Here is a 57,671-nt window from a genome sequence, read left to right on the forward strand (position 1 = left end):
TAAGACGAAGTAGCGGCTCAGCGGCTGACAAGCACCAGTACGGGTCCCAGTGATAGCTCCTGCTTCCGCAGCAGCCGCGACGATGGAGCTGTTCAGGTTTAAGGCCCCCCGATAGTGACCTAGGTGTGGAGCTTCAACAGGTTGTCCTCGATCAGGGCGAGGCGACTGATAGGCGTTTTTGACTTTAGGCTGCCATGTGGACGATGCCAATTGTATCTGTGCAGCCAGACAGGCAGTTCGGCGGCACGATGATCGGATGTCGGATAGGCAATGGCGTAGGCCCATTCGCGCAGTGCTGTCTGGATGAAGCGCTCGGCCTTGCCATTGGTCTTGGGCGTATAGGGTCTTGTCGTGACGTGCTTGAGGCCGAGATCGCGGCAGGCCTTGGCGAAGGCCTTTGATCTGTAGCAGGAGCCGTTGTCGGTCATGACGCGGGCTATCGTGACGCCGAGGCTGGCGTAATAGGCGACCGCGGCCTTGAGGAAGGCGATGGCGCACTCCTTTTTCTCGTCGGGCAGGATTTGCGAGAAGGCGATGCGGGACGCGTCGTCGATGCAGACATGGACGAACTCCCAGCCGGCGCCGCGCGACTTGCCCTTTGCGGATCGCCGGTGATACGATGGCCGACTTGGCTGAAGCGGCCGAGCTTCTTGATGTCGATATGGATCATCTCGCCGGGATGCTCCCGCTCGTAGCGCCGGACCGGTTCGGCCGGCTCGATATCCCTGAGCCGCGACAGCCCGGCACGCTTGAGAACCCGGCTGACGGTGGCGGGCGAGACGCCGACCTCATGGGCGATGTGCTTGCCGGTCAGCCGCTGGCGACGCAAGGCTGCGATGCGCTCGGCCACGGACTGTTCGGTCAGGCTCGGCATGACGGTGGGCCGCGACGAGCGGTCGACCATGCCGGCCCGCCCTTTGGTCTTATAGCGCTCGACCCAGCGCGCCACGATCTTGGCCGACACGCCATAGACGCGCGCCGCATGGGCTTTGGAAAAAGCGCCTTCTATCACCGATAACGCCATCTCCTCTCGACGCAGCGGTGTGAGACGGGCATTCTTGTGGATGTTCATTCGGACCCTCCGATGGATGCTGAAGCGTGGTAACTCCAGTCTCCTCGGTCCGGTCCGAATGGACAACCTCTCGAAAGCTCACACCTAGGATGGGTGCTGCCACGCGGCTCGGACTCAGCGTGCATTATCACGTAAATGTTGAGAGAATGAATGGCGCCGCGAAGGGCAATTCCAGCCGTCCAAAGCGACAGGCGTGTCGCGGCCTCGACATTGCAGTGGCGCTTACCTAACACGGCCTCACACTGCCCTCTAAACGGCCCCGAATTTGAACTGACGGCCCCTGGCCGGTTCATCGGGCAGGTCAAGGGCTAGGTGTAGTACACAGGGCTCATAACTTTCAGTTTCTAGTTGGTACGATGGGCCGTGGACGGTCGATGCAGACTTCAAGATGGCGAACGAAGCTCTCCATGCGTGCGTTGTCGAGGCAAGTGCCTTTGCCATGCTCGCGACTGGAGAGATTTCAAAATGAGCCTTGTAAGCGGAGAATGCCGCCGACGCTGTTCGGCTTGCTCGTGCCCTTGACGGCGGTAGGCTCGGCAGGGCCGAGGCCAGAGTTGCCGTAGTGGTCGTAATCGACCTCGGCTGTGACCGTGAAGCCGGGAACGACCATGTAGGCGACGTTTGCAGCCACACCAGCATCCTTGAGCTGATCACCCGAGACCTGAAGGTTGAACGAAGTTTTCTCGTCAAACTCGTAGGTGGCGCCCGCCCAGAAAGCCCACTGGCCGTTCCAGATTTTGTACGAGCCGCGCCCATGATTGGCAATTGCGCCGTTTGAGTCCTCGTTGAGACTGGCATTGGAACCGTAGCCGAAGAGTCCAAACAGCGACAGCTGGTTTGTGACAGCGACGTCGACGCGGATCTTGCCGGCAAAAGCTTCGTAATTGCTGTCATAAGCCGCGACGCCGATGATCGAGCCCCAGCCTTGCGTGTATTTCAAGCCGGCGACAACGTGCGGAATATAGCTGTCGATAGTACCGGCTGAGCCCGATCCTTGTTCGAGCGAAATCACAGTCGAAATGCCGTTGCCGGCGTCGAAGTGGTACTGAGCCACGTTGGTGTCGAAGCCGGCCGACGGAACGAGCATACTATCGAGAACGTTGCCAGCGTAGCTTGCAAACGTATCGAAGGCCGACCCCTCCTTGCCAACTCGCAGGCCTCCCAGCTCGACCCAGGCAGAAGCCAGTGCGAGGCCGCTGTTGAAATCATAGTTCTGAGGACTGTCATGCGAGTTAGCGCTGTTGCCAAAATTCACCTGGGTTTCGGTATAGGTCGTCAACGCGCCGAGCTCGGTCTGCTGGCCGGTCCAAGTTTTGAACGTGAAGCGTGTGCTGTTTCGCCAAGTGCCTTGGTCCTCGCCAGTTCTCACGTCCGAGGTTCTTGCGCTGTCATACGATCGGACGTCACCCAGGCCGATATCGTAACGGACATAGCCGCCGATGCGCAGGCAGGTCTCGGTGTTGGGAATATAGGAATATCCCGAGCCGAGGACGTCGCAGATCTTGATGTACTCGGCCGGTTCCCGCTCGGCGCCAGCTGCTCGACCGACGGAAATGGTCATCAGAGCAGTTAAGCCGAGAAGAGGACTCTTGATGTACATGTCTAGATCTCCATGAAGGAATAAAAAGGATAGAGGCGAAAGAGCAAGCTTTTCCTCTAAATTTTGTGCGTGTTGTCTCCAATATGTGGACGCCAAAGCGCTTGACACGAGAGGTGAGCCAGCGTAAAAGCCACATGTACTTATAATAGTGTTTTCTGCTAGGAGATTCATTATCGTTTACATGTGAAACACTCCGGTCGGACCGCTGCAGCTCTCCGAATAGAGCAGCAAGCGACATGCCAACCTGAAGCGTAGATGCGGCCGACACCAAAATCGGGCCGACGCGCCTTCGTCTCGCTGGAATCACTTTTTTTGAGGGTCACTGCGAAAAGAAATGTGCGACACGGTTCGCCATGTTCGATATGTGACAGTCTCGTTTAACAGCGACGGCTTCCCGTCTGACCGCAACGGAGGCCGCGCCATCCGCTACCGAGAAGGATCACTGCGCGTACGCTCCGCAAGGGCTGCGCCAGGAACAGAGGGCGTGCACGTCCGAGGCGTCGCATGGTGGCCGCAGCACCTTTTCGCCGCTGTAAGTTCGCCGTGCAGGTACATTGCGCGGCCGGAAGCGAGAGGGAGCGCACCCTGAAACGGCTGCCTACGGCTCGCCTCGAGTAATTGGCGATGAACAGTATTCTCGAGAACTTAGTCTCGACGGAAAGAGCAACGAAAGGAAGCCGCTTGGACGAGCACGATCCGAAGGAAGAACCGATCGAGACCATTTTCCGCAACGGCACAATCACTGCCGTGGGTATCCTGCTTGCCTTTTCCCTCGGCTTCCTCACTCATTGGGCCGCGAACCCCTTGCCATGGCAACTCTACGATCTGTTCGCCGTAGTGCCGATCCTGCTCGGCATCGCACTGCAGATGAGAGCGCTGTCCATGCTGCTCGACATGAGTTCCTTGCGGCGCCCCATCTACGAACGCGCCAATCGCATTTTCATGGTCGGCCTCATCCAGACCGCGTGTGGCGTCGGCATGGCCATCTTGGTCGATCTTTTCGGGATATCGGTAGGGGGCACGCTGCCCGGCGCTTGACGACAAGCCACACCGCTCTTCGCTCGAAGCGACGTCAAGCCGGGGAACCTTGTGCACCCCCTAGCGGCGTCCTCCTTTCATCAAATGAGCCGACGTCAGCTTTAGAGCGTCTCGGTGGCTAAAGCCGGTATGGTTTTTCGGCCGGCAGGGAAGGCCGCTGGCTGGACCTGGATGGCGTCTGAACGAGGCTTGACAGGTCCGTTGCGTCGGACATGAATTTCGCATTGCAAAGTTCTTCCGCAGACGCCTCAAGCACACTGCACTGGCGTCACGTACTCAGACGTTGAATGCGGCACCGCACCATCACCTCAGGCGCAACCATGGCACGCGCGCTCCCCGGCGTGGTTGACCCCATCCTGTCCAAACGAGACTGCGACATAAGCGGGACGCACTGACTTAGGTCAGAGACCAGGACGAGCGCGCAACGAAAGAATGATGGATGAGCGACGTGGGATGACAGCTCCTTGCACACCTCAATCCTGACAAAGTACCGGGACCCCCGGCCGCCTTGGTATACCATCTATCCGACTGTGCCAGACTTCTCTGCGGCAGTTGGTGCTGACGATTATGAGGAATGGCTGGGGGGCCTCCCGGCCGACGAATCGGTGTCGCTCTATTTCCACATTCCGTTTTGCCGATCCATGTGCTGGTATTGCGGCTTCCCTACCGCGGTCATCCGTCGCAACGGCCCGATCCTTAATTATTTAGCGGTGCTGCGTCAGGAGATCAGTTTGGTGTCGGAGCAAGTGCGGCAAGGGCTGCCGGTGAGCGATGTGCATTTCGGCGGCGGAACGCCTCACCTTATCGGGCCAGCCGAGCACTTGGCGCTGATGGAATTTCTACGCCGCCACTTCGCTTTCAGCAAAACTGCTGCGATCGCCGTGGAGATCGATCCCCGAACGTTCACACCGGAAATGGCCGAAGCCCTGGCAGCTAACGGTGTCAACCGCGCGAGCATCGGATGCAGAGCTTTGATCCCGATGTGCAAAGGCGATCAATCGGATCCAGAGTAAGGTGCAGACGGCCGCTGCAGTCCAAAATCTCCGCCGGCATGGCGTTGGCCATATCAACTTCGACCTCATCTTCGGTCTACCGAAACAGACTGTGCAGTCCTGCATCCAGACCGCGATGGCTGCGGTCGCCATGCGCCCCAACCGGCTTGCGGTGTTCGGATACGCGCATATTCCTTCCGTGATAAAGAATCAGCGCCTAATCGAGCAGGCAGGTCTACCGGACGGCGATCTTCGCGCCGAACAGGCTGCAACTGTCGCCGAGACACTGGTTGGCGCTGGCTACCGGGAGATCGGGCTCGATCATTTCGCTCCGCCGGACGACGAACTTGCGCTAGCGCCAGAAGACCGGGCGCCTACGGCGTAATTCGCTGGGATACTCGGCCGATACTTGCAAAACGTGATCGGCTTCGGCGCGTCGGCTATTGGCCGAGTCCGCGAGGGGTATGTTCAGAACGAAGTAACACGGGATTCTTACGCCCGGCACATCGCAAGTGGACGTCTGGCGACATCAAAGGGTCACCGTCTGACCGACGATGACCGGGTGCGCGCAGCGATCATCGAGCGACTGATGTGCGATTTGGAGGCCGACGTGCCGACCATCTGTGCCGCCCACGAAATCGAACCAGCTCGTTTTCTCGATTCAGTTGAGAGTTTGGTGACGCTGGCTGAGGAGGGGATCCTGGACGTCGAAAACGGCTTCATCCGCGTGCGGCCGGAGCACCGCTTTGTTGTTCGCGCCGTTGCTGCTGCATTCGATGCTTTTCTCGCGAATCGATGAGTTGAGGCCACGACGCCGAAAGGCATCAGACCTTGTTTGGCGCTCGTCGGCATGGGCTCTCGCAGAAGACTCCGCAAGCGTATGCAGGGGACTTCCACTTGACGCCGCGTTCACCATCATCTCGCCTGGGTGCGCGCGAAAGCGCACAACCCGGAGCACGCTGCTCTCGGTGTGAGGCTGTGCTCTGCAAAGCACCGGTGATCCACCCTGTCCCTGGACAGCAGCTTGATGGCGTCATCTTGGAGGACGAGAAAAGATTGTCGAGGTACGGGTACGAATTGCCTCGGTCGTCCGTTCAATCGAAAGCACTGTCTGCGGAGGCACCTCTCCTTCATGCAGTGACAGGAGATGCTGGGCGACTTCCTTATCTGCTGCGGTGAGTCGATGATTTAGGCGGAGAAAGTCCATCCAGGTGGGGGTGCGGAATGTCTCCGTCCAAAGTGACGGTGTTTGCAGATTTCGCTGGAGCGTCCAGTTTCGTGCACCGGCACGGCTCTGGACGTGTCGCCGCGTGCGCATGGAGCCCAGAAAGGCCTCGATATTTTCCTCCGATATCAAATACTCGACCTTGGCCACGATAGGGCCACTTCTGGGTTTCAGATCGAGAGCCACGTCCGGCGGATGAAAAACTGAACTTTCTTGATCGGTTTCTTCCCAGGGACGGACCGGCAACACGATCCCCGCTGCTGCAACCAGCAACAGAGCGCCTGCGGCGCCCTCCAATGCTGAGGTCAAGGAATAGTTTTGCGCGACAGAACCCCAGATCCAGCTGCCAGCAGCCATACCGCCTGCGCTCAAGGCGTAGTAAATGGAGAGCGTGCGGCCTACAACCCACCTTGGGCTTGCCAACTGCACCGACACGTCAATGCCCGTCCAGGTGATAAGCCAACCCGCTCCGCCGAGCGCCAGCGAAATGGCCGCCACAGGAAGCGACGATGTAAGGGCAAGGGAGAGGCAACAGACTGCACAAGCCACAGAGGCGAAGGCCACCAGCCTGTTTTGAGACGTGACCTTCCTCAAGAAGCCGTTGCCCATACCCGCGATGAAAGCACCCATGCCGAAGCCGGCCAATAAGATACCGTAGACAATTGGCCCACTCTTCAACTGATCCCGGACGACGAGGGGGAGCAACGCCAGAATGGAGATGCTTGCCAACCCGAAAAGAGCGGCTCGGGCGGTCGCTGCCCTGATCTCCAAAGACATCGCCGTAAAGCGCACTCCGTCATGAATTGCCGTCGTCATTCTCTCACGAGGGAGAGGCGAAGAGCGGACCTCCCATTTGGTGCGCCATATCGCGCTTATGGGCGCCAGATCACTCACCGCAGCCAAGGCGAAAGCGGCCAGCGGCCCAAAGACGGCCAGGATCACGCCCCCCAAGGCTGGACCAACGCTGCGCACAATGTTGTATCCGACGGACATAAGCGTCACTGCGGCCGGAATGTCGCGTTTGTGAAGGATATCGCCGACCGAAGCGTGCCAAGCCGGATCATTCAAGGCAAAGCCGCAGCCGGCCAGGAAACCTAACCCGAGAATCAGCCAAGGACTGACAAATCCCAGACCCACAGAAATCATCAGCGTCGTCGACGCCGATGCTATCAGGCAGTGTCCCGCAAACATCACCCACCGGCGGCTGAAGTTGTCGGCAATGGCTCCGGCGAAAACTGAGAGGAAGAACACCGGCAATGTGGATGCGGCCTGGACGAGTGCCACCATGAGGTCGGACGCTGAAATCGTTGCCATAAGCCAACTGATGGCGACCGTTTGCACTAGCCAACCGAGGCTGGAAATCTGGGTGGCCGCCCAAATTGAGCGAAACACCTTGTTTCGAAATGGGGCGAGCGTCTTTGAAACGGGCGGTTGGGGATTTTCGCTCTGCATGAGGTATTGCTGGCCTTCGATGAGCGCTGCGATTTGAGCAAGCGGGTCGATACTTAGACATCGCGGAGCACCGCACGGACCCCAGCTCTATGGAGCTTGCCGGCGACTATTTGCGTATTGAGCCATTCTCATAGTCTCATTCATGAGCAGTCCTGTGCGCAAGCATTGCTTTGCTAAATTCCCACCACAAGCGCGCCGCCGCTGAGACCCGCACCCGCTGCCGCCAAGAGGACTTTCTCGCCAGGCCGAAACGGCTGCGCCCGATGGGCCAGCGACAATGAGAGCGGGATCGTCGCGGCGGAAGAGTTGCCATATTCGGCGATCGTCTTGACGATCGAGTGATCAGCGATGCCGAGGTTCCTGCCGACCGCGTCGAAAATGCGCGCATTGGCCTGATGCGGCACGAAACGATCGAGGTCTTGCGGCCTCAGTCGGGCAGCAGTGAGCGCATCTCTCGAGCAGGCGGTCATCATCTCCACGGCCTTGCTGAATACTTCACGGCCGTCAGTGATCGTCATCCGTGTCTGCGCGAGGTCGAGGTCGGCATGGAACGGAGTGTTGCTTCCCCCGGCGGGAATCTGGATTAGCCCGTAGCGCGAGCCGTCGGAATCCACCGAAGCGCCGAGAATGCCTCGATCCGGGTCATCGCAAGGACTGATCACCATGGCGCCGGCGGCATCGGCAAACAGCACGGCGCTGGCGCGCTCGGCCAAATTGATGCGGTGGCTGAGGATGTTGGCGGCGATGACAAGGCTCGCTTTGCCGTGCAGGCGGGTGAACCCGTCGGCGAACATCAGCGCATAGATGAAGCCGGCGCAGGCGCCGGTCAGGTCGATCGCTCCGGCGCGGCCTAGCCCCAGCCGATGTGCGACCAGCGGCGCGCTTGGCGGCAGAAGGTGATCGGGCGTCGACGTGGCGAGCAAGAGTAGACCGACGTCGCCGCGGTCGATACCGGCATTGGTCAGCGCCATGTCGCCGGCAGAGGCGGCAAGGCCCGACAGCGTGTCTTCGTCTGTTGCCCAGAAGCGCGAGCGAATTCCGGTGCGCCGCTCGATCCAGCCGGGCTCAAGCCCGAGCCGGTCTTCGATTTCCGGGTTCTCGACCTTGCGCGTCGGCGCATGATGGCCGAAGCCGAGAACGCGCGACGATAGGTTCATGGCCGCGAGCCGAAGCGTTCGCCGGCCTCCTCTATCGCGTCATAGAGCCCGTCCAATTCGTCGCTGGTGATGCAATAGGGCGGCAGAAGATAGAGGACATTGCCGAGCGGGCGCACCAACAGGCCGCGCTCAAGGAAAAAAGCGCGCAGTTTTGGCCCGATCTCGGCCAGATAACCGGCTGAGCCGGTGCGTAGGTCGAGTGCCGCGATGGTGCCGGTTGTCCGGCAGTCGGTGAAATATGGATTGTCCCGGAAGCGTTGCAGCCCCGCGGCCTGCCTCGCGCTCAAGACCGCGATCCGCTCGGCCACCGGCTCGTCACGCCAGATCTCGACATTGGCAAGTGCTGCCGCGCAGGCGATCGGATTGGCGGTGTAGGAGCTCGAATGGAAAAACGTCTTCTTGCGATCCTCCGAAAAGTGAGCGTGGAAGATGGCATCGGTGGCGATCGTGGCGGCCAGCGGGATGGTACCACCGGTCAGACCTTTCGAGGTGCACAAGATGTCGGGCGAGACGGACGCCTGTTCGCAGGCAAACATGGTTCCGGTGCGCCCCCAGCCGGTCATCACTTCATCGGCGATCACGAGCGTGCCGGAGGCTTCGGCGATCCTCTTCAATTCGGCAAGAACCCAGGCCGGATACATCAGCATGCCGCCGGCGCCAAGCACCAGCGGCTCGACGATCAGCGCGGCTGCGCGCCGGTCGCGGCTAACGGCCTCGAACCGATCCAGCGTTTCCTGCTCGCGCCCGGCGGCCGGGAAGGGGATGGTGTCGACCTCGAACAGCAAAGGCTCATAGGCGGCGTTGAAGACGCCACGGGCGCCGACGCTCATCGTGCCGATGGTGTCGCCATGATAGCTGTGCTCCATGACGGCGATGCGCGAACGCGACGCGCCGATGTTACGGAAATAGCCGAGCGCCATCTTCAGCGCGACTTCGACTGAGGTCGAGCCACTGTCGGAATAGAACACCCGGTGGAGGCCGGCGGGTGCGATGCCTACAAGCGCCTCGGCCAGCCGTTCGGCCGGCTCGTGGGTGAAGCCCGCGAAGATGATCTGGTCGAGGCTCGAGGCGGTCGTCTCGATGGCCTTCATGATGCGGGGGTGGCGATGGCCATGGGTGACGACCCACCAGGAAGAAATCGCATCGAGGATGCGGAAGCCGTCGGCCTTGTGGAGATAGGCGCCTTCAGTCAGCACGATTTCAGGGAGCGAGGGCTCTAGCGCGTGCTGCGTGAACGGATGCCAGACTCGAGACTCCGCCATCAGTCGCCTCCGGCAATCATGGCCAGGTCGAAGCCGGAAATCATTGCATCTCTCAACGTTTCACCCGTCAGCGGACCGAGGTGCGGCAGCCTGCCCAGCTGCGGCACGCCGCCGAATTCCACGATTGTCCTTTGTGTATCGGCCACCTCTTCGCCAATGAAGGCAATGCCGATGAGCGGGATGGAGCGGGCTCTCAGGGCCTCGATCGACAACAGCGTATGATTGATGGTGCCAAGCGCGGTGCGGGCGCACAGTATGACCGGCAGCCGCCATTGTTCGAATATGTCAATGAACCTTGTCTGTCGATTGAGCGGCACCATCAGCCCGCCGGCGCCTTCGATGACGAGCGGTGTCGGCAGGACCGGAAATGAAAGATCGTCGGCCTCGATCGCGACGCCGTCGATTTCGGCTGATCGATGCGGCGACAGCGGCATCGTCAGTCGATAGACTTCGGGCAGCACGCGTCCGTCGGGCAAGCCGGAAAGCCGGGCGACGACCTCGCTGTCGGTCTCCTCGTTGAGGCCCGATTGCACCGGCTTCCAGTAGAAGCCGTCGAGCAGCCCGGCAAGTCCGGCCGAAAACACTGTCTTGCCAATTCCAGTGTCTGTTCCGGTGACGACGATGCGTTTGGTCATGCTGTGGCCAACACTCCGACGAGAGCCTCGACCATGGCGGAAATGTCGGCTTCGTCGACGTTGAGAGTCAGCGAAATGCGCAGGCGCGACGTACCCTCAGGCACTGTCGGCGGGCGAATGCCGCGTATGTCGAAGCCGCGTGCCTGCAGTCCTGCCGCCACCGCCATGGTGCGGCTGTTATCGCCGATCACAAGCGGCTGGATCTGCGAGCCGCTGGGCATCACGCCGCAGCGTTCGGCCAATTGCCGGCTCGCGAAAGCGACACGCTCGTGCAACTGAGCACGACGCATAGGCTCGTCAGACAGAATAGTCAGCGCCTCACGTGCCGCGACTGCCATCAGCGGCGATGGTGCGGTCGCATAGATGAATGGCCGGCACCGGTTGATAAGATAGTCGCACAGTGTTCGCGGTCCGGTAACGAGCGCGCCGGATGCGCCAAGCGCCTTGCCGCATGTGTGGAGCGTGACGATGTTGTCGCGGCCTTCATACGCGGCGGCCAGTCCCCGGCCGTCCGGTCCCCAGACGCCGGTGGCATGCGCTTCATCGACGACGATGAATGCCTGGTACCGATCAGCCAGCGCGACCAGGCTCTCCATCGGCGCACGGTCGCCATCCATGCTGTAAAGGCTTTCGAAGGCGATCCACACCCGCCCCATGCCGCCTTCGGCGCGCCAGCGGGTGATTGCGTCCTCGACAGCGTCGACGTCGTTGTGCGCGGCCAGCTTGAACTCAGCGCGCCCGGCCTGGGCACCCTCATGCATGCTGGCATGAGCGAGCTCGTCGAGGACCAGCAGGTCGCCTTTCTGCGGCAGGGCCGTCAGCAGAGCGAAGTTGGCGATATAGCCGCTGCCGAAGAACAGTGCACGCTCGGCTCCGAAAAATGCCGCTGCGTCCGCCTCCAGTTGCTCATGTTCCGGTGCATTGCCGCGCAACAGCCGCGATCCGGTGGCGCCCACTGGCGTGCCCCGCGCAATCGCCGTCGAAACCGCATCGCCCAGTCTTTTGGAGGCGGCAAGTCCGATATAGTCGTTCGACGAGAAGTCGAGCCCGGCGCGCGGTGCGAGCGTCCGCAACCGGTCCTTGCGCCCCAGTCCCCGCAAGGTTGCGTCATAGCGGGCAAGAATTGCCTCCTTCATTGCGTGGCGAGTTCCATAGGCTCAATGCCGAGGCGCCGGAACAGAAGGGTATCCTTGTCCTCGCCGGGATTTCCCGCCGTCAGCAGCGTGTCGCCGACAAAGATCGAATTGGCGCCGGCAAAGAAGCACAGCGCCTGCGTTTCGTCGCTCATCGCCGTCCTGCCGGCGGACAGCCTTACATAGGATTTCGGCATCATCACCCGCGCGAGCGCAACGATGCGGACGAAATCGATCGGATCGATGGCGTCGGCCGCGGCAAGCGGCGTGCCTTCGATGGGAATAAGCATGTTGATCGGCACGCTTTCCGGCGGCTCGGGCAGGTTCGCGAGCGTGACCAGCATGTCGATGCGATCGGTCTTTTCTTCTCCCATCCCGACAATGCCGCCGCAGCAGACTTTCATCCCAACCGCGCGCACGTGCCCAAGCGTTTTCAGCCGGTCGGCAAAAGTCCTGGTTGAAATAACCTCGCCATAGTAGCGCTCAGAGGTATCGATGTTGTGGTTATAGTAGTCGAGACCGGCCTGCTTCAGGCGAGCAGCTTGCTCAAGATCGAGCATGCCGAGCGTCATGCAGGTCTCCATGCCGAGGGCCTTGACGCCCTCAATCATGGCGACCACAACGTCCATGTCGCGCTCCTTGGGACTTCGCCACGCCGCGCCCATGCAATAGCGCGTTGCGCCGCCATCACGCGCCTTGGCCGCTTCGTCGATGACATGCTTGACGTCCACCAGCTTCGACGCCTTCACACCGGTTTCGTAATGCGCAGACTGGCTGCAATAGCCGCAATCTTCGGGGCACCCGCCGGTCTTGATGCTAAGGAGCCGCGACAGCTGCACTCGGTTTCGATCGAAGTTCTGGCGGTGGATCGTCTGAGCCAGGAACAGCAGATCGTTGAATGGCATGCCGTAGATGGCCTCGGCCTCTTTGCGGTTCCATCGCGGAGGCGTTCCGTCGACCGATTGCATGGTCTGGTTCACGTCGAACTCCGAGTTCATTCCAATCGTCATCGTCAAACCTTTGTTTGCTAGTCCGGTACGCCTTCTTGGCTTTGGGGCGCACTCGCTAAAGGCGAGCTGCGGCACGTCTTTCCAGCACCTCCTACGCCTGCCGAGCTGATGTTGCTCCTCACGCCGTAATCCTCAGTTCAAGTGCTTGCAGATGTTCTGGTGGTCCGGCATGTCCAGGCCGATGTCGAGGATCGGGGCGCTGTGCGTCAGCCAACCCATGGAGATGAGATCGACACCGGTCGCCGCAATCGCCGCCGCCGTTTTCGGCATCACCCGACCGGACGCCTCGGTGATCGTACGGCCATCCACTATAGAAACCGCGCGGGCAAGATCCTCGACCGACATATTGTCGAGCAGCACCGCGTCAACACCAATCGCGAGCGCTGCATCGAGCTGCTTCAGCGTGTCGACCTCGACCTCGACCTTCACCATATGCCCTGCTGCGGCGCGCGCCCGCTCTATTGCTGTGCGCATATCGCCGGCGATCGCGATGTGGTTGTCCTTTATGAGCACGCCGTCATCGAGGCCGAACCGGTGATTGGCACCGCCGCCGACGCGCACGGCGTATTTCTCCAATGCCCGCAGCCCGGGCGTCGTCTTTCGCGTCGATACAATCCTCGCCTTGTGACCGCGCACGGCCTCAACCATGGCCGCTGTGGCAGTGGCAATGCCGCTCAGCCGGCATAAGAAATTGAGGGCCGTGCGTTCGGCCGTGAGCAGGCCTCGTGCGGGTCCGGACAATCTTGCAATGGTTTCCCCGGCCCCAACCTCGCTGCCATCAGGGCGCCAGATCTGGATGTTGATCGCCGGTTCCACGAGAAGGAAGGCATACGAGACCAGATCGAGCCCGGCAACGACGCCCGCCTGCCTCGCTTTGAGCACCAACGTGGCAGTGCAATCATACGGGATAACCGCATCGGTGGTCAGGTCGCCGGATCTGCCCAGGTCTTCGAGGAGCGCAACGCGCACAATCGGTTCGATCAGGGTCGCGGGGAGGGGGGAGAATGAAGTCATATCAAGTGCTCCGTATGGTAGCCCGGCAATCGAGTGCGGCCGCGGCCCGCATTGCGCTGTGCAGTGTCAGCCGTGATGGGCGCACGTTGGCATCGTGGAGCGGGAAATCGGACCGACAGTGCGCGCCTCGACTCTCTTCCCGCCTCAGGGCCGCCGCGGCGATCATCAGTGAGACCAAAGCCGGACCAGAGGCAGCGACACTATTGGCTGCGATCGGCAGCAGGGTCGCCACCGCTTCGCGCATTGCCTCGCCGTCGCGGATGATACCCAGGGCGGCGGAGACAATCGGGCGGACCACGGAAGCGTCTGGTCGTGGAGGGACGAATGTGGAGCATCTGCGCGGTCGCCGGGTATACGACGTGCCGGCAACGCTTTCGGCAACCCAGCTCGCGGTGACCGCCGCTTCGGTGAGCGAGTTGCTGGCCAGGCGGTTGGCGCCGTGCAGGCCGGTACAGGCCACCTCACCGCAGGCCCACAATCCCTCGATGGAGCTGCGGCCGGCGCTGTCTACGGCGACGCCGCCCATGTGATAATGTGCCGCCGGGCGCACCGGGATCAGGTCGGTCGCTGGGTCGATTCCTGCGCTCCGGCACAATTCGGCGATGCCTGGAAAACGCTTGCCAAATCTCGGGCCGAGACTTTGCCGTGCGTCCAGGAATACGCGGCGTCCAACGGCAAGCTGGTGCCAAATGGCGCGCGCTACGACGTCGCGAGGCGCAAGTTCACCGCCAGGTGTGTCGGCGAGGAAGCGCTCTCCTCGCTCATCGATGAGCACCGCGCCTTCGCCACGCACGGCTTCGCTCACCAGCGGCATCGGCCGGCGCGGACCGTCGAGCGCAGTTGGATGGAACTGTATGAATTCCAAGTCGGCGAGTTCCGCCCCCGCCCATGCGGCGAGCGCCAGCCCGTGACCCCATGAGCCAGCGGGGTTTGTCGTGTCGCAAAACAGCCCGCCGACGCCGCCGGTCGCCAGCACCGCGCGACGCGTGGGCAGAGCGAGCGCGCCGGCTCGTCCTGCTGCGACCACGGCGATGACCGACCCGTCCTGCACGACCAGCCGGCGGACCTCCACATTTTCGATAATGGTGATCGAGGCTGTACGCCGAACCGCGGCGACGAGCGCGCGCACCAACTCGCGACCGGTGGCGTCGCCGGCTGCATGCACAATCCGCCGTCGCGAGTGTGCCGCCTCGAGCCCAAGTCGCAACGCGCGGTCAGGGTGCTGGTCGAAGTCGACGCCGAACCTTTGGATCGTCCTAATCGCTTCGGGTGCAGCTCGTACCACTCGCCGCACCGTGGCCTCATCGCAGAGTCCGTCGCCGGCAGCTATCGTGTCGCAAAGGTGAAAATCTGGGCCGTCGTCGCCCCCGAGACTTGCCGCAAGACCGCCCTGGGCAAGTTCACTGCAGGCTCCGGTTCCAAGCGGCGCGTTGGTCAAAAGCACGACCGGTTCCGGCGCCAGATGAAGCGCCGTCATCAGGCCGGCAATGCCGCCGCCGATGACGACCGGCGCCCCCGCGATTTCGCGAACCTCCAGACTCATAGGGAAAGCATGCGCTCGACCGCGCGGCGGGCGGGGCCGGCAATTTCGGGATCAATCCGGACCTCATGCCGGTTCTGCTCGAGTGCGGCGCGAATGTTGGCCAGGTTGATGCGCTTCATGTGCGGGCACAGATTGCATGGGCGAACGAACTCGACGTCGGGATGCGCGACCGCGACGTTGTCGCTCATCGAACATTCGGTCAGAAGGACGACACGCTTCGGTTTCTCACGCTCGACATAATCCGACATCGCCGCGGTCGAGCCGGAGAACTCCGCCTCCGCGACAACGTCTGGTGGGCATTCTGGATGGGCCAGCACGATGACGCCTGGATGGGCATCGCGCAGTTCCCGGATGTCTGCTGCGGTGAAGCGCTCATGCACCTCGCAATGGCCTTTCCAGGCGATGATCTCGACGTCTGTATCGGCTGCCACGTTCCTCGCCAGATATTCGTCCGGGAGCATCAGCACACGCGCCACGCCAAGCGATTCCACCACCGCCTTGGCGTTGCCGGACGTGCAGCAGATGTCGGACTCCGCTTTTACGGCGGCGGAAGTGTTGACGTAAGTAACAACGGGGACCCCCGGATACCGCAGCCGCATTAGCCGCACGTCGTTTGCCGTGATCGATTCGGCCAGCGAGCAGCCGGCGCGGAGATCCGGGATGAGCACGGTCTTGTTCGGATTGAGCAGTTTTGCCGTCTCGGCCATGAAATGAACGCCGGCAACCACGATGATGTCGGCGTCGACCGTCACCGCCTTGTGGGCCAACGCCAGGCTGTCGCCGACGATGTCTGCCACGCAATGAAAAATTTCGGGCGTCTGGTAATTGTGCGCCAGCACCACCGCATTGCGCTCACGCTTCAGCGCTAAGATGGCTTCAATATCGCCGGCGAACGCGGGCCATTCAACGGGTGGGATCACCCGCCGGACACGCTCATACAAGGACGCAGCCATAGGTAACGCCCCAGTCATTGGCGCCTCGATTATATTCGGTTTGACAATAAGGGAATATATCTACCTTGACTATAAGTATGTCAAGCCCGCGCCAGCGGTAATTTTGTCCCGGCGATAGCCCTGTCGTCGAGGACGGCATGCCGGAAGCGATAAAGCTTCGCCGGTCGGCCGCCCGTGTCGAGGGAGGTCTCCCCGGTCTCCTCAACAAGTTCCTGCTGCTCGACCAATCTCCGGAAGTTCGGCTTGTTGATCAGCCTGCCAGCCAAAGCTTCCACGGTTCGCTGCAGTTGCAGCAGCGTGAAGGAAGGCCGCATAAGCTCGAACACGACCGGCCGGTATTTGATCTTCGAACGCAGCCGCGCGATCCCGGTTGCCAGAATACGACGGTGGTCAGCGACCATTGGTTTGCCAGCCGCGGCCGCAATCGCGTCCCTGCCGCCACCGGCCTCCTCAATCAGAGCAGCTTCATAGAGCAACTCGTAGCGTTGGAGCGTGAGTTCCTCGTTCCAATGGCGGTCGTCGAAGCCGAAGGCTATCGCAGCGCGCTGCCGGCGCTCGCGTTGAGTGGTCGGCTCGCTGGCGCCGCCGGCCCACTCAATCAGGCGGGGCCGCAATCTATCGAGCAGCACAGGCGGCGTGCCGAAGCGGTGGTCCTCCCAGGGAAAATATTCGTACCAACTTTGCCAGCCGCACGCGGCCGAGTTCGTTGCCTGTTCCTTCCTGGTCAATGCGAGATAGCTGATTGAGATGACGCGCTGGTGGCGCTCAGTGCCGATGCGATCGCGATCGGCGAAGGTGTAGAGTTGCTCGATGTATCCAAGTGCATGGCCGGTCTGCTGCTCCACCCACCCCCTCAAACCCGACTGCAGTGATCGATGCTCAAGGGCAAAAGGTCCAGAAGGGAGGGTGTCCGCATGACCGACTGTGAGGACACAGGGCTCACTGTCGTTTACGGCGACCACGACGGCAGTCAGGTCCACTTTGGCTTCGTCAGCTTTGACGGCGGCTTTGCCTTTCTTGGTTCTTCTTGTCTGAGGATCCATGTTTGCGAAAGCGGGTTGGCCCAACGGAGCGCCTTAATCGATTGAATGTAACCTTGGAAGCCAGCACGTCAACACCGGAGTACTCAAGCGCTGTTTTTAGCTCTTCGCAGTCGCACAAAAATATGCCAAACGCGACACCCGCTGTTGGTAACGTAAGGGAAGGGGCCTCGGTTGAGCGCGGCTGGTGAGATAAAAGGGATGACTCCTCCAGATATTCGATCGCGAAAAGGCCAGACGCCACTTGTATGCTTGACGGCCTACACCACGCCGGTCGCGAGGCTGCTCGATCGCCACTGCGACATCGTTCTTGTCGGCGACAGCGTCGGCATGGTGCTGCACGGCCTGTCGTCGACGCTGGGGGTCACGCTCGACATGATGATCATGCACGGACAGGCCGTTCGCCGCGGCCTTGAACACGCGCTGATGGTCGTCGACCTGCCCTTCGGTTCCTACGAGGAAAGCCCAGAGCACGCTTTCGGCAACGCTGCGCGCGTGATGGGTGAGACCGGTTGTTCAGCGGTAAAGATCGAGGGCGGCGAGACCATCGCGGAAACCATCCGCTTCCTTACCGCGCGCGGCGTACCTGTCATGGCCCATGTGGGCCTGACGCCGCAGGCGGTAAACACGTTTGGAGGCTATCGTGTGCAGGGCCGGGGAGCCGATGCAGAGCGGATCAGGCGCGACGCCAGGGCGGTAACTGAAGCTGGCGCCTTCTCCTTGGTGCTGGAAAAGATACCGGAGCAGCTTGCACGGCAGATAACCGCCGATATCGACATACCCACCATCGGCATCGGTGCCTCGCCAGCTTGCGACGGCCAGATTCTGGTGAGCCACGATATGCTCGGGCTCTTCACCTCATTTCGGCCGAAGTTCGTCAAACGCTATGCCGAGCTCGGTGAGCAGGCTGAGGCGGCAATCGCCGCTTACGCCACCGATATGCGGAACCGGCACTTTCCGGCGGTCGAACATCTCTATGTCAACGCCTTGAAGGCCGGTGACTTCACATGAGCGTGCCGATCGCTCGAACCGTGAGCGAGCTGCGCGGCGTCGTTGCGCAATGGCGTCGCTCGGGTGCCACGATCGGTATTGTGCCGACCATGGGAGCCTTGCACGACGGGCATCTGAGCCTCGTGCGGAAGGCGCTCGAAAGGGCCGAGCGGGTGATCGTGACGCTGTTCGTAAACCCCAAGCAGTTCAACAGCCCCGCCGACCTGATTGCCTACCCTCGGACGGAAAGCGACGATGCTGCCAAGCTCGCTCTGCTGGGCACGCATCTGCTCTATGTGCCGGACACAGAGGAAATGTACCAGGTGGGCTTCGCCACGGCCGTTTCAGTGTCCGGCATCAGCGAATGCCTTTGCGGCGCATTCCGGCTCGGCCATTTCAATGGCGTGGCGACGGTCGTGGCCAAGCTCTTCCTGCAGGCCGGCGCTGACTTCGCCTTTTTTGGCGAAAAGGATTTTCAGCAACTTCAGCTTGTCAGGCGCTTGGTCCGGGATCTCGACATTCCGATCACTATTGTGCCCTGTCCGACAGTCCGCGAAGCCGATGGTCTTGCGCTATCGTCGCGTAACGTGCGGCTCTCCCCAGCCCAACGCGCCATTGCCCCAAAACTAGCATCGGTCCTGCTCGATACGGCCGAGCGGCTTGCACGCGGCTCCCCCATCCTGCCTACGCTTGATGAAGCGCGTGCAGCAATTCTGGCTGCCGGCTATCGCGAGCTCGAATACCTGGAGCTTCGCGGAGAAACAGACCTGCAATCGTTAGCAAGCCTTGACCGACCGGCACGCTTGCTTGCTGCGGCTTGGCTTGGCGACACGCGGCTCATCGATAACGTCGCAATATCACCCATCGGTAGTTGGTCAGGTGGGCGGAGCTCTCTCCAATCGGAAGCAGCACAGCAATTGCGGTGATGACGGCGGCGCGTCGTATGCCCTGCAGGGACAGGCCATCATTTAGAACCACGTCTCCGTCGGCTTCCAGCAACCTCCGCGAGGTACGCTAAGCGCAGATGCATCGCGTATTTGAAACCTTGGTCGAGCAACTCTCTGCAAGCGTCGATGCCGTCGATCTCCATGAGGCAATGGCGTCCGCCGCAGCCGGGTTCGACTTTCCGCTCTTCGCTTATTTCACCTACCCATCCGCTTCCGGCGACAGGCCGCGATTGATCTCGAATTATCCATCATCATGGACATCACATTACCTGCAACAGCGCTACCACAGCGTGGATCCCGTGATCCTGCGGGGACTGCGGGGCTGGGATACCTTCGACTGGGGTGTGGACCGCGATCACCGTTATTTGCCGACCTCTCAGCAGGAAGTCCTGGAAAAAGCAGCTGAGTTCGGCATTCGCGGCGGACTGACCATGTCGATGCATGATCATCGCGGCCGGTTCGCCGCACTGACCTTCGCCTCCAACGAGGCGCATCCGCCATTTCTGAGGTCGCTGACGCGCTACGAAAAAGCAATGCAACTGGTTGCGATCAACGTTCATATCCATGCCCGGCGCAGGCTCGCCGAAGATTGCGTGGTAGATGGCATAATGCTCACCCGGCGGGAGTTCGAGTGCCTGAAATGGGCGGCGTGCGGCAAGTCGGCCTGGGATATCAGCCAGATTCTCGGTGTCTCGAAACGCACCGTGACCTTCCATCAGGAAAACGCCAAGGCGAAGCTTGGCGTGCGAACCATCAACCAGGCCGTAGTGCGGATGGCTGCTCGGGCGAGATCCTGATCCTCTCCAAGTCTAGCTGTAAAGGTCTACAGGCTGCATTCATGACGGCTTTGCCCTTCGATTGCGTGGACACATCCCGCACGGAGACGACAATGATGCAGCTGATAACACCCGACTGCTACGCCGAGTTTGCGAGCGAACTCAAGGAAATGCACGGACTTAGGTATCGGGTTTTCAAGAAGCGGCTCGATTGGGAAGTGCAGACCGAAGGCGAAATGGAAACGGACTCGTTTGACAGCCTGAACCCCGTCTACCTGCTTCTCAAGGGGTCCGATTGGCGAACTTGCGGCTGCGTCCGCCTTTTGCCGACCACCGGACCGACAATGTTGCGCGATACGTTTCCGACGCTGCTGGATGAGATGGTGGTCCCTGCGAGTGCCGATATCTGGGAGAGTAGTCGTTTCGCGCTCGATCTCCCTGCGACAGCGCCGAAGGCAGCTGGCGGCCTGGCCCAAGCAACCTACGAGCTCTTCGCGGGGATCATCGAATTCGGCTTGGCCAACAATCTCTCCGGGATCGTAACGGTGACAGATACGCGCATCGAAAGGATCCTTCGTCTCGCGACCTGGCCGTTGTCACGTATCGGACAGCCCAAGCAGGTCGGCAACACCGAGGCAGTCGCCGGCTTCCTCGATATTTCCTACGCCAGTCTCTTGCGCATCCGCTGGAGGGGACGCCTCAACGGGCCGGTGTTGTGGCAACCAGTTCTCATCCAATCGGCATAGCGCCTGCGGATGCTCAGCCGTGACTTGAGTTAAGTCTGCTCACGGCCGCCACCGCCGCCGTGAGGGTGAGCGGACCCGCCCCACGAGCTTTCGACTGTTCCGGTCGATTGGCTCGCGCGGCCGGACTTTGGATTTCCGTAGGCGCAACCCGCAGTCCAGCGTGAGCACGCCAAAATGGCGCCCCTCCGCTTCGTCCAAAGAAGCCAACGTGGCTTCTGAGGTCGTCTTAGAATATTGGACCGGCCGCCGTGAGCGATCGCAACCTCAAAGCTTTGCCGGTATGCCGGTTTGGCCGGACCGTCGGCCAGTCGGAGCAGTCCCCCGATAAGGACCCGAGCTGACGCGCGGTCCAACAGCGCCCGAGCCTATGCTTTGTGCATTACCGTTCGGTTGGCCATGTCGTCCAAGACCGCATGAAGAAGGCTTCCAACCTCCTGCGCAGCGAGCTCTGGCGCAATTCCTACATCGGACAATTGAATGAGCATTTTCTTGGCGGCACAGCGCCAGAACGCGCTCGCCGCCTCGCCGTTCTTGGTCTCGAGGGCCTGGGCGATACTTTCGACCAATATACGTCGCCGATGCAGCGGAAATACGCAAATGTTTGATTCATGCATCAATCACCTCACAGATTCAGTTCCACAAAGAAAAACACCGGCGTCTTCAAAAGAGCCCCGCTAGCGCGGTGACGGTTCGCGGCGACATGACGAGTTCCACTTCCCCATCGACAAGCCATTGGGAGATGAGCCGCCGGACCGCATATCCGGGACCGCACATAAGGTGAACCACCATTGCTCATCCGGCTGCATTTTCCTGGGCCGTTCGACGAGGCGTTCCAGCCGAATTGACGTCCAATGACTTGATCTCTGAAAGGGCAGGGCGGTACGAATCACCCGACTGTTCCGCTGCTTACATTCCTGCGAGCTTGTGTATGAACGATTAAAGCGTGCCCGAGCCGTTCTTGGTGGCCGCCGCAGAAGGGAATCATGTCATCCGCTGCCTATCGTAGGCGGCGCGACTTCTAGCATGACTGCACTGCCCCGACAGGGCTTTGCAATCGCGCGTTTCGAAGCCTATGCTTTGGCATCGGCCGGCATTTACTTCGGTGCAGCCGACAGTAAGACGTACGCGCTCTTGCCCCGTTGGAAGAGAGCCTTGCCCGATCCCTCTTTCGCGACCAGGTGCTGAAGCCCTCACCCCGCAGGACTTCGCGCTTTTGCGACCATCGCTGCATCACGTCGAACCGGGCATCAAGGACAAGTTGGAGGTCGCGCATCAGCCGATCAAGAACGTATATTTTCCCGAGAGGGGCATCGCGTCGGTGGTCGCCACCATGACCGGCGGGCGGCAAGGTGAAGTCGGCATTGTCGGCTATGACGGGATGAAAGGAATTGCCGTCATTCTCGGAAAGGAAAGCACTACCTGGCGCCTGCCGGTTGAAAACCTTCGCCCTGCGATTAGCCCGTCGCTTCGCACCTCAGTGCTGGACTATGCCCACGCGTTCCTCGTCCAATCATGCCGGACGGCACTGGTCAATGGCCACTCCAAGGTCGAAGAACGGCTGGCCCGCTGGCAGCTGATGGTCCACGACCGTGCGGAAGGAGATAAGATCCTCCCGACGCATGAATTTCTGGCGACCATGCTCGCGCCCACCGCCCGGGGTCACCACGGCCCTGCAAATGCTTGAGTATCGAGGACTGGTGCACGCCAAGCGCGGCGAGATCACGATCATCGACCGTGCCGGATTGATAAAGCTCACACATGGCGCTTATGACAAGGAGGAGCAGCGTTATTTCGGCCTGGCCGCTGCCTGAAGCATGTCGGTTGAAACGGGTTCAGCCGACGTCTCCTTGCCCCTCACCAGGTCGCCCAAAAGCATCAGCGGTTTTGAACGAATCGCAGCGATTGTCCGCAATCGGACATAGGCTTGAAGGCGGTCGAATTCGTGCCATAAGTCGGGTTGGTCAGGGTTCAGGGAGGAATTCGTCATGACCAATTCGTTTCACACCGTCACCGTCGAAAAAGCCGCAGAAGCCTATGTCCTTTCCAGGGGAAGGGTCCGCTTTCTCTCCATGGCGCAGGCGATCCGCGCCATCCGAACACTAATGCCGGCATGCAAGGCCACCGACCGCGAGTTGGAGGAACTGTTGGCGGCCGCTTCCTTCGTTCATGGCGTGCCCGTCGCCTTCGACACAAAAACAGCCGATGGTGTAGAACCACGGCTGCATTCCTAAGAGGGCATGCCGCGCCATGCAGACTGTCAGAGGGCATTCGTCAGATGGTAGTCCGCTAACTTAACTGCAGAGTCTAAAGGACGTGTTCCAGCATTGCGAACTCACCGATCGCTTTGTTGCCAAAGCTGCCAGCAAGCGATCGCCTCATCCAGCCGTTTGCACCATCTCATCACAGACATCATCGCGATGCTACCTGTCCAGCATATGTCCAGCATTTCGCAAGGCGGCCAGAAGGAGCCTCGCATAGCCTGTGACATCGATCTGGGCCTGCATCGAAAGGGGCATGCTGGTCCAGTTCTCCAACGGTGCAATGAAAGGTGAGAAGGTGCCATTGACAAGGCAACAACAGCTAACAAGGCCCTCTCGGTCCAATGCCACCACACCGATCTTGTCGCCTGGATATCCAATGGCTGCGACTCGCTGGACCTCCAGGTCACCGTCCACCCGCACGTCAAAAAGAAGGCTACCACGGCTCCTCGTGGCTATCTCAGCCGCCTTCTCATCAAAGCTTGAAGAGAGCAAGCGGACGCTTTCCACCGCCATCTGGAAAATCACCAAATCCAGTTCATTCACGGCCATATGGGCATTTCCGCGCAACGGGTGGTGATTGCAATGACACATACTGCTTGTTCACAGATGTCGGTCACGAACGATCATTCGTCGGGTTCCGGTTCCGACCAACGGTGTCGCCACCTGATCGTGCTGCGGTTCGAACCTTCCGAACGCGAGCCGAGCGCGCTATGAGGTTGGAGTCTAGGTCTCGGACCCTGCCTCGCGGCCTGCTCATCTTTGGCAGACCCGTTGCAACGCCGCCGCGATGGCGCAAACGCCAGATGACGCTGATCCATCGCTTGATCGTGAACTGAGCTTCTGAACACCATTGGGACAGCAGGGTGGAAGGGCTTGACCAACGCTGCCCCCGTTTTCCAAGAGGACCCGTCCTCGATTGAATCTTTCGAGCCCCGTGCAGCGCGCAGCCAAATGATGACCATCTGGACCCAGCTCGCAGACCGCAAGGCAAAGAGGGAACCTTCCAGGCAGCCAAGCTGCGTCGACGCAAAGAGCGGCCTTTGGAGTTCCCAGAATCGACCCTTCCATAGTTGCGACAGGCAACCACTGCACGAGTGTGGGAGAGCGAATCGCAAGCATTGCGTGAGGTCCTGCGCGTTTTCCCCTCTTGCTATTTGGCACATCGTTTGCGCCGAAGTGGGCGCAGCGTTCGACCGGAGCACTGCATGGGAGAGGGAGGAGCCCCACCCCGATCCGGTCAAGGAGAGAGACGGTGTTGGTTCCAAGAGTTCCCCGCGCGATCTTAGCGCCCCGCAAGCGCCATTTTGCCCGGACCTACGTGCAGGTACTTGCCGCCATAATCCTGGGTGCCGCAATCGGCTATTTCCATTTGGAGACCGGCCACAGCCTGAAGCCGCTCTGCGATGCCTTCGTCGATGTCGTCAAGATAATCACCGTACCTGTCATCTTCCTGACAATGGCGACCGGCATTGCCGGCATGAGCGATCTGCAGAAGGTCGGCCGAGTTGCCGCCAAGGCGATGGTTTATTTCCTTACCTTCTCGACGCTAGCACTCCTTGTCGGGCTGATTGTCGCGAATATCGTTCAGCCTGGCGCCGGCCTCAACATCGATCCGGCCTCGCTCGATGTCGAAGCCGTTAAGGGCTATGTGGCCACGGCTCACGAGCAGTCCGTGACCAGCTTCCTGATGAACATCATCCCGTCAACGATTGCCAGTGCCTTCGCGGAAGGCGACATCCTGCAAGTCTTGTTCCTCTCGGTCCTGTTCCTCTCGATCCTGTTCGGCGCGGTCTGCCGCTACAACGGCCGCTCGCTCTTCTCTCTCGTCCGATACATCAAGGACGAGCTGCTGCTCGCAATGTCCTCCTCAGAGGCCGCGCTGGCCTCGCTCATGGAGAAGATGGAAAAGGCCGGCGCCACGCATTCGGTCGTGGGTCTCATTCCATTCAATCTGGACGGCACGAATATGATGCTCGCCGCCCTTTTCATCGCCCAAGCGACGAAAACTGATCTCCCGATCGGCTGCCGGATCCTCATGCTGTTTGTCGCATTGTTCCCTTCGAACGGAACAACCCGCATTACCGGTGCAGGCCTCGTCACAATGGCTGCAACGCTCTTTCTTGTTCCGGCCGCACCGGTCACCTCCGTGGGGCTTATTCTTGGCGTCGATCAGCTTATGTCCGAATGCCACGCGCTGACGGTTTTTCTCCGCAGCGTAGCGGCAACGCTGGCTGTCACCCGGTCCGGGGCGAGCGGGATAAACGACGATTCGGGGAGCGCCTCACTAGCGGACCGTTCAGCGCTCTGGCGGTGGACGGTCAAGTCGCCCGGCGTGGTGAACACAATTCCCCGTGCGAACGACGCTCAGCTATTGGGGTGGACCCGATGGCGCAAAGCCGTATTTGAGAAACCGCCAGATCGCACCGGCACCTGTGCGCCTGTAGCAACTGCGGGGCACGATCAAAACTGACCCATTTTACACCAAAAAGGCGGCCGTTGCTGCCACGCCGTCCATGGATTGGAGACTCATGTCTAAGCCGACTGCCATCACTGTCGCAGCTCTTCTTTTACTCCTCGCCTTGCTGGCGAGCCAATATAGCGCGAACCTGCACCGGCAGGCGTGGTCGACCGACAGGCAAAAGTGGAGCGGCGCATTCGACAACGATCTCCTTCGCCAATCGCCGGCAACCCGCAAGGCGATGCCGTTCTGGTCATATTCAATGACTACCACAACTGTCCGCATTGCAGACTGGCTGATATCAACTACCAAAAAGCCTTCAAGCATGAGCCCAATCTGAAGCTTGTGATCAAACAGTTCCCGGTCCTGGGACCGGATTCCCAATTCCCAGCCTTCGCCGCACTCGCCTCGAGAAAACAGGGAAAGTTCGACGAATTCCACCGCGCCCTTATGATTTCCCCCAGTTGAAGGGTCACTCTCAAGATCGCAGCGCGTGTAGGCCTTGACGTTGAGCAGCTCAAGCGGGAATGCAAGATCCGGCCATCGCAGATGAAATGCGCGCGTCCGCGCACTCGCGAAAGGTCTGCACTTAGACGGTACGCCCGCGTTGGTGGTCGGCGATATAGTGGTCGCCGACCTTGTGGACATGGCCAGCTTGCAACGCTTGCATCGCCGATGCGCGCTCAAAGCGTGCTGGCTCTCGTGCGGGGCAGCATCTGTAGACCGGCCACGCTGTTGTTGCCGGAGCGTGCCGTTTGTGGCAGCTGGCTTTGCTGTCGCTCCTCGTAATCTTGTTGCGGTCATCCAGCTGCCGTGGGCGCCAACAACAATCCTGAGCGCCCGCGCCTGAAGTCGCTGGCCGGGTGCTCGTGAACCGAGCCCGCTTTTCTTCGGCAAGCTCAGGCGGTCTTGGCCCTGCGGCATCGCCCCCTGGCGCGGGGCAGCCTTCGGCTGCTGACGGTCGCCGGCCTGTCGGCCGGCGTCTTTCTATTGTGGCCTTCCCCCTGGCGCAGGGTGGGCAGCACTCCCTTCTAGGCCCGCCGCGGCGTCCCGCAACCCTTCGCTTGTCGCTTTCGGGTCCTCCACTCCGTTCCGGTCCTGCTGATGCAGTCCGCCTCCGACGGCGGGCCTTTCCGGTCGCTTTTGCCGCCCACCCCGCTTCCGGGGAGGGCGCGCGATTGTAGAGCGGAGGACATCACGATGCGTGCAAACAACAAACGTTGCGGCAGCCGACAGGCTGGCGCAGACAGCGGCGGGCGCACCGGCGCCAGCCTTTATCAGGAAATCACCGACCGCATCATTGCCGAACTGGAGCGCGGCACCGTGCCATGGGTCAAGCCGTGGGGCAGGGCAAGGACAGGCCTCGGCCTGCCGCGGAATGCGGCCACCCAGCGCCGATATTCCGGCATCAATATCCTGATCCTGTGGGGCGCGGTCATCGAGCGCGGTTTCCCCAGCCAGAACTGGCTCACCTTCCGGCAGGCGCTTTCGCTTGGCGGCAATGTCAGGAAGGGCGAGCACGGCACCACCATCGTTCACGCTGACCGCTTTGTTCCCAAGAACGAAAAGCAACGCGCCGACACCGATGGCGACGAACCGCAGGCGGTGCCCTTCCTGAAGCGCTTCACCGTCTTCAATGTCGCGCAGTGCGATAATCTGCCCGAACATCTTTACGCCGCCGGCGAGCCTCTGCCTGAGCGCGAGATGGTCCCGCAGGCCGAGGCGCTCATTCATGCAACCGGCGCTGATTTTCGCGTCGGCGGCGAGCGCGCCTTCTACATGCCCGGCAGCGACACCATACAGGTGCCGCCGCAGCCGGCTTTCTTCCACCAGATCGACTATTACCGGACCTGCTTTCACGAGCTTGGCCACTGGACCGGCCACCCGAGGCGACTCGCGCGCGACCTGTCCGGCTCCTTCGGGTCCAACACCTATGCGCGCGAGGAACTGGTCGCCGAAATCGCATCAGCCTTCATCTGCAGCAGTCTCGGCATCGAGCCGACCGTGCGCCATGCCGACTACATCGGCTCATGGCTGACGGTTTTGCGCGAGGACAACCGCGCCATCTTCCGCGCCGCAAGCCATGCCTCGAAAGCCGCCGATTTCCTGCTTGGCCGCAATGTCGATGTCGAAGGCGAGGCACATGCCGAAACCGCCTATGGGAGCGCGCAATCCTCACACGCGACCGCCTTGCGCCTCTGATGACGCAAAGCCGCGCGCAACCAACTCGACAGTTCTTTTGAGGTTGCCCTAACGCCGATGGCCGGCGTTGGCGTCGATCGTTCATCGGACCGAGGTTCGCAAAAAAAGAGGGCGGCATTGATGCCGCCCTCTCGTTGCGAAAGCTGCCAGAGCTGGATTAGAAATCCATGCCGCCCATGCCGCCCATGCCGCCGCCGCCCATGCCGCCAGGCATGCCGCCGCCAGCCGACTCCTTCTTCGGAGCCTCCGCGATCATGGCTTCGGTGGTGACCAGCAGGCCGGCGACCGAGGCCGCGTCCTGAAGAGCCGTACGGACAACCTTGACCGGATCGACGATACCCATGGCGATCATGTCGCCATACTCGCCGGTCTGGGCGTTGTAGCCGAAGGTCGCGCCCTTGTTCTCAAGGATCTTGCCGGCAACGATCGATGCTTCCGCACCGGCGTTGGCCGCGATCTGGCGGGCCGGAGCCTGCAGCGCACGACGCACGATGTTGATGCCGGCGGCCTGGTCGGCATTGACGCCGGTGGCCTTGATGTTGGCCGAAGCGCGCAGCAGCGCGACGCCACCACCAGCAACGATGCCTTCTTCGACGGCCGCGCGGGTCGCGTTGAGGGCGTCATCGACGCGGTCCTTCTTTTCCTTGACTTCGACTTCCGTCGCACCGCCGACGCGGATCACCGCAACGCCGCCGGCGAGCTTCGCCAGACGTTCCTGCAGCTTCTCCTTGTCGTAGTCCGAAGTGGTCTTTTCGATCTGCTGCTTGATCTGGGCAACGCGGCCCTGGATCTCGGCCTTCTTGCCGGCGCCGTCGACGATGGTGGTGTTCTCCTTGGAGATCGACACCTTCTTGGCGCGGCCGAGCATGTTGAGGCCGACGTTCTCGAGCTTGATGCCGAGGTCTTCCGAGATGACCTGGCCACCGGTGAGGATGGCGATGTCTTCCAGCATGGCCTTGCGGCGATCACCGAAGCCCGGCGCCTTGACGGCGGCGATCTTCAGGCCGCCACGCAGCTTGTTGACGACCAGCGTGGCCAGAGCCTCGCCTTCGACGTCTTCCGAGATGATGAGCAGCGGCTTCGAGGTCTGCACGACGGCTTCGAGAACCGGCAGCATGGCCTGGAGGTTGGACAGCTTCTTCTCGTGCAGGAGGATGTAGACGTCCTCGAGTTCGGCAACCATCTTGTCGGCGTTGGTGACGAAGTAGGGCGAGAGGTAGCCGCGGTCGAACTGCATGCCTTCGACGACTTCGAGTTCGGTCTCGGCGGTCTTGGCTTCCTCAACCGTGATGACGCCTTCGTTGCCGACCTTCTGCATCGCTTCGGCGATCATCTTGCCGACCGAAGCATCGCCGTTGCCGGCGATGGTGCCGACCTGGGCAACCTCTTCGGAGGTCTTGATCTTCTTGGCGTTCTTGATCAGGGTCGCAACGACGTCGGTTACCGCGAGGTCGATGCCGCGCTTCAGGTCCATCGGGTTCATGCCGGCGGCAACGGCCTTGTGGCCTTCCTGGACGATCGACTGCGCCAGAACGGTCGCGGTCGTGGTGCCGTCGCCAGCGATGTCGTTGGTCTTCGAAGCAACTTCGCGGACCATCTGCGCGCCCATGTTTTCGAACTTGTCCTCAAGCTCGATTTCCTTGGCGACGGTGACGCCGTCCTTGGTGATGCGCGGGGCGCCGAACGACTTGTCGATGACCACGTTGCGGCCCTTGGGGCCGAGCGTGACCTTCACCGCGTCAGCGAGGATGTTGACACCGCGCAGCATGCGCTCGCGGGCATCGCGGGAGAATTTTACGTCTTTGGCAGCCATTTTTAGCTCCTGGCAGGGGCTTCAATCGAGCCCGGGAATTCAGTTGACGAAAGGGCCTGATATGAGCCGATGATGCCCATGATGTCGGATTCCTTCATGATCAGAAGGTCTTCGCCATTGAGCTTGACTTCCGTGCCCGACCACTTGCTGAACAGGATGCGGTCGCCGGCCTTGACGTCCAGCGGGACCAGCTTGCCAGCTTCGTCACGAGCGCCGAAGCCGACAGCGATGATCTCGCCTTCCTGCGGCTTTTCCTTTGCCGTGTCGGGGATGATGATCCCGCCAGCGGTCTTGGATTCGGATTCGACCCGGCGAACGACCACGCGGTCATGCAGCGGGCGGAACTTCGACTTTGCCATTTTCGGATTTTTCCCTGGTGCGCTGTTGAGGGGTTTTTGTTAGCACTCGCGATGGACGAGTGCTAACGCGATAGTGAGGTAGGCTGTAAGCGGGCACTCGTCAAGACGGACGAGGGCAGGCGAGGAGCTCTGGCCCCCTCCCCGGTGGAACCCAACGCATACGCGGCATCCGCGTTGATGGCTGCGAGCCCCACATTTCCATTGAATTCGGCGTCATGACGCCAACTTGCTCGCGCCGCTTCCAAGTCGTCAGTCGTGCTGCCGTCAGCACGAACATAGGGCTGCGCTTCACTTCCCGTCGAAGCCGCGGCAAGCAGCGTCGCCGTCAGCACGCTCCTTTGCAGATGCTTGCCAAAGGTGGACAGTGAGCGCACCTGCGCCGGGCTGTTGGTGCGAACGTAAGACGTCATTGACAACTCCTTTTTGCAAGTCGAGCCCCTTCTCCACCTTCGGCCGCCGTCGACGCGAAGAAGTCCGCATCGCGTTGAAGACGAGCTGCGAAAAAGAGAAAGATGTGTTTGATGGCTGCGGCCCCAACGGTGCCTTCAGATTTGAGATCACTTCCGCCGCGAGCGGCTGAAGCTCCTCGCAACGTCAAATCGAATCTGCTGCCAAGCCTCCAGGAAAGGAGAGCATTGCTCATCTCGCGCTTGTGCATGCAGTCAACCTTCGATCCGTGTTGCCACATCAAGAGCAAATGCCGTGCCAAAGCTCACTGGGAAGTGAACGCATGGCTCTCCCTGAAAACCTCACAAATCCAGCATGGTCAATTGTGCGGAACCCGACATGCGTCTTCTGCCACTGTCAGCTTTCGGACAGGCATGACGCGTTTCGCGCCGACCACCGGTCGATCGGTTTTGGGGCCGGTCTGTTCGCCTCATAAGAGCGCGTTACATTGCGTAGCGGTTTCCCGAGCGCCGCCACATGACACTGGACCTGCAGGTAGCACCGGCTTCTCATCCAGCCTTACTTTGGCCCCCTCGCGTATCAAATTCCCGCTGGCGAGCCCTGCTTTCATAGATCGCACCATGCCGGATGTCTGCTCTGGCGCCCGACCCGCTGGCACGATCTCGATCCGGCATAAGGGCGCAGCATCTTTGCAGGCCGTTTCATCCCGGCGTCCTGCTTGGCTGACAGACCGCACTTGGCGAGCGGTCTCCATGCTCTCTCCAAGGACCATCCCTGCGGCTGGCTTGTCGACCTATGGGCGGGTCCGGCCGCCCGAAACCCTCGCGCCATCAGCTTTTTTCCCCGCCGCCTGCGGCGGCTTCCTCGCGCCGCTTCGCTCACAAAAAAGCTGCCCGCTCGGGTCCTTCACTGTCGCTGCGGCCCTGTCGGATTCAGGCGGTCCTGACGCGCCCATTACGGTGCGCCATCGCAGGGGATGGTCCCCGGCGAAACCACAAAAGGAGACTTCGAAATGACCGCGATCGGTTACGTCAACAAGCAGGAAAACGGCGCCTACAAGGGCCAGTTCAAGACGCTCAGCGTCCGCGCCGACATCGATATCGTCCCCAACCAGGCCAAGAGCGCCGATAACCATCCCGACTTCCGGGTGCTTACGCAAGGGGTCGAAGTCGGCGCTGGCTGGATCCGCACCGGCGAGACTTCCGGCAAGGATTATGTGAGCCTGTCGATTGCAGCGCCGGAGTTCGGACCGCGCAAGCTCTACGCCAATCTCGGCCGAGCCGCCGGCCAGGACGATCACGACACCTACGCCATCATCTGGAACCCGGCCGACTGACCGGCCGAGATAAGAGCCTCGCGCCGCAGCCCCGGCGCGGGGCTCATTCCCAGGAGTTCCACCCAAACCCCGTCCGCCCTAAAGGGCGGCGAAAACTCTCCCCCGACTCTTCGCCCGTCCCCGAGACGATCTCCCTCGCCCATCCTCGCCCTCGCTTGTCCGAAGCGAAACGAGGATCATCATGGACGACGAAAACGAACGCGCGGCCCGCGCGAAAAAGGGCAGCCCGTTTCTCAGCACAGCCCAAGCCGCCTTCTATATCGGGCTCTCCCAGCGCACGCTCGAAAAGATGCGGCTCAAGGGCGGCGGCCCGAAATTCCGCAAGCACGGCCGCTATGTCCGCTATCACATCGACGAACTCGACCATTGGTCGAAAGGACACCCGCAGCACTCCATCGCCGGCGATGGCAAGGCCGGTTCCGGCCAGGGCGGCACGGGAGGCCGTTCATGAGGCGGCGCCCTTCCATCCATCTGATCGGCAGCCGCCTGAGGCGTGTTCGAGCCCGTAAGACGGTCGCCTTGGCCGCGGCCGGTCTCGGTCTTTTGGGCTTCACGGCGCTGGGAAAGCCCGCCCCTTGGCTGGTCTGGAACGCCTCGGCCAGCGCGCCGATCGGCCTTTACCGCATCGCTGCGGGAGCGCTGGCGCGTGGCGATCTCGTGCTCGTGCGCCCGCCTGAATACGCGGCGTATCTCGCCGCCGAGCGCAGCTATCTGCCTCGCAATGTGCCGCTGGCAAAACGTCTTGCAGCGCTGCCGGACGATAATGTCTGCGCCTTCAATGACGCCATCATCATCGGCGGCGACATCGTCGCGCGCCGGCTCAAAATCGACGCCGAAGGCCGACCTTTGCCATGGTGGAACGGCTGCCGAGCGCTCGGGGATAACGAGGTTTTCCTGCTCGGCAGCGACAAAAACCGCTCCTTCGACAGCCGCTATTTCGGGCCTGTTCCCACTCAAAATGTCATCGGGAGGCTCGTACCACTATGGACCGAGTGACCCTCCTCTTGTTGGGCATGATCGCCATTGCGCCATGCGCCTGTTCCGCCTCGACCGGCGCTGAGCCGGTCGCCATCTCCCAAAGTCCGCAGCTGCGAAAGTGGCAGACGTTGGTATCGGAAGCAAGCCGGCGCTTCCATATTCCCCAAGCCTGGATCTATGCCGTCATGGCTGCCGAAAGCGGCGGCAAGACAATGCGCGGCGGCCGCCCCATCACCTCCCCCGCTGGCGCCATGGGCCTCATGCAGGTGATGCCCGGCACCTATGAAGAGATGCGGGTCGAACACGGCCTTGGGCCTAACCCCCACGATCCGCGCGACAATATCCTGGCCGGCACGGCCTATCTCAGTGCCATGTATGACCGCTTCGGATTTCCTGGCCTGTTTGGCGCCTACAATGCCGGTCCCGAGCGCTACGACGAGCATTTGAAGCGTGGCAAACCGCTGCCAGAAGAGACCGTCGAGTACCTCGACCAACTCAAGGCGGCCGGAGTTTCGGCGGCCGACATCGAGGCGTTCGAAAGCCAATCTGTCGCTCCAAAGGCGCAAATCGCTCCTCTCGGACGGTCGCTGTTCTTCATTCATGACGGTGTTCACTCAGGCGTGCGAAACGGCGATCTCTTCGTGCCGCTCGGCAAGGACGGCGCGCAGCCGAAGGAGCCGGTGCGTTAGCCATGGCGGACGGGGGCGCGTCTGGCGGGGCTGGGCGCGGAAGGCAAGATAAAGGTACCGCCTCCAGGAGGCGGTTAAATCTTTGTCTGCACATCGTTTTTCCGGGAGGCTGCCGCCGGTGCCAAGAGGGTTTGACGTGTAAGTGTCTGATTTTGCTTGATATGTCTGGGAGGCTCGCATTAAGGATGACGAGTTCAGGCCGAAGCTCGGCAAAATCGGGTCGCGCGGCTCGAAGGCCGGCAAACGCTATGCCGGCCAGGTTCGTGCGGCGATCAACCGGGCTGGCGGCCGGCCGCAACGCGGTGGTCGCTTCACAGGAAGCCGGACAGGGCGCGGCGGGGCGGCCGCCGCACTGCTGAAATCGCGCGACCGGTATGCCGCCTTCCGCCAGCGCCGGGTGATCGTCAAGGCGCGGGTCGTCAAGCTCGCCGGCAAGGGCGCGGACGGGGCGCGTGCCCATCTACGCTATCTTCAGCGCGACGGGGTCACCCGCGAAGGTGAACCTGGCGAGCTCTACGGCGCCGACAGCGGCCGCGTCGACGGCAAGGCGTTCATCGATCGCGCGGACGGCGACCGCCATCAGTTCCGCTTCATCGTCGCTGCCGAAGACGGCATCGAGTACGACGACCTCAAGGCGCTGACGCGGCGGCTCATGGCGCAGATGCAGGAAGACCTCGGCACGAAGCTCGACTGGGTCGCGGTCGATCATTTCAACACCGGCCACCCGCACAGCCACATCATCGTCCGTGGCAGGGACGACCGTGGCGAGAACCTGGTCATCGCGCGCGAATATATCTCATCTGGCATCCGCGAGCGGGCGGCCGAGCTGGTCAGCCTCGATCTCGGTCCGCGAACCGACCGCGAGATTGAGCTTCGCCTGCGCCGGGAAATGGAGCAGGAACGCTTCACCAGCATCGACCGTCGGCTGCTCAGCATGCGTGATGATGACGGCCTGGTCTCGCCGGGCGGTCCCGACGCCATTCGCCAGACGCTGCACCAGGGACGGCTGCGCAAGCTCGAGCGGATGGGTCTGGCCGCGGAGGTCGGCGCTGGCTCCTGGCGCCTCGACGATGAGCTCGAAGCCACGCTGCGCCGCACCGGCGAACGCGGCGACATCATCAAGACCATGCACCGCGAACTGACCGGCAAGGGGCTTGCCCGCAGGGCCGCCGACTGGGTGATCCACGATCGATCCGGCGAGCCCGTCCAGTCTCTCGTCGGTCGCGTTGTCGCGCGTGGACTGGCCGACGAGATCAATGACCGCCATTACATGATCGTCGACGCCGTCGACGGTAAGAGCCATTGGATCAACATCGGTAGAGGCGAGGCGATGGAAACGATGCCTAATGGCTGCATCGTGCGTGTCGCGCCAAGGAACACCGAGCCGAGGCAGGTCGATCGTACCATCGCCGAAATCGCCGCCGCGCATGGCGGCCGTTACGACGTCGATATGCACCTGAAGCATGACCCATCCGCCACCGAGAGCTTTGCGCGAACGCATGTGCGGCGGCTGGAGGCGATCCGCCGCGCGACCGGCGGCGTTGAGCGAGAGCCGAACGGCACCTGGCTCATCGCGCCGGACCATCTCGATCGCGTCGCGAATTATGAGGGCCAGCGGGCCAGGGCCGAGCCTGTCGTTGCCGACAAGCTCTCCTCAATGGCGCTGGAGCGACAGGTCAGCTTCAACGGCGCCACCTGGCTCGACCGGGAGCTGGTTGCCGATAGACCCGAGCCTTTGCACGGATCCGGCTTCGGCCGCGACGTGAGAGAGGCGCAAGCTCGCCGGCGGCAGTGGCTGATCGCGCAAGGCCTCGCGCATAAAGAACAGGATGGGATCGTCTATCGAGCCAACATGCTTTCGATCCTGCGCCAGCGAGAACTGAACCGTGTTGCTGGCCAACTGTCGGAGGAACTTGGCCTGCCCTATGCCGAAGCGCGATTCGGAGGACGAGTAGAGGGTACGCTCCGCCGCTCCGTCGAGCTTGCCAGCGGAAAATATGCCGTCGTTGAAAAGTCGCGCGAGTTCACGCTGGTGCCATGGCGGCCGGTGCTTGAGCGCCATGTGGGCAAGGAGGTCTCCGGTGTCGTGAGTGGGGAGGGGATTTCATGGACCGTCGGCCGGCAAAGGAGCGGACCTGGTGTTTCGTGAGATGGTGTACAGCTTTTTAGCCAGCGGCGCGGGCAGCCATGCGAGCCCGCGTAGACCTTATGGCCGCACGCCCGCAATCGGTCGCATGGACCTGCCAGGCGGGGCGGCTTTGGAGCGTTCGGACCCGACACGCTGCGTGAGTGGCCAGACTTCGAGCGCTCGAAGATGCGGACTGTTGTCTGCTGGCCGGCGTTATTCCGGCTGGCCTATGACCGCGGCGCAACAGTTCACCGCTGAAGTTGCCACGGGCGAACATCGACAAGAGAAAAAACACCATTGCGCGTTACAAATCGCCGTTGAAAGCGTTTAGGTTGCATGCGCTTCGCCAAGTAAACGGATACCCCAGAAGAGAGCCATGACCACGGCCCGCCATATCGTGACGCTGCTTAAAAGCCACATTGCCGGCGACGAGGATCGTTTCCTCTCTATCGCGATGCAGCTTGCTGCGCATGAGGCACGTCAAGGCCATGGCAAGCTTGCTCAGGAGCTCAAGGATCTGGTCGACGCAGCCAAGAGCAGGGACGCCCGGATTGCCAAGAGCAGTCGGCCGGTTCCCCTTTTTCAGCCAAAGGGCGAACTCGCAGGCCTCCTGCATGTGCGCTATCCGGACCTGCGACTGACGGACATGATTTTGCCGGACAGTCTGCGCTCGCGCCTGCACCGCGTGCTGGGAGAGCAGCGCCAACAAGCAAGCTTGCGCGAGCACGGGCTTGTTCCCCGTCGCAAACTGCTTCTGGTCGGCCCGCCAGGATCAGGCAAGACGATGACCGCATCGGCATTGGCCGGGGAGCTTCATCTGCCCCTTTTCATGATCGTCCTCGATGGTTTGATCACCAAGTTCATGGGAGAGACTGCCGGAAAGCTGCGGCTTGTTTTTGATGCAATGCAGGCGACGCGGGGCGTCTACTTCTTTGACGAATTCGATGCCATCGGCGCGCGTCGAGGCGAACGCCAGGATGTTGGCGAGATTCGGCGCGTGCTGAATTCGTTTCTGCAGTTTCTCGAGCAAGACGACAGCCACAGCCTGATTATTGCGGCAACAAATCATCCCGAGCTGCTCGACAGAGCTTTGTTCCGCCGTTTCGACGATGTCATCGAATACGCCGTGCCCGATCGGCCGATTATCGAGGCGCTGCTTCGGGCTCGACTCGACCGCTTCGACACCAGAGGGCTTGCCTGGAACGAGGCGATCTCTCAGGCAGAGAGACTGTCGCAGGCCGAGATCACCCGCGCGGCCGACGACGCTGCAAAAACCATCATATTGCGGGGGGGGAAGCGGATCACCTCGGAAGCGCTCATCGACGCTCTGAAGGAACGCCGGCAGGCTTCGCTGTCTGAGTAGCGACAGCACAGATCATAATGGCAGACGATTTTCCGCGCGACCGCGCCCATATCCACCTTCGCAACAACGGCATTCGGGAAGCCTATCGGCGGCCCAACCAACTTATACATGCACCGCCGCTGCCGGCGCGTGATCGGGCGTCGCATGCTGCGGCCTTGACGCAATCCATCGAACAAGCGGTCGAAAGTGCACGCCAGCAGATTGCGGCGCGTGACCCCCAGCTGTCGGTCGGCACGCCTGGCTTTTACCTCGAGATCGATCTGCCCATGTCCGGACGGGCGGCCCTCGACCAGTTGGCCGATCGTCGCCAGCACATGGAGCTGGTCGCCGTCCATGAGCCAACTCAACCCGGTGCTCCCATCACAGCGTCGGTGTTCCTGCCGCAAAGCGCGCAAGCCTATTATTTGCGGAAAGTCGAGGCGTATCGAGACGTTGACACTGACCGCGGCAGACCGCGCAACGAGCCGCTCGTCTCCCGCATGGAGACAGTCAGGCTGGCGACTGCACGATCGTTGTTTACCGACCACGACGACCTCTTCCCCCAGGCCGCTGACGAGCAGGTGTGGTGGGAAGTCTGGCTGCGCGACGGTCGCCGCGAGAACTTCGAGCACATTGCCGAAGCCCTGAACATCACTTTGCGCACGCATGCGGTCAGGTTTCCGGAGCGGGTGGTCATGCTGGCACTCGCCAGCACGGCAATGCTCGACCGCATGATTGCGCACAGCGATGTCGTCGCCGAGCTGCGGCGCGCGAAGGATACGCCGTCCTTCTTCATGGGCCTTGGCGGCGCGGAGCAAAGGGACTGGAGCGACGAGCTTCTCGGGCGCGTCAGACCGCCTCAATCCGATATTGCGGTCTGCATTCTCGACAGCGGCGTACGTCGCACCCACCCGTTGATCGAACCCGCACTTGCCGTTGAAGACTGGCACACCGTCAAACCGGCATGGGGCAGCGACGACACACCTGCGTGGAGCGGCCACGGGACGCGAATGGCAGGTGTCGGCCTGTACGGTGATCTGGTCCCGCTCCTGGTCGGAGGCGATCCAGTTCCATTGCCCTTTCGGCTGGAGAGTGTCCGTATCCTTCCGCCAGAAGACGAGGCAAACGATCCAGAACTCTATGGCTCGATCACCGCGGAAGCGATCGCCCGCGCCGAGGTGCAGGCGCCGGAGCGCCGCCGCGCGATCGCAATGGCTGTGACAAGCGCCAGTCCGGCGCGTGGAAGGCCCACATCGTGGTCTGCCGCTATCGACCAACTCTGTTTCGAAGAGGAGCAGCGACGCTTGATCGTTCTCTCTGCCGGCAACATCGGCGATGACCTCATGCCGGCCGAGCATTTGACGCGCAACGATCTGGAAGCAGTCGATGATCCTTCTCAGGCCTGGAATGCGCTGACGGTCGGCGCTTTCACAGAAAAGGTCGATATCATTGACACCGACTTTGCGGGCTACGCTCCGATCGCGCCGGTCGGCGAGCTCTCGCCGCGCAGTCGCACTTCGGTCGTTTGGGACAGGCAGTGGCCGGTGAAGCCCGAGGTCGTCTTCGAAGGCGGCAATCTCGCCCATGACGGTGTGTTGCCTGGCGAGCCGATCGACGATCTGCAGATATTGACCACTTTCTATCGACCCGAACTGCGCCACTTCACCACCCTCGGAGATACGAGCGCGGCAACGGCCCATGCCGCACGGATGGCGGGACTAATTCTATCAGCGCGCCCCGAGCTGTGGCCTGAAACGGTTCGCGCCCTGATCGTCCACTCGGCCGAATGGACTCCGGCGATGCGCGCACGCATCGATGCGTGCAACGGAGCGAAGGGCGAGATCCAGGCGCTCGTGCGGCGCTATGGTTACGGCGTGCCAGATCTTGGGCGCGCGCTTCTGTCAACGGTGAACGACCTCACGCTTATCGTTGAAGATGAGCTTCAGCCTTTCCAGCGCGAGGGCGGCGCGGCTGCCAAAACGCGTGACATGAAGCTGCATCGCCTGCCTTGGCCGAAGGAGCAGCTCGCGGCGCTCGGCGCTGCCCAGGTCGAGCTCCGCGTCACGCTGTCCTATTTCATCGAACCCAACCCCGGTGAACGCGGATGGACCCGCCGGCATCGTTACGCGTCCCATGGTCTTCGGTTCAGAGTAAAGTCAGCGACCGAGACAGTCGACGAATTCCGAGCCCGCATCAATCAGGCCGCTCGGGACGAGGAGGAAGGGGCGCCTGCTGGAGGCGGAGAAGAGTGGCTGCTCGGCACCTTCCGCGATCGCGGCTCGTTGCACGCCGATTTCTGGTCGGGCAGCGCCGCCGATCTCGCCGAGCGTGATGCGATCGGCGTGTTCCCGGTCGGGGGCTGGTGGAAGGAGAAGCCTTACCTGGAACGCGTCGACGCTCTGGCTCGGTACGCCCTGATTGTGACGATGCGGGCGCCTGGGGTCGATGTTGACATCTTCACACCCGTCGAAGCAGCCCTGACTGTCGAGACGTCGGTCGAGACCTGATGCAGCACTGTCCAAATCGGCCAACAACGGAGGTTTGACCAGCCTCTGGTGCCATGGCGGCTGGTGCTGGATCATCACGTCGGCAACAGGGATCATGCGCGGAGGACGATAGGCCGGCAAAGGAGCGGGCCAAGCGTGTGATAATGGCGCCCATGGTCACGCCCACAAGCCGCGCCCCCTGCGTCTACGGAGAGGTGCGCGTCTGTTTAGGCGGCCGAGACATCGCTTACCTGATCAACGCGCTCGCCGTATTTGCGCCTGTAAGCGGCAATGAAATCGTCGTCGCTACAGATGCAGCGGCCGCTGGAGTCCTTGGCCTTCGGATCGTGCAAGTGAGAGCCAAGGGGGCGCAGAAGATTCACCCGAGTGCTCGTCGTCGGGCTCATGGGAAACCCCGCACTATGTTTGACCAAATCCGCGGCAAGCATAATCCCGGCAAGCACCGACTGAAAGGCCATCGGAACCACAGTTCGAACGCGGCGACTTCCTTCGCTAAGCTGGAACACCAGACCGCCGCAGATAGCCTGCTGATAAAAGGAGCGCAGGGGCTGGCCGACAAACGGGGCTAGCGGTTCAAACGGCACAGCCATCGCTGTAGCCACGCGAACTACAAAGTCGTTGGGAACTCCGGCATTGGTCTGCAGGAGCGTTTTCACCTGCTCGTGTGCTTCCGGTATTCCGAGTTCCTCGGCAATCAGCTGGTGCTCGTCCTTGGATTTTCCGGATGGCAGGTACATGCAACAAAGGCAAGCCTGGCCGTCATCGAAACCATGCCGGGAGATACCGAGATCGTGCTCCTGCGTCCAAGCGTTTGCGATCCATCGCGGCAGTGCACCTTGGACAGCCAGACGGTCGGCGGCGGTGTCAAGCGCCACACCCACTTGGTCGAAGACCCAATTGCCCCGGCGCGCAACATATTCTGCCCACGTCAGAGGGTGCGCCTCGACCTCAAGGGCAGTCGATCTAAGGGCGGTGGCTGCAAGAACCGCTTTGGACATACCAATCTCCGCCTGGCCAGCCAATGCGTAGCGCTGCAGGTTTGAGAGTTCGATCGCTTCGTGATCGATTACATGCAGACGACCTTTGAGATCGGGTTGTCTCGCTAGCGCCCAAAGCGAGCCATGGCCTATCGCACCGAGCCCAACGAGGTGGGTTTCGCCAAGGTCGACTGGGAAGTCGATCGGGCCAGGCTCTCCGGCTTTGGTCTTGTCGTAGCTGCATAGCGAGAGGTCGATGGTTTCGTCCAACTCGGCGCCGGTCAACTGGGCAGCGAAGATAGTTCGAAAGACGTTGGCGGCGCCGAAGCAACTGGCGGCGCCAGCTCCATAAGGCAGCAGACTTGGGCCAGAGCCCACCGGGTCCGTACGCGACAGCTTTGCCGCCCAACCGTCCGATCCCACGAAAAAGATCGGGCACCGGAGTGATGGGCGCGTTACCCCTGCAACGACGCAGACGGTGGCAGACTTGCCGGAACGCCGGATGCCGACTTTTGGATTGATCGACTTTGCCAAGCGCTCCAGCGCTTGGGCTTGAGAGCTCGCCGCGCTGTCCAGCGGGAGTATCGCCAGAACCGGGTAGAGCCTAGCGAGCAATCTCACCGCAAGATCTAGTGTCGCCTGGCCTTCGGCGCAGGAAGCGGCCTGATGGTCGAAGGCGACTGCCACGACCTGCTTTTCAAGAGCTGCTTTGAAGTCTCCCAGATGAAAATCGGCCAGGACCTGAGATGCCGCCGTGGCGGCGCGATCGATGAAGTTAGCGAATGCCATTGTTCAACTCGATATCATGATCATTCGCGACAGTGCCGCGGGAGGGAGCGCATTCCATTTGGCCTTTTCGTCAAGCCGATAGGCGGCGACCCGAGCAAAATCGAAAGGCTCGCGGGCGAAATTCGGCACTACCAGCGACAGACACCCAACCGTGGTAGCAACCGCATAAGCGTCGTCCGTCGTCGAATGGTAGGCGCGGCCCGGATGGCTGTGAATCTGGGCCAAGAGTTTCAGGCCGCTTTTGTAGAGCCAGACATTGAGCCGGTGCAGTTCTTCGGCCGCAACGATCACGCAAACGCCATCGTTTGTCCGAATGTGACGCTGCGCCGGGATAACCGTCTCTGTTACGGCAAAGTGCCGCTCTTGCTGAACGCCGACCCAGAGCGCCATCCCCTCATTGCCCTCGCGACCAACTGAGCGCAGATGCCCATGCGTGGTCGAGATGCAGCCGCGCGGGAGAGTCACGATCGTTACATCTCTCAAACCAGTCATTCTTGTATCGCCTGAGGGGATACCACCATTCCTACGATTGTCGGTTGGAGTTGAATCTGCAACTGCTCTATAGGAACGATTCCGTACTTGATGATCTTGTCCAGGATGAAGGCCAAACAGCCTTCGCCAGAACCCCGATGAAGCAGCCATGGATCACCTGAATGGGCTGGATTGTCGTGGTATTCCCGGACGCCCGCCATGCACAGGAATGGTTCGTCCTCGGGACTGTTGGCCTGGATGAAGTCCGTCAGCGGCACGGCGTTCTGCTGGATGAGAGCTCCTATCATCTCCGGCGGCGTTCCGGGCAGCGGCGGACGTCTAAGCATTTTCAGGTATAGATCTTTCCGGGCAATCGGATGACGCGTAAACGGATCGACGAAGACCACGGACGGTGGTCTTAAGTCGTAGTCGGTGAAGTCGACCTCGCTCGCTGCGCTGACCACCCGTGGCTTTAACTTGGGGCTGGCGAAAATGAAGAAAGCGCGCGGAAAGGTCGCCTCGATCAAGAAGCAGCCCTGAGCCCGATAGACATCAGCATATGGCCGGAACCGGCCGATCTCCCGATCAAACTTCGCTCGGGAGACCTCCGGATCCACACTTTGGTGTTTAGGCACCTGCGACGCCCGCCTTCAGGCTGAGGAACAGGGTCACAGTATTCGGGAAACCGAAGTCGCCAAGCTTCTTGTCGACATCGAGCAAGTTGCCGGCCTCATCCTTGAATTCCCAATTCTCGGCTGGTTGGGCGACATTCTGCGTGTTCTCAAGGGCTTTGGTACGAATGACGTGAAGCGGCTGGTTGGGATTGGCTTCGACCTGCGTGGGCTGGCCGTTCACCACCACCGTGATCTCGATCTTGCCCGGTCCGCCGCCGTGATTATCGCCCTTACCCGAATCCTTCGACATTGTCCTACTCCTGTGGCTTGCCAACCGCCCCACGCCCTGGCGCCCACCTGCGAGTGAGACCGGCGGTCTTCAATCGTTCACCCGGCGCCACGGCCGCGAGTACGCGAAAGACAGGGGATAAGCTACCGAATCGGTGCTTGCCTTCTTTTATGGGTGACTTGAGCCGCAAGTAAATGGTCTCAAATTGCTCCTCACAACTATAATCGATTAGAGCAATGCAAAAATATTGGCGACACGCCTATTCATCTGCTCTCTCACTCGCCTGCTCCGTGCTTGGCAAGGGGAGCTTTGACTGCGTCACGCGTCCCCCAAGCAGCCGATTGCGCCGGCAGCGCCGTAGGAACCGTCGTTCAGAGTCTTCACCACTCAAGCAGCCGCATGGATGCAGCCGACGCTCGTCTCCACAAACAGCGCAAGTGGTGCCTTGTTGGATAAGGTCGCCTCGTCCCTGGTGCAGCATCTGTCGGAACGGGTCCGCTGCGAGACCATGCCTCATCATCGCGCATGCGCAGCAGCCGGCGGTCGATGCTCGTAAGGCGTTCTGCTCATTTCGTGGCGAAGGCGCTGCTCGACTCGCGGACATATGCGGGCACCGAGGCGGAGGCTGACCAGTCGGCGCCGCGTTCGCGGATGTCGCTTGCAATGTGCTCGCGTGCGTTTGCCGCCGGCGACCTTGCCGTCCTCGCCTGCTATGGCGAGCCGGCGCAAGCGGATTGCTCGATACTGCCGGCGAGGCTGCGGGCCGGTCCTAACGGCCGTTCACAAGAGCTTGCATCAGCAACTGGCAATCGGATCGATAACTTCGCGATCGCCGTTATGGCGCGGAGATGCGGTCTCGCCGGGTTGTGGCTGGCGCTTCGTTGTGGGCGGCGCGTCGTAGCCGAGGGAGCAGGGGCGGCGCCATGATCCAGACCGAACGCGCGCTGCAGCAGGTGCTTGAGTGGGGGCGTGCCCTGACCGGTTTCGCGGATGAGCATGCTGAGGAAGCGGTAAGGGGCGGCCAGTATATCCTGCAACGCATTCACCCGAGCCTGCGCGACACCAGCGCCCGCACCGGCCGCGATCCGCAGGACGAAACGCTGATCGTGGCGTTCTATCGCGAACTGGCGCTGCTGTTCTGGCTAGACGATTGCAACGACGTTGGCCTGATCGCGCCGGAGCAGCTCGCCGCCCTGGAGCAGGCGCTGGGGCACGGCGTACCGTGCGTGCTCTCCGGATTCGAGGGCTGCGCTCAGCTGCGCGCTTCGCTGGCTGCGCTCGCTTACGATCGTCACGACTATGCTCGGCTTCTCGACTATACCCGGTGCTACTGCGCGGCGCTGCGCGCCGGACACGCGCAGGCGGCAGGGGCGCGACGCTGGTCTTACGCCGAGTACCTGCACAACGGCATCGATTCGATCGCTTACGGGACCGTGTTCTGTTGCCTGTCGCTGCTGTGGGGGCTGGACATGGCGACCTTGCGCGCGCGTCCAGCGTTTCGCCAGGTCCTGCGGCTCATCTCAGTGATAGGGCGCCTGCAGAACGATCTGCATGGACGCGACAAGGACAGGTCGGCCGGCGATAACGCGGCGATCCTGCTTCTGCAGCGCTATCCGGCTATGCCTGTGGTTGAGTTCCTCAACGACGAGTTGGCCGGCCATACGCGCATGCTGCACCGGGTGATGGCGGAAGAATGCTTTCCCGCGCCGTGGGGACCGTTGATCGAGGCGATGGCGGCGATCCGCGCGCAGTACTACCAGACTTCGACCAGCCGCTATCGCAGCGACGCTGCAGGGGGAGGCCAGCGTGCGTCGGCCTGGACGCGCCGGAGGCGGCGGCTTGGGCGCGCTGCCGTCGGTTCGATCCGACGCAACGCCGTCGCCCGCTGCTACGGATGGAGCGAGCATGAGCGACACCGCCCTGAGCCGGGGAAGGACGAACATCTGGACATCGTGCTGGATCGGCGAACGGCGCCGGCCACGGTGGCCGCTGGCTGGGAGTACATCCATCTCGAACACTGCGCACTGCCCGAGTTGGACCTGACGCAGATCGACCTGCGCGCCTCGCTGCTGGGCAAGGCTATGCGCGCGCCGCTGCTGATCAGCTCTATGGCCGGCGGCATGCCACGGGCCGAGGCCATCAACCGGCATTTGAGCGAGGCAGCGCAAGCCTTGGGGATCGCCATGTGCGGTTCGCAGCGTGTGAGCCTGCAATCCCGCAACTCCCAGGGGCTAACGCGCGCGCTGCGCCGCCTGGCGCCAGACATTCCCTTGCTGGCCAATATCGGCGCCGCGCAACTGCGGGAGGCCGACGGCCTGGACCTGGCGCGTCGCGCGGTGGACGCGCTGGAGGCCGATGGGCTCATCGTCCATCTCAATCCGCTGCAGGAAGCGGTACAGCCGGAGGGCGACCGCGAACTGGCGCGGCGTCCTGGCGCTGATCGCTGGCGCCGCGCGCATCGTGGGCGTGCCGATGGTGGCCAAGGAAGTGGGGGCGGGCCTGTCCGCCTCGGTGCCTGTGCGCTCGTCGAGGCGGGCGTGGCGGTAATCGATGTCGCCGGCGCCGGCGGCACCAGTTGGGCCGCAGTGGAGGGCGAGCGCGCCCGCAATGCCGCCGACCGTGCAGTGGCGATGTCATTCGCCGATTGGGGGATTCCACCCTGACCAGCGTGCAGGCGGTGCGTCGGGCGCTGCCAACGGTGAAGCTGATCGCGTCGGGCGGGATCCGCGATGGCGTCGACGTGGCCAAGGCCATCCGCCTGGGCGCGGACATCGCCGGGCAGGCGGCCAGCGTGCTGGGCGCGGCGACAGTGTCCACCGGGGCCGTTGTCGCGCATTTCGAGATCGTCATCCGCCAGTTGGCCGTCGCCTGCTTCTGCACGGGCTCGGCTGATCTGGCGGCGTTGCGTCAGGCGCGCTTGTTGCCCTCGTCGCATTTGTCCGCCGGTTGATGTCGGCGTCGTCCGCACGCTAACAGCAGGCTGCTGAAATACCTACGCCAAAGACAGACTATTGATCCCCCTGGCGAGACGGCTCGATTGACGGGAGCGATGTGTTCATGGAGCAGCTGTTCACGATGAAGCGGTTGGAAGATTTCGTTCCAGCCGGTCATCCTGGTGCCCGCACCGGCTGATGATCAATGGAGCGCTGGTGCGGCTAGACGGCATCCTTTCCGGCATGTACGCCTGCAGTGCCAAAGGCGGTCGCCCCAGCGTTGCGCCGGAGAAATTGCTGCGGGCCGTGTGTTGCAGGTGTTCTACAGCGTCCGTCGGAATTGATGCAGCAGGTGCTGCTGTGGCAAGGCCAAGACCCGGGAATGCCGTCAGCTTTGATCAGGCGCTTCGGGCCGTCGGAAACGCGCGAAGAGTCCGGCTTTCGAAAAAGGCCGAACGCCTCAGATAAAGCCAGAACTCCTTGGGTCACCATCAAACCAATTTGACGCCCCGGGACAATTTCGTCCGGCATTGTCCGGTGTGCGACGATGTTGGGGATGCGACATAGGCGGATTGCCGTGTATTTAAACCGCTTTTCCTTTGGCACGCATATTGCGCCCTATCGGTAAACCTCGTCATGGGCCGGCGGCAATCGCTCGGAGATTGTCGAAATAGCACAATGATTTCTGCCGGGGTGACATCCGGCCCGACTAGAGCAGGACCTTTCAGATGATGCAGAAAAGCAAGCGGCCATACTCGCGGGGAAATAGTCGCGTCAGGGCTGCATGGACGCTCTTTCCTGGTTGTTTCGGCGGCGGACGCCAACTCTTCAATCGGCACCCGAACCAGTGCCTGGATGTCCAAGGAGCGCCCCTGTTGCGCGTGCCTGGCTGCACCCGCGTGCTGGCTCTCCTCCAAGGCGACGCTTCGGCGCTGCTGCAGACCGGCGACGAGAACCCAACTTCAAAATTAGCATTCCGAAAACCGAAAGAAGTGAACAGGTATGTCCAGGATCGGCGCTTTGACGCGCGCCGCATGGCGATCGGCAACTCAGACGCTGGCCAAGGGTTCGAAAAGTTTACACCCGACGCTAGCGCCGGCCGATTTCAAGCGCGCACTTACGATCAACGATCGATATGGCGGGCTCACTGTCAATGTCCCCAAAATGCCTTTCTGGCTGACCGGGGGTGAAGCCTTCGTCTACCGCCGGACTAGCCACGGCGAGCAGCAGTTCATGCAGGTCGATGCTGCCACGGGTTTCAAGCGGCCCGCTTTCGATCAGGCGCGTCTGGCGGCAGCGCTAAACAAGGTGAGCCATGAGAGCTATCAAGCCGGCAATCTTCCGTTCGACCGTTTCGAACTGAGTGAGGATGGTCGCAGGCTCGACTTCCAGATTGAAGACACCCGGTGGAGCTGCGACCTTGCAAGCTATGACTGTACCAGCACCACATTCGATGCAAGGAAAGGGGACCGTAGGGAGCTCAGCCACCGCTACACGCCGCCAGCGGAGAACAACCCCGACAAGAGCAACGCGTCGCCCGACGGCAAATGGATCGCCTATATCAAGAACTGCAACGTTTTCCTGCGCAGCGAGGACGGATTGCAGGATGTTCCTCTGAGCCGGGACGGAGCCGAAGGCAATTGCTACGTCTTTTCGACGCTGAGCTGGTCGCCGGACTCGCGCCACCTCGCCGCTTACCTTGTTCGCCCCGGCTATAGGCGAGAGGTCCGCTACCTCAATTCTTCGACGGACCAGTTGGAGCGGGAATATTCAACAAAATTCTATCCCAGGCCGGGCGATGTCCTTCCGCTGCCCCAGCCAGTCCTGTTCGACATTGCCGGCCGGCGCCAGATCGTGATTGACGGTGCCCTCTTCTCGAACGTCTTCGAACTTTCCCCTCTCCGGTGGTGGGCGGACAGCCGCGGCTTCACTTTCGAATATAACCAGCGCGGGCATCAGCTTTATCGCCTGGTCGAGGTAGACGCCGCCTCGGGCCGCGGGCGCTCCCTGATCGATGAGACCAGCGAGACATTCGTTGATTATTTGCCGCTGGGGCATGGCCAGGAGGATGCCGGAAAAATCTTCCGTTACGATGTCGATGACGGGAAGGAGATCATCTGGGCATCAGAGCGCGACGGGTATGAGCATTTGTATCTTTTCAACGGCCGGACAGGCGCGCTCGAAAACCAGATCACGCGAGGTGAGTGGGTCGTCCGGAGGGTCAACCATGTCGATCCGGTCAAGCGTCAGATCTGGTTCGAGGCGAGCGGGATGAACTCGCAGGAGGACCCCTATTGGGTCCATGCTTACCGCATCGGCTTTGACGGCAAGGGACTGACTGCACTGACGCCCGAACCGGCCAACCACCATATCGAGTTCTCGCCTGACAGGCGCTATTATGTCGATCTCTGGTCACGCATCGATCTGCCCCCGCGCATGGCACTCTACCGCGCCAGCGACAATGCCAAGCTCCAGCAGATCGAGACGGCCGACATTTCTGAGCTCGTCGCCGCAGGCTGGCAGCCGCCGCTCAGTTTCCATTCCAAGGGGCGCGACGGCAAAACTGACATCTGGGGCGTGCTCCACCTGCCAGCCAACTTCGACCCGACGAAGAAATACCCGGTTGTGGAGAATATCTATGCTGGACCCCACGGCTCCTTCGTCCCAAAATCCTTCTCGCGGTGGACAGAGCCGCTCACGCAGCTGGGCTTCGTCGTTGCTCAGATCGACGGCATGGGCACCAACAACCGCTCCCGCGCCTTCCATGATGTTGCTTGGAAGAATCTGAAGGACGCAGGATTTCCCGATCGCATTCTGTGGCACAAGGCGGCGGCCGCGCAATATCCATGGTACGACATATCCAACGTCGGCATTTTTGGCGCATCCGCCGGCGGCCAGAGTGCAGTCAGCGCGCTGCTCTTTCACCCCGATTTCTACAAGGTCGCCGTCGCCAAAAACGGCTGCTTCGACAACAGGATAGACAAGACCTGGTGGAACGAACTTTGGATGGGGTGGCCGGTCGGCATTGAATATTCGCAATCCTCCGCCGTTGACAATGCTCACAGGCTGCAGGGCAAGCTGATGATCGCGGTCGGCGAAATGGATGATAATGTCGATCCGTTTTGCTCGTTCCAGCTTGCCGATCGACTCATCAAGGCAGGAAAAGATTTTGACATGGTCTACGTTCCTGGTGCCAATCACCATACTCTAGGCACCTACACCGAGCGCAAACTCCTAGACTTCTTCGTTCGCAACATTCTCGGTCAGACCCCGCCCGACTGGAACACCAAACCGATCGAGCTGGAATAGCTTGTGGCTCTTGCAATTGTTAGCTCGCCTTATCAGCTGTAATCAGGGCGAGGCGCGAGCAAATCTGCACCGAAGGACGATCGTGGAGTCTAGGACTTGCGCTGCGTATTGAGGATCGGCTCGCCGCGACGTTGGTCTGAGCAAACTGCTTGATAGGCACGCCTGCAGACCGCGTGTGTGCGATTGCAAGATCCCCTATCAGCCTGGTGTGAAGCGTTCAGGGGAAAAGCCGCACCCAACGCCGCTTCCGCTCGCCGTAACGCTACGGCGGTGCGGCCCACCGATCCGCTCGACGAGCATTGGAACACATAGGTCCCCGAACGGACGATTGCCTTGGCAATAGAAGACCCTCGTCGGTCATCGCCGCTGTGGGTGGCAGCCCGTCGGTCTGGAGCTGCCACGATTCTCATCCTCGCGTCACATATGAGCTGAAGCTTTCCGGATCGGGTATCCAATCGGCATCCAGTTGCTCGGCGATATGGTTGAATTCTGCCCTCAGGACAAGAGTGAGTAGAGCAGCCCCGCTACGAAAATCCCATCCTGGTTCGTTTGACGCATCGACTATTCAGATTGATTGGCGTGATACCCGGCGCGGCCGCAACACGCGAGGCCGTCAACCGCTGAGCAGAAAACCAGCCTTCGCCTTCCGCGGCGGCGGACCTCGTCAGCCTCTCGAAAGCTTGCCTGAGTAGGTTGCTCATGTGATCTGTGGAAGTGAGGATAGCGTGCACCCGTACAAACTAGACATTCATCGTGGCAGCTTGGCTGCAGGTGCAGCACGCCGTACCGCACGAGCAAGCGGACAGGCCGGCCAAGCCGGTTTTGAGCAGCACTTGGGCGAACTGCAGGCGGCGGACGAGTTGATGGGTGCGCTAGGCGAGGAGGTCCTCGTCAATGGCTCGCATGGTAAAGGTGAGTTGAGACCAACGAAGAGGCAGAGGATCCAAAGCAATCTGCAGCATGCTGTCACTGAGCGGCAACCAGGTGAGGTTGGCAACTCAGGCGCTCGCGTGATGATGCAACTCCCCACCGATCAGGTGGGTACATCGGAACGGGAGGCGCAACTTGTGATGCAGGGGGACGAGCACGAATACACCCCAGCACCGCATCTCGACGGGTCGATGCCCTCGACAGTGCAGCCGGATCGTCCAATTGTGGTCCCCGACGGTGCCGACAAGCGTCCTGTTTATTCCAACGATGCCACCGCCATCGAAGGGCTGAAGTCAGCACTCCTTGCGGGTAAAGCCAGGCCGGACACGGTCACTCGCAGCACAAATTCTCTTTTCGGCTTTAGTCGTTGGCTCTTTCAAAACAACAAGCCAGGGCTTGCTGCTCGGCTTTACCATCCGTCGCTGAGCCAGGATCTCGAGGAGTACGAGAGTAGGGGTGGTTCCTCCACCGTGGCTGGCGCACTGCGTCAATTGATGAAGTCGATGGGCGGAGCCGGCCCGATTGTGGGTCGCGCTGTCCTGAACCCCCATCCTGACGACGCCGCGCTCACCAGACATTTCAGATCCGCGAGCGGCTACGCAACTGCTCTTAACCATTTCAGTCATTACCTACGTCAAAATGACAAGCTCGGAATTGCGGGTCGCATTTACGATAAATCGCTGGATAAAGATGTTGAGAGCTACAAGGCCGCCTCCTCTAATGGTGGAGCTCCGATCGAATCTGCGCTGGTTTATCTCCGCAAGAACCCGCCGCGCGTTATACTCGGGAATCATCTGGAAAACGCGGTCAGCATGGAGGCTCGTCCCCGTGGCGACGCTGCTCAGCATACCGCACCACAGCAGGGATTCGATTGGCCAGAGGAGCTCCTGCCGGTAGGTTATAAGGAGGGCACCGATCTACCATTGTCTCTCGCCCCAACCGCGCACCAACACCAAGCGCCCGACTTTGGAGAGGCCGTCCCTCACTTGAACTGGCGCCACGGCGACCAGGGCGCCCCGGAGGAGCTGGTAGCTGCACGGGACAGGAGCAGCCCGCTGCCAAGCGAGGCGGTGCCACATAAATCTGGACGGGGACTCGCTACGCAGCCCAGATTGTGGGCGGAGAAATCCGCCTCGCCAGAGCTCTTTCGACGGCGGGCGGAGCAGGCTCTGCCGGCGTCCGCCAGAGGTGTGGAGACATCCTCCGCGGTTGATGAAGCCGCGCAGGCCGCTCGCCAAGCTTTGGCTTGGTTGCAGCAGGAGATGGAGGGGATCGAACCGATGCAGGATCCTCATGAGGTGGCTACACCGGAATGTGAGGCGCAGCTCGTCAGGCAGAGGGATGAGCACGAATCCACCCCAGCACCGCATCCCGGAGGTGGTGGGTCGATGCCCTCGACAGTGCAGCCGGATCGTCCAATTGTAGTCCCCGACGGTGCCGACAAGCGTCCTGTCTATTCCAACGATGCGACCGCTATCGAAGGGCTGAGGGCAGCATTCCACGCGGGTAAGGCCAAAGCGAACACGGTCACTTACAATGTAAATTCTCTTTTCGGCTTTAGTCGGTGGCTCCTTCAAAACAACAAGCCAGGGTTTGCTGCTCGGCTTTACCATTCGTCGCTGGATCAGGATCTCAAGGAGTACGAGAGTACGGGTGGTTCCTCCACCGTGGCTGGCGCACTGCGTTACCTCAAGAAGTCGACAGGCGGAGCCCCGATTATGGCTCGCCCTGTCGTGATCCCCTATCCTGACGATGCCGAGCTCATTAGAAATTACAGAGCCGCTTCGACCAAGGAGTACCTGGCAGCGCCTGCGACCGGACGGAATCCAGATACCGTGGGCGGCTATACAAATTTTCTTAGACATTTTAGTCAGTACCTGCGTCAAAATAACAAGCTTGGGATTGCGGCTCGGATTCACGACAAATCGCTGGATAAAGATGTTGAGAGCTTCAAGGCTGTCTCCTATGGTAATAGGCTAAGTATCAGTTCTGCATTGGCTCACCTCCGGGATATCCTGCCGCGCATTGTGCTCGGGCGCGAAACTGTCCTTTCTGCTCATCCGGCAGACGCAGTCACCAGGCGCGTTGGGGCCGCTGCTGAAGCTGGGCCAGCGGCACCGGCAAGAGCTCCCCAACCCGCCTCGCCAGCAACCGCTAGGCTGCCAGGCACCTACCGCGGCCTTCCACTGGTTGATGTGACCACACTGACTACCAGTTCCTCTGGGGCTCAGATCGGGGCGCTCGATCCGACAGCCCCGTCCAACGTTGCAACGGGGCGGGTGCTCGGCGCCGCCGAATGGCTGAGCGACGCCCATATCCAGAGAGATTACAATTTGCTGGAGGGGCAACTGCAGGGGATCAATCCGGCGCTCGCTGCCCGGACTCGGCTGGTGGATCCTTCCGTATCCCATCTACTGCGACACACGTCGCCGCAAGACGCTCGAGGCATATTGCAGTCCATCTATAATCAAAACAACGCCACAGCCGACTTCCTGTTCTTGCCAGTGAATAATGGCACGGCTACTAGCCCCGGCACCCATTGGTCGCTGCTGCTCGTTGATCGCCGCGACCCGGAAAGGCGGTTCGCCTATCACTACGACTCCCTCCAGCGAGAGGGATATAACGACGTGCCTGCAAAACAGCTCGCAGGACTGCTGAATGCCACCTTGGCGCCAGCCCCCATGGCCAGACAGACGAACCATTATGATTGCGGCGTATTTGTCCTGGAGGGCACGTGGGCGCTGGTTGAACGATTGGTGAAAGGGCAGCGGCCAGACCACGAGCCGCTGCCCCTCGACAACCTCGTTGCCGATCGGCAGGCGCTGCAAGACCGGCTAAGGAGGCGCTTGCCGCACGAGGAAGAGCCGCGGCAGCTGCTGGAGGATGAACCCGCCTCCCCACCGATGATGGCATTCGAGCCAGGGGAACTGCGGCAACTGTTGGAAGACGAGCCTGCCTCCCCACCAATGATGGCGTTCGAGCCAGGGGAACTGCGGCAACTGTTGGAGGACGAACCTGCCTCCCCACCAATGATGGCGTTCGAGCCAGGGGAACTGCGGCAACTGTTGGAGGACGAGCCTGCCTCCCCACCAATGATGGCGTTCGAGCCAGGGGAACTGCGGCAGCTGTTGGAGGATGAACCCGCTTCCCCACCGATGATGGCGTTCGAGCCAGGGGAACTGCGGCAACTGTTGGAGGATGAACCCGCTTCCCCACCGATGATGGCGTTCGAGCCAGGGGAACTGCGGCAACTGTTGGAAGACGAGCCTGCCTCCACTTGGGCACAAATCAATTCGACCCCACATGCGCGAGCGGACGGTGTTCATCAGCCAGCCCAGGCGCCGTGGCTCCCTGAACGCAGAAGATAACTTTGCGGAGGAGCGGTCACGCAACTGTCGGCGGCGCCGGGCCTCAGGGTGAATGGAAAGGATGGAGTGGCGGATGGTGTCGCGTGAAGGCGCAACACGCGTGCTGACCGACCTGCATACGTAGGAAGTCGTTCATTGCTCCCAAATCGTATGTGAGGAACATTCCTGTCCCGGCTGCGCCGCGCGATGCTAGGTCGCGTTGTTCAGCGGGCCAAGCCGATGACACCTACGAAGCTACTGATCGGGCAGATCGCCGTTGTGTGCGCAATTGTCATTATCGGCGTATGGACGGCAACCCAATGGTGCGCTCAAATGCTGACCTACCAGACGCCTCTCGGCGCACCATGGTTTCTCTTCGCCGGCTGGCCAATCTACAAGCCGTGGAAGCTGTTTGAATGGTGGTTCCACTTCGATGCTTATGCGCCGGAGGTCTTCGACAAAGCCGGTACGCTTGCAGGCGCCAGCGGATTCCTGGGTTGTGCCGCCGCAATCGCTGGCTCGCTTTTGCGCGCGCGACAGCGCGGGTCGGTTACGACCTATGGGTCTTCACGGTGGGCCACGACTCATGAGGTCGAGACGGCAGGGTTGTTACGGCCGGCGGGCGTTTTCCTCGGTAGGCTGAACGATCGCTATCTGCGCCATGACGGCCCGGAGCACGTCATGGCATTTGCGCCGACGCGTTCGGGCAAGGGCGTGGGGCTGGTTGTTCCAACGCTACTTTCCTGGACCGGGTCTGCCATCATTCATGATATAAAAGGCGAAAATTGGCAGTTGACCTCCGGCTGGCGGTCGAAATTCTCGTACTGCCTTCTGTTCAATCCGACCGACCCGAGATCGGCACGCTACAACCCGCTGCTGGAGGTGCGCAAAGGCCCAGATGAGATCCGGGACGTTCAAAACATCGCCGACATCCTCGTCGATCCCGAGGGCGCGCTGGAGCGACGGAACCACTGGGAGAAGACCAGCCATTCACTCCTAGTTGGCGCCATTTTGCACGTGCTCTACGCTGAAGAGGACAAGACGCTGGCCCGCGTCGCCACCTTCCTGTCGGACCCGCAACGCTCGTTTGCCGCAACGCTACGGCGGATGATGACGACAAACCATCTCGGGACGGGGCATAACCCTCAGGTCCATCCCGTAGTGGCCTCGGCGGCTCGCGAACTCCTGAACAAGTCGGAAAACGAGCGCTCAGGCGTCCTCTCGACCGCCATGTCCTTTCTCGGGCTTTATCGTGATCCAACGGTCGCGGCGGCCACTTCGTCCTGCGACTGGCGCATCGCTGACCTAGTGGATGGAGAGCGACCGCTGTCGCTCTATCTGGTCGTGCCGCCTTCGGATATCTCGCGCACCAAGCCTTTTGTGCGACTGATCTTGAACCAGATCGGCAGGCGGTTGACGGAGCGTCTGGAGGGGGACCCGAAGAAGAGCCGTAAGCATCAGCTGCTCATGATGCTGGACGAGTTTCCGGCGCTCGGTCGCCTCGACTTCTTCGAAACGGCGCTCGCCTTCATGGCAGGTTATGGCATTCGCTCCTATCTGATCGCACAATCTTTGAACCAGGTTTCAAAGGCCTATGGCGAGAACAATGCTATTCTCGACAATTGCCACGTGCGAATTGCCTTTTCCTCCAATGACGAACGCACGGCCAAGCGCATCTCGGATGCCCTCGGCACCGCAACCGAACTTAGGTCGATGCGCAACTATGCGGGCCATCGGCTTGCGCCCTGGCTTTCACATGTCATGGTGAGCCGCCAGGAAACCGCGCGCCCGCTCCTGACGCCAGGCGAGGTGATGCAATTGCCGCCGTCAGACGAATTGGTCCTGGTTTCTGGGTTGCCGCCGATCCGCGCCAAGAAGCTGCGCTATTATCAGGATCAGAATTTCACAGATCGGGTGCTGCCTGCGCCGGTGCTGCACGACGGACCCTATGCGGACTGCCCTGCATCACGCCCGGACGGCTGGACTGGACAAGTGTGCAGCGTCGATAGCCGACTTGCTGCGGACGAGGAAAGCGCCGACGCGCCAGTTGAAGACGAGGGAGGCGTTCAGCAGCAACGCCATCCAAGCCTGCCCGAAGAAGACGTTGTTGTCTCTCAAGAGCCCGATCAGGCCGATCTGTACAAGCCCGCAGACGATGACAGCGAAGCGCTCGCGGACAAGCGTGTCATGGATCGGATTTCCACTGCGGCCCGCGTCTACGGTATCAACGAGGGCAGGGGCGACGATGTCATTCCCGGCTTCTGAAGTCCGCTGAGTTGCAGAGCGCACCTCAGCGTAGATAACGGCCATAAGCAATTTTGAGCGTCTGGCCGATGCTTCTCCCGTCGCCGGCGCAACGCCGGGCCGTCGGAACGATCCGCATGAAGCCGCACCGCATTCGCCATCAGTTTCTGCTTGAGCCGGAGCTCAGCGAGAAACTGGACAACCTCAGTCGCGATCCGTCAACGACCAAATCAGCGATCGTGGGGAAGGCGATCGAGGCGTTCATCGAGCGGCGTGGCGAGAGCGAGTTCGATCGGCGCTACGGCGTAAGGCTTGACCGGCTCTCCCGCGATCTTGCCCACGTCAGGCGCGATTCCGAGGTGATCCTGGAGAGCCTGGCGCTCTTCATCCGCTTTTCGATCACCCTTCACGCCCACACGCCGGTCCCGGATCGGGCAACGCAGGCTATTGCCCAAGAGCGTTTCGAGAAATTCGTTGAGAAGGTCGGCCGCCAGATCGCTTCCGGCAAAAAGTCGCTTAGCAAAGACAATGGTGGGGGAGGGGAAGGATGAGCTCTCATCCCGAGGCCGACCACCGGCGGCGTGTCATGCTGCGCACCGCCATGGGTCCGGCAATCACCGAAGCCCTGGCCGATCCGTCCGTCATCGAGGTGATGGTCAATCCCGACGGCGCGCTGCGACTCGACCGGTTAGGCGAAGGTCGGGTCGATACCGACGTTCACATGCACCCGTCCGAGGCAGAACGTATCATCCGCCTGGTTGCTTCGCACGTGCGCGCCGAGGCGCACGCCGACAACCCGATCGTCAGTGCCGAATTGCCGTCTGGCGAACGCTTCGAAGGCCTGCTGCCACCTGTGGTGTTGGCGCCATGTTTTGCCATCCGCAAGCCCGCCGCGAAAGTCTACACCCTGGCCGACTATGTTGCCGAACGCATCATGCTGCCGCTGCAGGCCGATGCGCTGAAAAAGGCCGTCCGCGAGCGGCGCAACATGCTGATCGCCGGCGGCACTTCCTCGGGGAAGACAACACTCGCCAACGCTCTGCTGGCTGAAGTCGCCGAATGCGACGATCGGGTGATCCTGATCGAGGACACACGCGAACTGCAGTGCGCGGCCAGGGACTGCGTTGCCCTGAGAACAAGGCGGGGCTCGGTCACCCTTGCCGATCTCGTGCGCTCGACGCTGAGGCTCAGGCCGGACCGCATCATCGTGGGCGAGGTGAGGGGCGCGGAAGCGCTCGACATGCTGAAGGCATGGAACACCGGGCACCCAGGCGGCATCGCTACCGTACACGCCAATTCCGCGCGCTCGGCTCTCTATCGCATTGAGCAACTCGCCCAGGAAGCGGTGGTCACCGTTCCCCGCCGGCTCATCGCTGAGGCGATAGATCTGATCGTCTTCATAGCGGGACGCGGCTCGTCGCGCCACATCGACGCAATCGCCGAGGTCACCGGTCTCGACGGCAGCGGCGATTACGCCGTTGCCCCGCTCACGCTTTCGCAACTCCAGCAGCTTTGAAAGGCCTTCCTCATGCGCAAGAAGCTTCGCTTTCTTTCGTCCACAGCGCTCGCGTTTCTTATCACGGCCCCGGTTTATGCCGCCGGCTCCGGCATGCCGTGGGAGCAGCCGCTGCAGCAGATCCTGGAGTCCGTGCAGGGACCGGTCGCCAAGATCGTTGCGGTGATCATCATTATCACCACCGGCCTGACGCTTGCCTTCGGCGACACCGCCGGTGGTTTTCGGCGCCTGATTCAGATCGTCTTCGGTCTGTCGATCGCCTTCGCGGCATCGAGCTTCTTCCTCTCCTTCTTCTCCTTCGGTGGTGGGGCGCTCGTCTGATGGCCGCCGGGGAGCAGCATATCGAGGGCTTCGCAGTACCGGTCCACCGGGCGCTGACCGAGCCGATCCTGCTCGGCGGGGCTCCGCGCGCGGTGGCGATCCTCAACGGTACAGTGGCCGCGGCCATTGGCTTCGGCTTGCAGCAATGGATTGCTGGTCTGGTGCTTTGGATCGCAGGCCACTCGTTAGCGGTGTTTGCCGCAAGACGCGATCCGGACTTCGCCAGCGTGCTTGTGCGCCACCTACGTCTGAAGGGGTGGCTTGCATGCTGAACCTTTCGGAATATCGAAGCAAAGCCGACCGGCTTGCCGACCATCTACCCTGGGCTGCCTTGGTGGCGCCCGGCATCGTGCTCAACAAGGACGGCAGCTTTCAGCGGACGTTGCGGTTCCGCGGCCCGGATCTCGAAAGTGCGACGGAGGCTGAACTCGTCGGCATTTGCGCCCGGGCGAACAATGCTCTCAGACGCCTTGGCTCTGGCTGGGCATTGTTCTTTGAGGCCGAGCGCACAGAAGCGCTGGGCTATCCGAACTCGCATTTTCCTGACGCCGCGTCGTGGCTGGTCGACGAAGAACGCCGCGCTGCTTTCGAGGGGAAGGTAGCGCACTACGAGAGCCGCTATCATCTGACCTTGGTGTTTATGCCACCGCCGGACGCCCAGGCGCGCGCAGAAAGCACGCTCGTCGACTCTCATTATTCCCGAGGAGAAAGAGACTGGCGCCAGGATCTGGCGAGGTTCCGTGACGAGACCAACCGCGTGCTCGATCTCTTCTCGGGTTTCATGTCCGAAGTACGCGTCCTCGATGATGCTCAGACGTTGACCTACCTCCACGGCACGATTTCGCCTCGTCGCCATCCTATCATG

The 57,671-nt window shown here is 61.4% G+C and carries 46 protein-coding genes and 6 pseudogenes (2 of these 52 cut by a window edge); 31 read left to right on the plus strand and 21 right to left on the minus strand.

Annotated features, from left to right (window positions below):
- Positions 1–13 carry the 3' portion of an acyltransferase family protein gene (locus tag QAZ47_RS07105; protein ID WP_063169260.1) on the plus strand. It extends 1,859 nt beyond the left edge of the window, so 13 of the gene's 1,872 nt are visible here — the last part of the coding sequence; the start codon falls outside the window, past its left edge; it ends in the stop codon at positions 11–13.
- Between the two features lie 106 nt (positions 14–119).
- On the opposite strand, the pseudogene QAZ47_RS07110 reads toward QAZ47_RS07105, so the two are convergent.
- Positions 120–1,072 (minus strand): annotated as a pseudogene (locus tag QAZ47_RS07110) (IS481 family transposase).
- 460 nt (positions 1,073–1,532) lie between these two features.
- On the minus strand, positions 1,533–2,672 hold the full coding sequence (locus tag QAZ47_RS07115) for a porin (RefSeq protein WP_063169258.1): 1,140 nt from the start codon (positions 2,670–2,672) through the stop codon (positions 1,533–1,535).
- Between the two features lie 681 nt (positions 2,673–3,353).
- Here QAZ47_RS07115 and QAZ47_RS07120 point away from each other — a divergent pair.
- Both QAZ47_RS07120 and hemN read left to right on the plus strand, forming a co-directional pair.
- Entirely contained in the window at positions 3,354–3,710 is a 357-nt protein-coding gene (locus tag QAZ47_RS07120) for a hypothetical protein (RefSeq protein ID WP_024505577.1), read from the plus strand.
- A gap of 464 nt (positions 3,711–4,174) precedes the next feature.
- Positions 4,175–5,501: pseudogene (gene hemN / locus QAZ47_RS07125) on the plus strand (oxygen-independent coproporphyrinogen III oxidase).
- Between the two features lie 234 nt (positions 5,502–5,735).
- Here hemN and QAZ47_RS07130 read toward each other — a convergent pair.
- The 10 genes from QAZ47_RS07130 to QAZ47_RS07175 form a co-directional block, all read right to left on the minus strand.
- Entirely contained in the window at positions 5,736–7,379 is a 1,644-nt protein-coding gene (locus QAZ47_RS07130) for an MFS transporter (RefSeq protein WP_063169257.1), read from the minus strand.
- Between the two features lie 173 nt (positions 7,380–7,552).
- Complete coding sequence (locus QAZ47_RS07135) at positions 7,553–8,536, minus strand: beta-ketoacyl-ACP synthase III (RefSeq protein ID WP_063169256.1); 984 nt, start codon at positions 8,534–8,536, stop codon at positions 7,553–7,555.
- The gene (locus QAZ47_RS07140; protein ID WP_063169255.1) at positions 8,533–9,798 is read right to left on the minus strand and encodes an adenosylmethionine--8-amino-7-oxononanoate transaminase; all 1,266 of its coding nucleotides are present in this window, start codon (positions 9,796–9,798) and stop codon (positions 8,533–8,535) included. Before QAZ47_RS07140 ends, QAZ47_RS07135 begins: the two co-directional genes overlap by 4 nt.
- Positions 9,798–10,433, minus strand: coding sequence for a dethiobiotin synthase (gene bioD, locus QAZ47_RS07145; RefSeq protein WP_063169254.1), 636 nt, complete (start codon positions 10,431–10,433; stop codon positions 9,798–9,800). Before bioD ends, QAZ47_RS07140 begins: the two co-directional genes overlap by 1 nt.
- Positions 10,430–11,569: an 8-amino-7-oxononanoate synthase gene (locus tag QAZ47_RS07150; protein ID WP_024505572.1), complete on the minus strand. Its 1,140-nt coding sequence runs from the start codon at positions 11,567–11,569 to the stop codon at positions 10,430–10,432. The genes bioD and QAZ47_RS07150 overlap by 4 nt, the downstream gene beginning before the upstream one ends.
- Positions 11,566–12,534 carry a biotin synthase BioB gene (gene bioB, locus QAZ47_RS07155; protein ID WP_224570943.1) on the minus strand — a complete coding sequence of 323 codons (969 nt, stop codon included), beginning with the start codon at positions 12,532–12,534 and terminating at the stop codon, positions 11,566–11,568. Before bioB ends, QAZ47_RS07150 begins: the two co-directional genes overlap by 4 nt.
- 174 nt (positions 12,535–12,708) lie before the next feature.
- Positions 12,709–13,590, minus strand: coding sequence for a carboxylating nicotinate-nucleotide diphosphorylase (gene nadC, locus QAZ47_RS07160; protein ID WP_063169252.1), 882 nt, complete (start codon positions 13,588–13,590; stop codon positions 12,709–12,711).
- Between the two features lies 1 nt (position 13,591).
- Entirely contained in the window at positions 13,592–15,133 is a 1,542-nt protein-coding gene (locus QAZ47_RS07165) for an L-aspartate oxidase (RefSeq protein ID WP_063169251.1), read from the minus strand.
- Positions 15,130–16,104, minus strand: coding sequence for a quinolinate synthase NadA (gene nadA / locus QAZ47_RS07170; RefSeq protein WP_063169250.1), 975 nt, complete (start codon positions 16,102–16,104; stop codon positions 15,130–15,132). The genes QAZ47_RS07165 and nadA overlap by 4 nt, the downstream gene beginning before the upstream one ends.
- A gap of 62 nt (positions 16,105–16,166) precedes the next feature.
- Entirely contained in the window at positions 16,167–17,129 is a 963-nt protein-coding gene (locus QAZ47_RS07175) for a membrane protein (RefSeq protein ID WP_024505567.1), read from the minus strand.
- Between the two features lie 171 nt (positions 17,130–17,300).
- Between QAZ47_RS07175 and panB the strand changes: the two genes are divergently transcribed.
- From panB to QAZ47_RS07195, 4 genes are all read left to right on the plus strand, one after another.
- The gene (gene panB, locus QAZ47_RS07180) at positions 17,301–18,137 is read left to right on the plus strand and encodes a 3-methyl-2-oxobutanoate hydroxymethyltransferase (protein ID WP_063169249.1); all 837 of its coding nucleotides are present in this window, start codon (positions 17,301–17,303) and stop codon (positions 18,135–18,137) included.
- Positions 18,134–19,042, plus strand: coding sequence for a pantoate--beta-alanine ligase (gene panC, locus QAZ47_RS07185; RefSeq protein WP_063169248.1), 909 nt, complete (start codon positions 18,134–18,136; stop codon positions 19,040–19,042). Before panB ends, panC begins: the two co-directional genes overlap by 4 nt.
- 98 nt (positions 19,043–19,140) lie before the next feature.
- Positions 19,141–19,860, plus strand: a complete 720-nt coding sequence (locus QAZ47_RS07190; RefSeq protein ID WP_063169247.1) for a LuxR family transcriptional regulator — start codon at positions 19,141–19,143, stop codon at positions 19,858–19,860.
- A gap of 92 nt (positions 19,861–19,952) precedes the next feature.
- Positions 19,953–20,585: an acyl-homoserine-lactone synthase gene (locus QAZ47_RS07195; protein WP_063169246.1), complete on the plus strand. Its 633-nt coding sequence runs from the start codon at positions 19,953–19,955 to the stop codon at positions 20,583–20,585.
- A gap of 365 nt (positions 20,586–20,950) precedes the next feature.
- Here the strand turns inward: QAZ47_RS07195 and QAZ47_RS07200 are convergent, their stop codons facing one another.
- Positions 20,951–21,199 carry a DUF6074 family protein gene (locus QAZ47_RS07200; RefSeq protein WP_063169245.1) on the minus strand — a complete coding sequence of 83 codons (249 nt, stop codon included), beginning with the start codon at positions 21,197–21,199 and terminating at the stop codon, positions 20,951–20,953.
- A 599-nt stretch (positions 21,200–21,798) separates the two neighbouring features.
- Here QAZ47_RS07200 and QAZ47_RS07205 point away from each other — a divergent pair.
- From QAZ47_RS07205 to QAZ47_RS07215, 3 genes are all read left to right on the plus strand, one after another.
- Positions 21,799–22,269, plus strand: a complete 471-nt coding sequence (locus tag QAZ47_RS07205) for a hypothetical protein (protein WP_224570941.1) — start codon at positions 21,799–21,801, stop codon at positions 22,267–22,269.
- Positions 22,262–22,396, plus strand: coding sequence for a hypothetical protein (locus QAZ47_RS07210; protein WP_256754986.1), 135 nt, complete (start codon positions 22,262–22,264; stop codon positions 22,394–22,396). The genes QAZ47_RS07205 and QAZ47_RS07210 overlap by 8 nt, the downstream gene beginning before the upstream one ends.
- Positions 22,397–22,570: 174 nt before the next feature.
- Complete coding sequence (locus QAZ47_RS07215; RefSeq protein WP_063169243.1) at positions 22,571–22,816, plus strand: hypothetical protein; 246 nt, start codon at positions 22,571–22,573, stop codon at positions 22,814–22,816.
- 189 nt (positions 22,817–23,005) lie between these two features.
- On the opposite strand, the gene QAZ47_RS07220 is transcribed toward QAZ47_RS07215, so the two are convergent.
- The gene (locus tag QAZ47_RS07220; RefSeq protein WP_024505560.1) at positions 23,006–23,395 is read right to left on the minus strand and encodes a hypothetical protein; all 390 of its coding nucleotides are present in this window, start codon (positions 23,393–23,395) and stop codon (positions 23,006–23,008) included.
- Positions 23,396–24,101: 706 nt separating this feature from the next.
- Here QAZ47_RS07220 and QAZ47_RS07225 point away from each other — a divergent pair.
- From QAZ47_RS07225 to QAZ47_RS07235, 3 genes are all read left to right on the plus strand, one after another.
- On the plus strand, positions 24,102–25,316 hold the full coding sequence (locus QAZ47_RS07225) for a cation:dicarboxylase symporter family transporter (protein ID WP_210326676.1): 1,215 nt from the start codon (positions 24,102–24,104) through the stop codon (positions 25,314–25,316).
- 171 nt (positions 25,317–25,487) lie between these two features.
- Positions 25,488–25,772: a thioredoxin domain-containing protein gene (locus tag QAZ47_RS07230; protein ID WP_224570942.1), complete on the plus strand. Its 285-nt coding sequence runs from the start codon at positions 25,488–25,490 to the stop codon at positions 25,770–25,772.
- A 732-nt stretch (positions 25,773–26,504) separates the two neighbouring features.
- Positions 26,505–27,506, plus strand: coding sequence for a zincin-like metallopeptidase domain-containing protein (locus tag QAZ47_RS07235; protein ID WP_063169241.1), 1,002 nt, complete (start codon positions 26,505–26,507; stop codon positions 27,504–27,506).
- 157 nt (positions 27,507–27,663) lie between these two features.
- Here the strand turns inward: QAZ47_RS07235 and groL are convergent, their stop codons facing one another.
- The 3 genes and pseudogenes from groL to QAZ47_RS07250 all read right to left on the minus strand — a co-directional run bounded on the left by groL (position 27,664) and on the right by QAZ47_RS07250 (position 30,088).
- The gene (gene groL / locus QAZ47_RS07240) at positions 27,664–29,319 is read right to left on the minus strand and encodes a chaperonin GroEL (RefSeq protein ID WP_063169240.1); all 1,656 of its coding nucleotides are present in this window, start codon (positions 29,317–29,319) and stop codon (positions 27,664–27,666) included.
- A 65-nt stretch (positions 29,320–29,384) separates the two neighbouring features.
- Positions 29,385–29,678, minus strand: a pseudogene (gene groES, locus QAZ47_RS07245) (co-chaperone GroES); the annotation flags it as partial.
- A gap of 62 nt (positions 29,679–29,740) precedes the next feature.
- Positions 29,741–30,088 carry a hypothetical protein gene (locus tag QAZ47_RS07250; protein ID WP_063169239.1) on the minus strand — a complete coding sequence of 116 codons (348 nt, stop codon included), beginning with the start codon at positions 30,086–30,088 and terminating at the stop codon, positions 29,741–29,743.
- A 1,010-nt stretch (positions 30,089–31,098) separates the two neighbouring features.
- On the opposite strand from QAZ47_RS07250, the gene QAZ47_RS07255 reads away from it, so the two are divergent.
- The 7 genes from QAZ47_RS07255 to QAZ47_RS07285 all read left to right on the plus strand — a co-directional run bounded on the left by QAZ47_RS07255 (position 31,099) and on the right by QAZ47_RS07285 (position 39,066).
- Complete coding sequence (locus QAZ47_RS07255) at positions 31,099–31,422, plus strand: DUF736 domain-containing protein (protein ID WP_024505644.1); 324 nt, start codon at positions 31,099–31,101, stop codon at positions 31,420–31,422.
- A gap of 181 nt (positions 31,423–31,603) precedes the next feature.
- Complete coding sequence (locus QAZ47_RS07260) at positions 31,604–31,873, plus strand: helix-turn-helix domain-containing protein (RefSeq protein WP_024505645.1); 270 nt, start codon at positions 31,604–31,606, stop codon at positions 31,871–31,873.
- A complete protein-coding gene (locus QAZ47_RS07265) occupies positions 31,870–32,418 on the plus strand; it encodes a S26 family signal peptidase (protein WP_024505646.1) in 549 nt (182 codons plus the stop codon). The genes QAZ47_RS07260 and QAZ47_RS07265 overlap by 4 nt, the downstream gene beginning before the upstream one ends.
- On the plus strand, positions 32,406–33,089 hold the full coding sequence (locus tag QAZ47_RS07270) for a lytic transglycosylase domain-containing protein (protein WP_024505647.1): 684 nt from the start codon (positions 32,406–32,408) through the stop codon (positions 33,087–33,089). The genes QAZ47_RS07265 and QAZ47_RS07270 overlap by 13 nt, the downstream gene beginning before the upstream one ends.
- Positions 33,090–33,267: 178 nt before the next feature.
- On the plus strand, positions 33,268–35,238 hold the full coding sequence (gene rlxS / locus QAZ47_RS07275) for a relaxase/mobilization nuclease RlxS (RefSeq protein WP_063169238.1): 1,971 nt from the start codon (positions 33,268–33,270) through the stop codon (positions 35,236–35,238).
- Positions 35,239–35,593: 355 nt separating this feature from the next.
- The gene (locus tag QAZ47_RS07280) at positions 35,594–36,580 is read left to right on the plus strand and encodes an ATP-binding protein (RefSeq protein WP_024505649.1); all 987 of its coding nucleotides are present in this window, start codon (positions 35,594–35,596) and stop codon (positions 36,578–36,580) included.
- A gap of 17 nt (positions 36,581–36,597) precedes the next feature.
- Entirely contained in the window at positions 36,598–39,066 is a 2,469-nt protein-coding gene (locus tag QAZ47_RS07285) for a S8 family peptidase (protein WP_063169237.1), read from the plus strand.
- Between the two features lie 206 nt (positions 39,067–39,272).
- Here QAZ47_RS07285 and QAZ47_RS07290 read toward each other — a convergent pair whose 3' ends face one another.
- Genes QAZ47_RS07290 through QAZ47_RS07305 form a run of 4 tightly spaced genes read right to left on the minus strand, consistent with a single transcriptional unit; the run spans position 39,273 to position 42,227 of the window.
- Positions 39,273–40,832 (minus strand): E2 ligase fold family C protein, encoded by a 1,560-nt coding sequence (locus tag QAZ47_RS07290; protein WP_024505651.1) that lies wholly within the window; start codon positions 40,830–40,832, stop codon positions 39,273–39,275.
- A gap of 3 nt (positions 40,833–40,835) precedes the next feature.
- On the minus strand, positions 40,836–41,324 hold the full coding sequence (locus tag QAZ47_RS07295) for a Mov34/MPN/PAD-1 family protein (protein WP_024505652.1): 489 nt from the start codon (positions 41,322–41,324) through the stop codon (positions 40,836–40,838).
- The gene (locus QAZ47_RS07300) at positions 41,321–41,938 is read right to left on the minus strand and encodes a putative metal-binding protein (RefSeq protein ID WP_024505653.1); all 618 of its coding nucleotides are present in this window, start codon (positions 41,936–41,938) and stop codon (positions 41,321–41,323) included. Before QAZ47_RS07300 ends, QAZ47_RS07295 begins: the two co-directional genes overlap by 4 nt.
- Positions 41,931–42,227: a DUF2604 domain-containing protein gene (locus QAZ47_RS07305; protein ID WP_024505654.1), complete on the minus strand. Its 297-nt coding sequence runs from the start codon at positions 42,225–42,227 to the stop codon at positions 41,931–41,933. Before QAZ47_RS07305 ends, QAZ47_RS07300 begins: the two co-directional genes overlap by 8 nt.
- Positions 42,228–43,129: 902 nt before the next feature.
- Between QAZ47_RS07305 and QAZ47_RS07310 the strand changes: the two are divergent.
- The 11 genes and pseudogenes from QAZ47_RS07310 to trbE form a co-directional block, all read left to right on the plus strand.
- Positions 43,130–44,023, plus strand: a pseudogene (locus QAZ47_RS07310) (hypothetical protein); the annotation flags it as partial.
- Between the two features lie 88 nt (positions 44,024–44,111).
- Positions 44,112–45,156, plus strand: a pseudogene (fni, locus tag QAZ47_RS07315) (type 2 isopentenyl-diphosphate Delta-isomerase).
- A gap of 86 nt (positions 45,157–45,242) precedes the next feature.
- Positions 45,243–45,474 (plus strand): annotated as a pseudogene (locus QAZ47_RS07320) (IS5/IS1182 family transposase); the annotation flags it as partial.
- Between the two features lie 667 nt (positions 45,475–46,141).
- A complete protein-coding gene (locus QAZ47_RS07325) occupies positions 46,142–48,448 on the plus strand; it encodes a S9 family peptidase (protein ID WP_063169235.1) in 2,307 nt (768 codons plus the stop codon).
- Positions 48,449–49,281: 833 nt separating this feature from the next.
- A complete protein-coding gene (locus QAZ47_RS07330) occupies positions 49,282–52,746 on the plus strand; it encodes a Ulp1 family isopeptidase (RefSeq protein ID WP_063169234.1) in 3,465 nt (1,154 codons plus the stop codon).
- A 219-nt stretch (positions 52,747–52,965) separates the two neighbouring features.
- Entirely contained in the window at positions 52,966–54,990 is a 2,025-nt protein-coding gene (locus tag QAZ47_RS07335) for a conjugal transfer protein TraG (RefSeq protein ID WP_063169233.1), read from the plus strand.
- Positions 54,991–55,106: 116 nt separating this feature from the next.
- A complete protein-coding gene (locus QAZ47_RS07340) occupies positions 55,107–55,520 on the plus strand; it encodes a CopG family transcriptional regulator (RefSeq protein ID WP_063170364.1) in 414 nt (137 codons plus the stop codon).
- Positions 55,517–56,485: a P-type conjugative transfer ATPase TrbB gene (trbB, locus tag QAZ47_RS07345; protein ID WP_024502850.1), complete on the plus strand. Its 969-nt coding sequence runs from the start codon at positions 55,517–55,519 to the stop codon at positions 56,483–56,485. The genes QAZ47_RS07340 and trbB overlap by 4 nt, the downstream gene beginning before the upstream one ends.
- A 12-nt stretch (positions 56,486–56,497) precedes the next feature.
- Positions 56,498–56,806, plus strand: a complete 309-nt coding sequence (locus tag QAZ47_RS07350; RefSeq protein WP_024502851.1) for a TrbC/VirB2 family protein — start codon at positions 56,498–56,500, stop codon at positions 56,804–56,806.
- Positions 56,806–57,078, plus strand: coding sequence for a VirB3 family type IV secretion system protein (locus tag QAZ47_RS07355; protein ID WP_024502852.1), 273 nt, complete (start codon positions 56,806–56,808; stop codon positions 57,076–57,078). The genes QAZ47_RS07350 and QAZ47_RS07355 overlap by 1 nt, the downstream gene beginning before the upstream one ends.
- Positions 57,072–57,671, plus strand: the beginning of a protein-coding gene (gene trbE, locus QAZ47_RS07360) for a conjugal transfer protein TrbE (RefSeq protein WP_063169232.1). 1,851 nt of this gene lie beyond the right edge of the window; the window shows 600 of its 2,451 coding nt (coding positions 1–600); the start codon lies at positions 57,072–57,074; the stop codon falls past the right edge of the window. The genes QAZ47_RS07355 and trbE overlap by 7 nt, the downstream gene beginning before the upstream one ends.

This window comes from Mesorhizobium sp. WSM4904, assembly GCF_029674545.1.
Classification (GTDB): Bacteria; Pseudomonadota; Alphaproteobacteria; order Rhizobiales; family Rhizobiaceae; genus Mesorhizobium.

Bases quoted from the DNA above. Each gene is read 5' to 3' on its own strand.
- QAZ47_RS07305 (WP_024505654.1), bottom strand. From the start codon at position 42,227: ATGTCGAAGGATTCGGGTAAGGGCGATAATCACGGCGGCGGACCGGGC.
- QAZ47_RS07165 (WP_063169251.1), bottom strand. From the start codon at position 15,133: ATGAGTCTGGAGGTTCGCGAAATCGCGGGGGCGCCGGTCGTCATCGGC.
- QAZ47_RS07140 (WP_063169255.1), bottom strand. From the start codon at position 9,798: ATGGCGGAGTCTCGAGTCTGGCATCCGTTCACGCAGCACGCGCTAGAG.
- QAZ47_RS07215 (WP_063169243.1), top strand. From the start codon at position 22,571: ATGACCAATTCGTTTCACACCGTCACCGTCGAAAAAGCCGCAGAAGCC.
- QAZ47_RS07175 (WP_024505567.1), bottom strand. From the start codon at position 17,129: ATGGATCCTCAGACAAGAAGAACCAAGAAAGGCAAAGCCGCCGTCAAA.
- QAZ47_RS07235 (WP_063169241.1), top strand. From the start codon at position 26,505: ATGCGTGCAAACAACAAACGTTGCGGCAGCCGACAGGCTGGCGCAGAC.
- QAZ47_RS07210 (WP_256754986.1), top strand. From the start codon at position 22,262: ATGCTTGAGTATCGAGGACTGGTGCACGCCAAGCGCGGCGAGATCACG.
- QAZ47_RS07340 (WP_063170364.1), top strand. From the start codon at position 55,107: ATGAAGCCGCACCGCATTCGCCATCAGTTTCTGCTTGAGCCGGAGCTC.
- QAZ47_RS07195 (WP_063169246.1), top strand. From the start codon at position 19,953: ATGATGCAGCTGATAACACCCGACTGCTACGCCGAGTTTGCGAGCGAA.
- panC (WP_063169248.1), top strand. From the start codon at position 18,134: ATGAGCGTGCCGATCGCTCGAACCGTGAGCGAGCTGCGCGGCGTCGTT.
- QAZ47_RS07335 (WP_063169233.1), top strand. From the start codon at position 52,966: ATGACACCTACGAAGCTACTGATCGGGCAGATCGCCGTTGTGTGCGCA.
- QAZ47_RS07200 (WP_063169245.1), bottom strand. From the start codon at position 21,199: ATGCATGAATCAAACATTTGCGTATTTCCGCTGCATCGGCGACGTATA.
- QAZ47_RS07250 (WP_063169239.1), bottom strand. From the start codon at position 30,088: ATGACGTCTTACGTTCGCACCAACAGCCCGGCGCAGGTGCGCTCACTG.
- QAZ47_RS07135 (WP_063169256.1), bottom strand. From the start codon at position 8,536: ATGAACCTATCGTCGCGCGTTCTCGGCTTCGGCCATCATGCGCCGACG.
- trbB (WP_024502850.1), top strand. From the start codon at position 55,517: ATGAGCTCTCATCCCGAGGCCGACCACCGGCGGCGTGTCATGCTGCGC.
- nadC (WP_063169252.1), bottom strand. From the start codon at position 13,590: ATGACTTCATTCTCCCCCCTCCCCGCGACCCTGATCGAACCGATTGTG.
- groL (WP_063169240.1), bottom strand. From the start codon at position 29,319: ATGGCTGCCAAAGACGTAAAATTCTCCCGCGATGCCCGCGAGCGCATG.
- QAZ47_RS07220 (WP_024505560.1), bottom strand. From the start codon at position 23,395: ATGGCCGTGAATGAACTGGATTTGGTGATTTTCCAGATGGCGGTGGAA.
- QAZ47_RS07280 (WP_024505649.1), top strand. From the start codon at position 35,594: ATGACCACGGCCCGCCATATCGTGACGCTGCTTAAAAGCCACATTGCC.
- QAZ47_RS07260 (WP_024505645.1), top strand. From the start codon at position 31,604: ATGGACGACGAAAACGAACGCGCGGCCCGCGCGAAAAAGGGCAGCCCG.
- QAZ47_RS07255 (WP_024505644.1), top strand. From the start codon at position 31,099: ATGACCGCGATCGGTTACGTCAACAAGCAGGAAAACGGCGCCTACAAG.
- QAZ47_RS07270 (WP_024505647.1), top strand. From the start codon at position 32,406: ATGGACCGAGTGACCCTCCTCTTGTTGGGCATGATCGCCATTGCGCCA.
- QAZ47_RS07285 (WP_063169237.1), top strand. From the start codon at position 36,598: ATGGCAGACGATTTTCCGCGCGACCGCGCCCATATCCACCTTCGCAAC.
- bioB (WP_224570943.1), bottom strand. From the start codon at position 12,534: ATGCAATCGGTCGACGGAACGCCTCCGCGATGGAACCGCAAAGAGGCC.
- QAZ47_RS07115 (WP_063169258.1), bottom strand. From the start codon at position 2,672: ATGTACATCAAGAGTCCTCTTCTCGGCTTAACTGCTCTGATGACCATT.
- QAZ47_RS07265 (WP_024505646.1), top strand. From the start codon at position 31,870: ATGAGGCGGCGCCCTTCCATCCATCTGATCGGCAGCCGCCTGAGGCGT.
- QAZ47_RS07150 (WP_024505572.1), bottom strand. From the start codon at position 11,569: ATGAAGGAGGCAATTCTTGCCCGCTATGACGCAACCTTGCGGGGACTG.
- QAZ47_RS07190 (WP_063169247.1), top strand. From the start codon at position 19,141: ATGCATCGCGTATTTGAAACCTTGGTCGAGCAACTCTCTGCAAGCGTC.
- QAZ47_RS07350 (WP_024502851.1), top strand. From the start codon at position 56,498: ATGCGCAAGAAGCTTCGCTTTCTTTCGTCCACAGCGCTCGCGTTTCTT.
- QAZ47_RS07355 (WP_024502852.1), top strand. From the start codon at position 56,806: ATGGCCGCCGGGGAGCAGCATATCGAGGGCTTCGCAGTACCGGTCCAC.
- QAZ47_RS07130 (WP_063169257.1), bottom strand. From the start codon at position 7,379: ATGCAGAGCGAAAATCCCCAACCGCCCGTTTCAAAGACGCTCGCCCCA.
- QAZ47_RS07295 (WP_024505652.1), bottom strand. From the start codon at position 41,324: ATGACTGGTTTGAGAGATGTAACGATCGTGACTCTCCCGCGCGGCTGC.
- nadA (WP_063169250.1), bottom strand. From the start codon at position 16,104: ATGACTGGGGCGTTACCTATGGCTGCGTCCTTGTATGAGCGTGTCCGG.
- QAZ47_RS07325 (WP_063169235.1), top strand. From the start codon at position 46,142: ATGTCCAGGATCGGCGCTTTGACGCGCGCCGCATGGCGATCGGCAACT.
- QAZ47_RS07290 (WP_024505651.1), bottom strand. From the start codon at position 40,832: ATGGCATTCGCTAACTTCATCGATCGCGCCGCCACGGCGGCATCTCAG.
- bioD (WP_063169254.1), bottom strand. From the start codon at position 10,433: ATGACCAAACGCATCGTCGTCACCGGAACAGACACTGGAATTGGCAAG.